The sequence below is a fragment of the Enterobacter sp. D2 genome (assembly GCF_034427575.1).
Classification (GTDB): Bacteria; Pseudomonadota; Gammaproteobacteria; order Enterobacterales; family Enterobacteriaceae; genus Enterobacter; species Enterobacter cloacae_M.
The window spans coordinates 510,873-567,267 of the sequence record NZ_JAXQPP010000002.1 but is presented as its reverse complement, the minus strand read 5'-3'; the positions used below and the strand labels follow the sequence as shown (position 1 = coordinate 567,267).

The following is a 56,395-nucleotide window of genomic DNA, read 5'->3' as shown; positions in this document are numbered from 1 at the left end:
CAGGTTATCGTGCAGAAAGTGCGCGAAGCCGAGCGCGCGCTGGTTGTCGATCAGTTCCGCGATCAGGAAGGCGAGATCATCACCGGTGTGGTGAAGAAAGTGAACCGCGACAACATCTCCCTCGAGATCAAATCCGAAGGGTTGCCGGGTAACGCTGAAGCCGTGATCCTGCGTGAAGATATGCTGCCGCGTGAAAACTTCCGTCCAGGCGACCGTATTCGCGGTGTTCTGTACGCCGTTCGCCCTGAAGCGCGTGGTGCACAGCTGTTCGTGACCCGTTCTAAACCAGAAATGCTGGTAGAACTGTTCCGTATCGAAGTGCCGGAAATCGGTGAAGAAGTTATCGAAATTAAAGCGGCGGCTCGCGATCCGGGCTCCCGTGCGAAAATTGCGGTGAAAACCAACGACAAGCGTATCGACCCGGTCGGTGCTTGCGTCGGTATGCGCGGTGCGCGCGTTCAGGCAGTTTCTACTGAGCTGGGCGGCGAACGTATTGATATCGTTCTGTGGGATGACAACCCGGCGCAGTTCGTGATCAACGCAATGGCTCCAGCTGATGTGGCGTCTATCGTTGTTGACGAAGACAAACACACCATGGATATCGCTGTTGAAGCGGGCAACCTGGCGCAGGCAATCGGCCGTAACGGTCAGAACGTACGCCTGGCGTCACAGCTGAGCGGCTGGGAACTCAACGTAATGACCGTTGATGACCTGCAGGCTAAGCATCAGGCTGAAGCCCATGCGGCGATCGATACCTTCACTAAATACCTGGATATTGACGAAGACTTCGCCACTGTTCTGGTTGAAGAAGGATTCTCTACGCTGGAAGAACTGGCCTATGTGCCAATGAAAGAGCTGCTGGAAATTGACGGTCTGGATGAACCAACCGTTGAAGCCCTGCGTGAACGCGCTAAAAACGCACTGACCACCCTGGCGCTGGCTCAGGAAGAAAGCCTTGGCGATAAGAAGCCGGCTGATGACCTGCTGAATCTGGAAGGTCTTGATCGTGCGATTGCGTTCAAGCTGGCTGCCCGTGGTGTTTGTACGCTGGAAGATCTCGCTGAGCAAGGCGTTGATGACCTGGCTGATATCGAAGGTTTAACCGACGAGAAAGCCGGCGAGCTCATCATGGCCGCACGTAATATTTGCTGGTTTGGCGACGAAGCGTAATAAACTGTAGCAGGAAGGAACAGCATGACTGATGTAACTGTAAAATCGCTGGCTGCTGAGATTCAGACCTCCGTGGACCGCCTGGTACAGCAATTTGCTGATGCAGGGATCCCGAAGTCCGCTGATGACTCGGTGACCGCGCAAGAAAAACAAACCTTGTTAACGCACCTGAACCGTGAACACGGTTCTACGCCTGACAAGTTAACGCTGCAGCGCAAAACGCGCAGCACGTTAAACATCCCTGGTACCGGTGGCAAAAGCAAATCGGTACAAATTGAAGTCCGCAAGACGCGCACCTTTGTAAAACGTGATCCGCAAGAGGCAGAACGCCTTGCCGCGGAAGAGCAGGCACAGCGTGAAGCGGAAGAACAAGCTCAGCGTGAGGCGGAAGCAGCCGCCAAACGTGAAGCAGAATTAAAAGCTGAACGTGAGGCCGCAGAAAAAGCGAAACGCGACGCAAGTGATAAAGTGAAGCGTGACGCTGCGGAAAAAGACAAAGTGAGCAATCAACAGACAGACGAAATGACCAAAACCGCCCAGGCTGAAAAAGCCCGCCGTGAAAATGAAGCTGCCGAGCTGAAGCGTAAAGCGGAAGAAGAAGCCCGCCGTAAGCTGGAAGAAGAAGCTCGCCGCGTCGCCGAAGAAGCGCGCCGCATGGCAGAAGAAAACGAGAAGAATGGTGTGAATACCGTTGAGCCGACTGAAGACACCAGCGACTATCACGTGACCACTTCTCAGCATGCGCGTCAGGCTGAAGATGATAACGACCGTGAAGTAGAAGGCGGCCGTGGCCGTGGTCGTAATGCAAAAGCAGCGCGTCCGGCGAAAAAAGGCAACAAGCACGCTGAATCCAAAGCTGACCGTGAAGAAGCACGCGCTGCTGTTCGCGGCGGTAAAGGCGGCAAGCGTAAAGGTTCCGCGCTGCAGCAGGGCTTCCAGAAGCCGGCTCAGGCAGTTAACCGTGACGTCGTGATTGGCGAAACCATTACCGTTGGCGAACTGGCGAACAAGATGGCGGTTAAAGGCTCTCAGGTCATCAAAGCAATGATGAAGCTGGGTGCCATGGCGACCATCAACCAGGTCATCGATCAGGAAACCGCACAACTGGTTGCTGAAGAGATGGGCCACAAAGTTATCCTGCGTCGTGAAAACGAGCTGGAAGAAGCAGTAATGAGCGACCGTGACACAGGTGCTGCGGCTGAACCGCGTGCACCGGTTGTGACCATCATGGGTCACGTTGACCACGGTAAAACCTCTCTGCTTGACTACATTCGTTCTACTAAGGTTGCCTCTGGTGAAGCGGGTGGTATTACCCAGCACATCGGTGCTTACCACGTAGAAACTGACAACGGTATGATCACCTTCCTGGATACTCCGGGCCACGCCGCGTTTACCTCAATGCGTGCTCGTGGTGCTCAGGCGACGGATATCGTTGTTCTGGTTGTTGCTGCAGACGACGGCGTCATGCCGCAGACCATCGAAGCTATCCAGCACGCGAAAGCAGCAGGTGTGCCGGTTGTGGTTGCAGTGAACAAGATCGATAAGCCAGAAGCGGATCCCGATCGTGTTAAAAACGAACTTTCCCAGTACGGTATTCTGCCGGAAGAGTGGGGCGGCGAAAGCCAGTTCGTACACGTGTCTGCGAAAGCGGGTACCGGTATCGACGAACTGCTGGACGCGATCCTGCTGCAGGCCGAAGTTCTGGAGCTGAAAGCCATCCGTAACGGTATGGCGAGCGGTGCGGTTATCGAATCCTTCCTGGATAAAGGACGTGGCCCGGTTGCTACCGTTCTGGTTCGCGAAGGTACGCTGCATAAAGGCGATATCGTTCTGTGCGGTTTCGAATACGGTCGCGTTCGTGCGATGCGTAACGAACTGGGTCAGGAAGTGCTGGAAGCAGGTCCGTCCATTCCAGTGGAAATCCTGGGTCTGTCCGGTGTTCCGGCTGCCGGTGACGAAGTGACCGTGGTGCGTGACGAGAAGAAAGCGCGTGAAGTGGCACTCTATCGTCAGGGTAAATTCCGTGAAGTTAAACTGGCTCGTCAGCAGAAATCTAAACTCGAGAACATGTTTGCCAACATGACCGATGGCGAAGTTCACGAAGTGAACATCGTTCTGAAAGCCGACGTTCAGGGTTCTGTGGAAGCGATCTCCGACTCCTTGCTGAAACTGTCTACCGACGAAGTGAAAGTGAAGATCATCGGTTCTGGCGTAGGTGGTATCACCGAAACCGACGCGACCCTGGCTGCTGCCTCCAACGCTATCCTGGTTGGCTTCAACGTTCGTGCGGATGCATCCGCGCGTAAAGTGATTGAAGCTGAAAGCCTGGATCTGCGCTACTACTCCGTCATCTATAACCTGATCGACGAAGTGAAAGCAGCGATGAGCGGCATGCTGTCTCCTGAGCTGAAACAGCAGATCATCGGTCTGGCTGAAGTACGTGACGTGTTCAAATCACCGAAATTCGGTGCGATCGCGGGCTGTATGGTTACCGAAGGTAACATCAAGCGTCACAACCCAATCCGCGTACTGCGTGACAACGTGGTTATCTACGAAGGCGAGCTGGAATCCCTGCGCCGCTTCAAAGATGACGTTAACGAAGTCCGTAACGGCATGGAATGTGGTATCGGCGTGAAGAACTACAACGACGTTCGCGTTGGCGATATGATCGAAGTGTTCGAGATCATCGAAATTCAGCGTACCATCGCTTAATCTTCGTCGGCTTTTGGGCCGCCACTGCGTTGGCTGCGCTCGTTCACCCCGGTCACATAGTTATCTATGCTCCCGGGGATTCACGAGCTTGCCGCCTTGTTGCAACCCAAAATCCTTAGAAGATTAACTAGCGTAGGCCGGGTAAGCGAAGCGCCACCCGGCAATAATTTTAAAAGGGGCTTTTAGCCCCTTTTTTGTCTGGAGAATTTATTATGGCGAAAGAATTTGGTCGCCCTCAGCGCGTAGCGCAGGAAATGCAGAAAGAGATCGCACTCATTCTGCAACGTGAAATTAAAGACCCGCGCGTCGGCATGATGACCACCGTTTCCGGTGTCGAAATGTCCCGCGATTTGGCCTATGCAAAAGTGTTCGTCACCTTCCTGAACGATCAGGACGAAGCGGCAGTGAAAAACGGCATTAAAGCGTTGCAGGAAGCCTCTGGTTTCATCCGCTCCCTGCTTGGCAAAGCGATGCGCCTGCGTATCGTGCCTGAGCTGACCTTCTTCTACGACAACTCGCTGGTCGAAGGTATGCGTATGTCCAACCTGGTGACCAGCGTGGTTAAACATGACGACGAGCGTCGTGTTAACCCGGCGGACGACAGCAAGGAGGACTAATGAGTCGTCCTCGTCGTCGCGGTCGCGACGTGCATGGTGTGCTGCTGCTGGATAAACCCCAGGGCGCTTCCAGCAACGACGTGCTGCAGAAAGTTAAGCGTATTTATAACGCCAACCGTGCGGGCCACACCGGCGCGCTCGATCCGCTGGCAACCGGCATGCTGCCGGTCTGCCTGGGAGAGGCGACAAAGTTTTCCCAGTACCTGCTCGACTCCGATAAGCGCTACCGCGTTATCGCTAAGCTGGGCCAGCGCACGGATACCTCCGACGCGGATGGCCAGGTGGTGGAAGAGCGTCCGGTGACGTTCAGCGCGGAACAGCTTGATGCTGCGCTGGAGAGCTTCCGTGGAGACACGATGCAGGTGCCGTCGATGTATTCGGCGCTGAAATATCAGGGCAAGAAGCTCTACGAATATGCGCGCCAGGGCATTGATGTCCCGCGTGAAGCCCGTCCGATAACCGTGTATGAGCTGCTGTTTATTCGCCACGAAGGCGATGAGCTGGAGCTGGAAGTACACTGTTCGAAAGGGACCTATATTCGCACCATCATCGACGACCTCGGTGAAAAGCTGGGCTGCGGTGCGCATGTGATTTACCTGCGCCGTCTGGCGGTAAGCAAGTACCCGGTGGAGCGGATGGTGACCCTGGAACATCTGCGCGAGCTGGTAGAACAGGCGGAAGCGCAGGGGATCGCGCCGGCAGATTTGCTGGATCCCTTGCTGATGCCGATGGACAGTCCGGCAGCGGACTTCCCGGTTGTTAATCTTCCTTTAACATCGTCCGTTTACTTTAAGAACGGCAACCCGGTTCGTACGGCGGAAGCGCCGCTGGAGGGACTGGTACGCGTGACCGAAGGTGACGAAGGGAAATTCATCGGTATGGGCGAAATGGATGGCGAAGGGCGCGTTGCGCCGCGTCGTCTGGTCGTCGAATATCCGGTCGACGCGTGACGGTGGTAACGGCTCACCTTGCGATAAGCAGGGGAGACGAGTAGAATATCGCCGCTTAACGCCTGGTAAATTGTTTAACAATCTGCGGGGCGTACATGGGATTGCTGAATTAGAGATCGGCATCCTTACATTCTTTATACTTTGGAGTTTGAAAATGTCTCTAAGCGTTGAAGCTAAAGCTAAAATCGTTTCTGAGTTTGGTCGTGGTACTAACGACAGCGGTTCTACTGAAGTTCAGGTTGCACTGCTGACTGCACAGATTAACCACCTGCAGGGTCACTTTGCAGAGCACAAAAAAGATCACCACAGCCGTCGTGGTCTGCTGCGTATGGTTTCTCAGCGTCGTAAACTGCTCGACTACCTGAAACGTAAAGATGTTGCACGCTACACCGCGCTGATCGAGCGTCTGGGTCTGCGTCGCTAATTCTTGCGAGTTTCAGAAAAGGGGGCCTGATGGCCCCTTTTTTCAACCAGACGGCAGCAATTCACTGGAAACTATTGTATTGTTGCTATAAATGATCTTCATTGCAGAGGTTCGCGCGGCTAATGAGAGGCTTCACCCATGGGGGTGTTGGTTGTCATTAGTCGCGAGGATGCGAAGAAGGTCGGGTTAAATCGACAGCACACCGGTGGTGTGCTGTCAAACATTTAAGAAAGGACAGAACTTTGCTGAATCCGATCGTTCGTAAATTCCAGTATGGTCAACATACCGTCACGCTGGAAACCGGCATGATGGCACGTCAGGCTACTGCTGCCGTTATGGTAAGCATGGATGACACTGCGGTATTCGTTACCGTTGTTGGCCAGAAAAAAGCTAAACCAGGTCAGGACTTCTTCCCGCTGACCGTTAACTACCAGGAGCGTACCTACGCTGCCGGTAAAATCCCGGGTGGTTTCTTCCGTCGTGAAGGCCGTCCAAGCGAAGGCGAAACGCTGATTGCGCGTCTGATTGACCGCCCGGTTCGTCCGCTGTTCCCGGAAGGCTTCGTTAACGAAGTACAGGTTATCGCGACCGTTGTTTCCGTTAACCCACAGGTTAACCCGGACATCGTTGCCATGATCGGCGCATCCGCTGCCCTGTCACTGTCTGGTATTCCATTCAATGGCCCAATCGGTGCCGCGCGCGTTGGCTACATCAATGACCAGTACGTGCTGAACCCAACCCAGGAAGAGCTGAAAGAAAGTAAGCTGGACCTGGTTGTTGCGGGTACTGAAGCGGCTGTACTGATGGTTGAATCCGAAGCTGAACTGCTGAGCGAAGACCAGATGCTGGGCGCTGTGGTATTTGGCCACGACCAGCAGCAGATCGTTATCCAGAACATCAACGACCTGGTGAAAGAAGCCGGTAAACCACGTTGGGACTGGCAGCCAGAAGCAGCAAACGACGCGCTGAACGCACGCGTTGCAGCCCTGGCAGAATCTCGTCTGAGCGATGCATACCGCATCACTGACAAGCAGGAGCGTTACGCTCAGGTTGACGTGATCAAGTCTGAGACTATCTCGACGCTGGTTGCTGAAGACGAAGCGCTGGATGCTAACGAACTGAGCGACATCCTGCACGCTATCGAGAAAAACGTTGTTCGTAGCCGTGTACTGGCAGGCGAGCCGCGTATCGATGGCCGCGAAAAAGACATGATCCGTGGTCTGGATGTGCGTACTGGCGTTCTGCCACGTACTCACGGTTCCGCGCTGTTCACCCGTGGCGAAACGCAGGCGCTGGTTACCGCGACCCTGGGTACTGCACGTGACGCACAGATCATCGACGAACTGATGGGCGAGCGCACTGACAGCTTCCTGTTCCACTACAACTTCCCTCCGTACTCCGTAGGCGAAACCGGTATGGTTGGCTCGCCGAAGCGTCGTGAAATTGGTCACGGTCGTCTGGCGAAGCGCGGCGTGCTGGCAGTAATGCCAGAAGCTGACAAGTTCCCGTACACCGTTCGTGTGGTTTCTGAAATCACCGAATCCAACGGTTCTTCTTCCATGGCTTCCGTGTGTGGTGCTTCTCTGGCGCTGATGGATGCAGGCGTGCCAATCAAAGCCGCCGTTGCGGGTATCGCAATGGGCCTGGTGAAAGAAGGCGACAACTTCGTTGTTCTGTCTGACATTCTGGGTGACGAAGACCACCTGGGTGATATGGACTTCAAAGTAGCGGGTTCCCGCGAAGGTATCTCTGCGCTGCAGATGGATATCAAAATTGAAGGTATCACCAAAGAGATCATGCAGGTTGCTCTGAACCAGGCTAAAGGTGCTCGTCTGCACATCCTGGGCGTGATGGAACAGGCGATTAACGCGCCGCGTGGCGACATTTCTCAGTTCGCTCCACGTATCCACACCATCAAGATCAACCCAGATAAGATCAAAGATGTTATCGGTAAGGGCGGTTCCGTAATCCGTGCGCTGACCGAAGAGACTGGCACCACGATCGAAATCGAAGATGACGGTACTGTGAAGATCGCAGCAACCGACGGCGAGAAAGCGAAATTCGCGATCCGTCGCATCGAAGAAATCACGGCAGAGATCGAAGTGGGCCGCGTCTACGCAGGTAAAGTGACCCGTATCGTTGACTTTGGCGCGTTCGTTGCCATCGGTGGCGGTAAAGAAGGTCTGGTTCACATCTCTCAGATCGCTGACAAGCGCGTTGAGAAAGTGACCGATTACCTGCAGATGGGTCAGGAAGTACCGGTGAAAGTTCTGGAAGTTGATCGCCAGGGCCGTATCCGTCTGAGCATTAAAGAAGCAACCGAGCAGTCTCAGCCAGCTGCTGCGCCAGAAGCACAGGCAGCAGAACAGCAAGGCGAGTAAGTTGCCATTTGCCCTCCGTTTTGCGGAGGGCCTATTATCAGGCAGGACGCCTTGTTAAGCCGCCGGGGGACAGGACGTTCATCCAATAGTTGTCTTCGGGAGTGGGAAATGAAGCCTTTTTTGCGCTGGTGTTTCGTTGCGACAGCTTTAACGCTGGCAGGATGCAGCAACTCTGCCTGGCGTAAGAGCGAAGTCCTCGCAGTGCCATTGCAACCGACTTTGCAGCAGGAAGTGATTCTGGCACGCATGGAACAAATACTTGCCAGTCGGGCTTTAACCGATGAAGAACGCGCACAGCTTTTATATGAGCGCGGAGTGTTGTATGATAGTCTCGGTCTGAGGGCATTGGCGCGAAATGATTTTTCACAAGCGCTGGCTATCCGACCTGATATGCCTGAAGTATTCAATTACTTAGGCATTTATTTAACGCAGGCAGGCAATTTTGATGCTGCCTATGAAGCGTTTGATTCTGTACTTGAGCTTGATCCAACTTACAACTACGCGCACTTGAATCGCGGTATCGCATTGTATTACGGCGGTCGTGATAAGTTAGCGCAAGATGATCTGCTGGCGTTTTATCAAGACGATCCTAATGATCCTTTCCGTAGCCTGTGGCTTTACATCGTTGAGCGGAAGCTCGATGAGAAGCAGGCAAAAGAGGCACTGAAACAGCGCTTCGATAAATCGGACAAGGAACAGTGGGGATGGAACATTGTCGAGTTCTACCTGGGCAACATTAGCGAAGCAACGCTGATGGAACGCCTCAAGGCGGACGCAACGGATAACACCTCGCTCGCTGAGCATCTCAGTGAAACCAACTTCTATTTAGGTAAGTACTACCTAAGTCTGGGGGATATGGACAGCGCTACGGCACTGTTCAAATTAGCGGTTGCTAACAACGTACACAACTTCGTTGAGCACCGTTATGCATTGTTGGAATTATCGCTCTTGGGCCAGGAGCATGACGACCTGGCAGAATCGGACCAGCAATAGCTGACGACATAAACATCAGCCCGTAATCTTTTGATTGCCATCACCTTAACTGGTGAGGGCGTTGTTGTTCGTCAATACACCTACTTTGAGCCGGTTCACACTTTTCAATGAAAATTGCTAATCATTTTCACGATGAGCTAAGTAGACTGGCCGCCATTAATATCGAGGCACTTGTACTACATGGCTGAATTCGAAACCACTTTTGCAGATCTGGGCCTGAAGGCTCCTATCCTTGAAGCCCTTAACGATCTGGGTTACGAAAAACCATCTCCGATCCAGGCTGAGTGTATCCCACACCTGCTTTCTGGTCGTGACGTGCTGGGCATGGCCCAGACTGGTAGCGGTAAAACTGCAGCATTCTCGCTGCCGCTGTTGAACAACATTGATCCGGACCTGCGTGCACCGCAGATCCTCGTCCTGGCTCCAACCCGTGAACTGGCTGTTCAGGTTGCAGAAGCCATGACGGAATTCTCTAAACATATGCGCGGCGTAAACGTGGTAGCCCTGTACGGCGGCCAGCGTTATGACGTGCAGTTACGCGCCCTGCGCCAGGGCCCACAGATTGTTGTCGGTACGCCGGGCCGTCTGCTGGATCACCTGAAGCGCGGTACTCTGGACCTCTCTAAACTGAGCGGCCTGGTACTGGATGAAGCAGATGAAATGCTGCGTATGGGCTTCATCGAAGACGTCGAAACCATCATGGCGCAGATCCCGGACGGTCATCAGACCGCGCTGTTCTCTGCCACCATGCCTGAAGCGATTCGTCGTATCACCAAGCGCTTCATGAAAGATCCTCAGGAAGTGCGTATTCAGTCCAGCGTAACCACTCGCCCGGACATCAGCCAGAGCTACTGGTCTGTGTACGGCATGCGCAAAAACGAAGCGCTGGTACGTTTCCTGGAAGCAGAAGATTTTGATGCGGCGATTATCTTCGTTCGTACCAAAAACGCGACCCTGGAAGTGGCTGAAGCCCTGGAGCGTAGCGGCTACAACAGCGCAGCGCTGAACGGCGACATGAACCAGGCCCTGCGTGAGCAGACTCTGGAGCGTCTGAAAGACGGTCGTCTGGATATCCTGATTGCAACCGACGTGGCAGCACGTGGTCTGGACGTTGAGCGTATCAGCCTGGTTGTAAACTACGACATCCCGATGGATTCCGAGTCTTACGTTCACCGTATCGGCCGTACCGGTCGTGCGGGTCGTGCTGGCCGCGCGCTGCTGTTCGTTGAGAACCGCGAGCGTCGTCTGCTGCGTAACATTGAACGCACCATGAAGCTGACCATTCCAGAAGCTGACCTGCCAAACGCAGAGCTGCTGGGCAAACGCCGTCTGGAAAAATTCGCCGCGAAAGTACAGCAGCAGCTGGAAAGCAGCGATCTGGATCAGTATCGCGCGCTGCTGTCGCAGATTCAGCCTGTTGCTGAAGGCGAAGAGCTGGACATGGAAACCCTGGCCGCAGCACTGCTGAAAATGGCTCAGGGTGAACGTAGCCTGATCGTGCCACCAGATGCGCCGATGCGTCCTAAGCGTGAATTCCGTGACCGTGACGATCGCTTTGAACGTCGTGGCGACCGTAATGACCGTGGCCCACGCGGTGACCGTCCAGAGCGTGGTGGTGAAGACCGTCCACGTCGTGAACGTCGTGACGCGGGTGACATGGAACTGTACCGCATTGAAGTGGGCCGTGATGATGGCGTTGAAGTTCGTCACATCGTTGGCGCGATCGCTAACGAAGGCGACATCAGCAGCCGTTACATCGGTAACATCAAGCTGTTCGCATCTCACTCCACCATCGAGCTGCCAAAAGGCATGCCGGGCGAAGTGCTGCAGCACTTTACGCGTACCCGCATCCTGAACAAGCCGATGAACATGCAGCTGATGGGTGATGCACAGCCACGCCCTGACCGCGGTGGTGAACGTCGTGGCGGTGGTCGCAGCTTCGGTGGCGAGCGTCGTGAAGGCGGCCGCAGCGAAGGTCGCGGTGGTGAAGGTCGTCGTTTCTCCGGCGAGCGTCGCGAAAACCGTGGCCCACGTCGTGAAGAAGGCACCAGCCGCCGTCGTTTCGGTGACGCGTAAGCCTTTCGCTTCTGACGTAAAGTAAAATATACAGCCCCGATATACGTTATCGGGGCTTTTTTTATTCCTTTTGTACTCTTGTACTGGTACAGTGCGTCACATTAAAATGCAGAACCGCATGATTGACTGGAGAAAAGGCTGTATGGCGACACTAACCACCACCCAAACGTCACCCTCGCTGCTTGGCGGCGTGGTGATCATCGGCGGAACCATTATAGGTGCCGGGATGTTTTCCCTGCCCGTGGTCATGTCCGGTGCGTGGTTCTTCTGGTCGCTGGCGGCGCTGGTCTTTACCTGGTTCTGCATGCTCCATTCCGGGCTGATGATCCTTGAGGCAAACCTGAACTACCGCATTGGCTCCAGCTTCGACACCATCACCAAAGATCTGCTGGGTAAAGGCTGGAACCTGGTGAACGGGCTGTCCATCGCGTTTGTGCTCTATATCCTGACCTACGCGTATATTTCGGCGAGCGGCTCGATTCTGCATCACACCTTCTCGGAGATGTCGCTGAACGTTCCGGCGCGTCTGGCTGGGTTGTGCTTTGCGCTGGCTGTGGCGTTTATCGTCTGGATGAGTACCAAAGCGGTGAGCCGCATGACGGCGATTGTATTAGGCGCTAAGGTCATCACCTTCTTCCTGACCTTCGGCAGCCTTCTGGGGCACGTGACGCCCGCCACGCTGTTTAACGTTGCCGAAGTGAACACCTCCTACACGCCGTACCTGCTGATGACGCTGCCGTTCTGTCTGGCGTCGTTCGGTTACCACGGTAACGTGCCGAGCCTGATGAAGTACTACGGCAAAGATCCCCGCACCATTGTGAAGTGTCTGGTCTACGGCACGCTGCTGGCGCTGGGTCTGTATGTTATTTGGCTGCTGGGGACGATGGGCAACATCCCGCGTCCGGAATTTATCGGCATTGCCCAGAAGGGCGGTAACATCGACGTGCTGGTGCAGGCGCTGAGCGGCGTGCTGAACAGCCGCAGCCTGGATCTGCTGCTGGTTATCTTCTCTAACTTTGCGGTGGCGAGTTCTTTCCTGGGCGTGACGCTGGGCCTGTTTGACTATCTGGCGGATCTGTTCGGCTTTGATGATTCTGCGATGGGGCGTTTAAAAACTGCGCTGCTGACCTTCCTGCCGCCGATTGTGGGCGGCCTGCTGTGGCCGAACGGCTTCCTGTACGCCATCGGTTATGCAGGGCTGGCGGCAACTATCTGGGCGGCGATTGTGCCGGCGCTGTTGGCGCGCAAATCACGTAAACGCTTCGGCAGCCCAAAATTCCGCGTCTGGGGCGGTAAGCCGATGATTGCGCTGATTCTGGTATTCGGCGTTGGTAACGCACTGGTACACGTGTTGTCGAGTTTTAACCTGTTGCCCGTTTATCAGTAAAACGAGGGGTTGACCCCCTCACCCCGGCCCTCTCCCATAGGGAGAGGGAGAAAAGCAAAAAACTACCCCACCAACTCCTCTTTCACCTGCATCGCCAGTTCAAACGAATGCAAACGCGCCTGGTGATCGAAAATCTGGCCGTTAACCATAATCTCATCCGCCTGCGTTTCGCGCAGCACCGCGTCCAGCCCGTGACGCACTTTCGCCTTATCGCCAACCAGCGACATGCTCAGGGCCTGCTGCACGCCATACTGCTCGGAGGCGGACCACAGCTGATGCATATTCTCCACCGGCGGCGGAAGCTGCCCCGTCTCACCGCGACGCAGCTTCACAAAAGCCTGCTGCATTGAGGTAAACAGGAATTCCGCGTCGCGATTGCTGTCGGCCGCAACGATGTTGATACACACCATTGCGTACGGCTTCTCAAGACGCTCGGACGGTTTGAAGTTCGTTCGGTAAAGATGCAGCGCCTGATGCAGCATATCCGGTGCAAAGTGGGAGGCAAACGCAAACGGCAGCCCAAGCTGCGCGGCGAGCTGTGCGCTGTAGAGGCTTGATCCCAACAGCCACACCGGGATCTTCTCACCGTAGCCCGGCACCGGGCGCACGTGCGGGTTCGGATCGCGCGCGTCGAACCAGTCCACCAGCTCGGCCACATCGCGCGGGAAGTTGTCGATATCGCCGCTCATATGGCGACGCAGGGCGCGCATGGTTGGCTGATCGCTGCCCGGCGCACGACCAAGACCCAAATCAATACGCCCCGGATAGAGGGTATTCAGGGTGCCAAACTGCTCGGCAATCACCAGCGGGGCGTGGTTCGGCAGCATCACGCCGCCGGAGCCCAGGTGTAGCGTGGTGGTGTTTGCCGCCAGATAGCCGATCAAAACCGAGGTGGCGGCGCTGGCTATGCCAACCATATTGTGGTGCTCGGCCAGCCAGTAGCGGTGATAGCCACGCTTTTCGGCCAGCTGAGCCAGATCCAGAGAGTGCGAAAAGGCTTCTCTTGCCGAGGAGCCCTGAGGGATCGGCGCCAGATCCAGCACCGAAAACGGAATGGTTTTGTCAGTCATAACAGCTCACTTTGTCGACGGTCAATCTTTAATACTGCATTAAAAAATGATAACCGTTGTTAACAAAGTGAGCCTTTTTTACGCCTGAAGTTCCAGCCCGGCGAGACGTCTCCAGTAGCCGTTGCAGTCGCTGTTTGCCGTCAGCGGCAGCGGAGCGGCGCCGTTTTCATTGGCGCGGAAGGCGTCCAGCATCGCGAACACGCCGGTATCCAGCGGTGACAGACGCACCATGTCCACCAGCCCGTCCATCGACGCCAGCTCGTTGCCGAGGTTATAGACATAGCCGCTCATGGTCTGAATACCGTTGAGGACAAATACCTGCTGATTCTCCTGCGACAGCATGCTGCGTCCGTTCGGGTACTTGATGCAGCAGGTTTCGCATTCGTCTTTCGGGCGGTCTTCCGAGCGCGCGGTGAAGCAGCGGGCGGAGTAGGCCAGCGGCAGATGGCCGTAGCTCAGCACTTCCACTTCAAACTGATTGCGAATGCCCAGCTCGTCGCACTGTTTAAGCAGGTTTGCCAGCCAGTCGCGGGAGAGCTCTACCGGCATGCACCAGCGCGTCATTCCCTGTTTGAGCAGCAGGCGCAGGGTTACGGCGTTGTAGCAGTTCAGGGCATGGCCCGCGACAAACGGCAGCTTGCGTTCAGCGCACATGTTCACCACGCCCAGATCGCTCGCTTCCAGCAGGAACTCGCCGTTTTCAACGTAGCGCTTCAGCTCGCCCAGTTCGGACGACGCCTGCACAAGCGCGAGCGTGGAGAGCACTACCTGCTTGCCGCTTCCGGCCAGGCCTTTCGCCATATCCAGCCAGTCGCCCACTTTTGTGGCGCGGCGCTTGCTGCACACCGCTTCGCCGAGGTAAATCACGTCGGCGCTGCTGGTCGCGGCCTGTTGGTAAAAATCTTCCAGCGTCCCTTTTGGCCAGTAGTAGAGCACCGGTCCTAATGAATATTTCATGATGATCTCACTGCCATTTACGGTGATACGCGCCAAGCGTGGTTTGTGTGCCTTCGGACATCGAACCAAGCGTTTCCATCCAGGCCTGCTGTGGAGCGTAGTTCTGCGGATCCGCCATGCAGCGGTCAATGGCCTGACGCCACACTTTCGCTACCTGGCTCACGTAGGCCGGGCTACGCTGACGTCCTTCGATTTTCACCGAGGCAATATTGGCCGCCAGCAGTTCCGGCAGTAGCTCCAGCGTGTTGAGGCTGGTCGGCTCCTCCAGCGCGTGATAGCGCTCGCCGTCGACCAGATAGCGGCCTTTACACAGGGTAGGATAACCGGCGTTTTCCCCGTCCTGGTAGCGGTCGATCAGCACCTCATTCAGGCGGGATTCCAGCCCCTGTGGGGTTTGCTGCCAGCGGACAAAGCGGGCAGGAGAGCAGGCCCCGACGGTATTCGGCGATTCACCGGTTAAATAAGAGGAAAGATAGCAACGGCCTTCAGCCATGATGCACAGGCTGCCAAAGGCAAAAACCTCCAGCGGCACTGGCGTGACGCGCGCGAGTTGCTTAACCTGATGAATAGAGAGCACACGCGGCAGCACCACGCGGGCCACGTCAAAGTGTTGATGATAAAAACGCACCGCCTCTTCGTTGGTGGCAGATGCCTGAACAGAGACGTGGCGCTCAATATGGGGATAGCGTTCTGCCGCATACTCAAGCATGGCGAGATCGGCCAGGATCAGCGCATCGGCACCCAGCTGTGCCGCCATATCCACCGCGCGCTGCCAGCGGGCGTAGCCGTCAGGATGAGCAAAGGTATTGATGGCGATATGCAGCTTGCGGCGGTGCTGGTGAACGAAGTTAACGGCTTCCTGAAGCTTTTTCTCCGTAAAGTTGAGGCCAGCAAAATGGCGGGCGTTGGTATCATCTTTCAGCCCGATATAGACCGCATCGGCCCCATTTTCGATGGCCGCCTTAAGCGCCGGAAGGTTTCCGGCAGGGCAGAGCAGCTCCATAATTTATCCTGATGTAGTCGATCGCAAAATTGTTAACGAGCTGGGATTTTAATTAACCCATACGCGACAATTTTTGATTTAAGGCAGCTAATGGCGTATTGATGACACCAATAATGAGGTACGGCTGACGACGGTTTGTTGATTTACGCCGCTATGTTGTGCTTCGGATATGGCAAAATAGCAGGACTATAGATATCAGGGAGTAAAGCTCGTGCTGGATAAACTGCGTTCACGTCTCGTACAATTTGGACCATCAATGCTGAGCGTGCCGGTCAAGCTGGCGCCGTTCGCGCTAAAACGCCAGGTGCTGGAGCAGGTCCTGAGCTGGCAGTTCCGCCAGGCGCTGCAGGACGGCGAGCTGGAATTCCTGGAAGGCCGCTGGTTAAGCATTGAGGTGCGTGACATCGGGCTGCGCTGGTTTACCTCCGTTGAGAATGACCAGCTGATCGTACGCGAATCCGCCGACGCGGACGTAAGCTTTAGCGCCAACGCCAGCGATCTGCTGATGATCGCCGCGCGCAAGCAGGATCCGGATACGCTCTTCTTCCAGCGCCGTCTGGTGATTGAAGGCGACACGGAGCTGGGCCTGTACGTGAAGAATTTAATGGATGCCATTGAGCTGGAGCAGATGCCGAAAGGGCTGCGCGTGATGTTAATGCAAATGGCAGATTTCGTTGAGGCCGGGCTGAAAACCCCGCCGGACGGTAAACACACTTCAGTAGGTGAGCCATGCTGATTCGAGTCGAAATTGGGATTGATGCGCCGGGGATCGATGCGTTGTTACGCCGTGCCTTTGCGAGCGATGCCGAAGCCCAACTGGTCCACGACCTTCGCGAAGACGGCCTGATTACGCTGGGGCTGGTTGCCACCGATGACGAAGGTCAGGTGGTGGGCTATGTTGCCTTCAGTCCGGTCATCGTTCAGGGCGAAGAGCTGCAGTGGGTCGGCATGGCGCCGCTGGCGGTAGATGAAAGCTATCGCGGGCAGGGTCTGGCGCGCCAGCTGGTCTATGAAGGGCTGGATTCGCTCAATGAGTTTGGCTATGCCGCCGTTGTCACGCTGGGCGATCCGGCGTTCTATGGCCGTTTAGGCTTTGAGCAGGCCGCGCATTACGATCTGCGCTGTCGCTGGCCGGGTACGGAATCCGCTTTCCAGGTCCACCGTCTGGCGGACGACGCGCTCAACGGCGTCAACGGCCTGGTCGAGTATCACGACCATTTCAATCGCTTTTAATCAGGCTCTCGCGTAGCGCCTCAAAGGAGCCGTCTCCGGTCACGAGGCGCTCTTTCTGGCGCTTCGTCAGCTGCTTGATGCGGTATTCCAGCCTGAGCGCCAGCGAACGGTCGCCGACGGCCGCTGAGAAGGCGAGCTGTAATTCCCCTTTCCCCCGCAGCGCTTTTGCCCCTTTTCCCGTTTGATGTTGTAAAAAACGCCGCGCCACATCGGTGGTGATCCCGGTGTAGAGTGCGTTATCAGCGGTTCGGACAAGATAGAGAAACCAGCACACGGTAAACGGATTCAGTATGTTAAGGTGAACGCACCATAGCATGAGAGAGAACGAAAATGGAAACACTGGCCGCCATTAACCGCTGGCTGGCAAAGCAGCATGTTGTCACCTGGTGCGTCTATGACGAGGGGGAGATGTGGTGCGCAAATGCATTTTACTACTACGATCCTGAGCGCGTGGCTTTTTATGTCATGAGCGAAGACAAAACGCGGCATGCGCAGATGACCGGCCAGCAGGCAAAGGTGGCGGGGACGGTAAACGGCCAGCCGAAAACGGTCGCGCTGATCCGCGGCGTGCAGTTTAAAGGGGAGATCCGTCGTCTGGATGGTGAAGAGAGCGACGCGCGCCGTAAGCTCTACACGCGACGCTTTCCCGTTGCCGCTGCGCTAAAAGCCCCGGTGTGGGAAATCCGCCTTGATGAGGTGAAATTTACCGACAACACCCTGGGCTTTGGCAAGAAACTGCACTGGTTACGCGCCGAGCAGGCGTAGCGCTTCGCGGTTAAACGCCGGGAGATCGTCCGGGGTCCGGCTGGTGATCAGCTGGTCTTTGTCGTTGACCACCTCCTGATCGTAAAACTCGGCCCCCGCATTTTTCAGATCGATAACGATCGGTTTCACGGCGGTAAGCTTACGCCCGCGGACCACGTCTGCGCTGATGAGCAGCTGCGGGCCGTGGCAGATGGCAAAGACCGGTTTGCCGGTGGAGACAAAGTCCCGGGTGAAGGTCACGAAGCGCTCGTCCCCGCGCAGGGAATCCGGGGAATGGCCGCCGGGTAACAGCAGAGCGTCGAAATCTGAGGGACTCACGTTATCGATGGTCTCATCGATGGTTACGGTCGCCTCGCCCTTATGGCCTGTCACCGTTTTACCCGCCTCTTTCTCAATGGTGATGACCTCATGTCCCGCCTTGCGGAACGCCTCTGCTGGAGAGGTGAATTCTGAATCTTCAAACTCGTCGGTAATCAAGACTGCGATTTTCTTGCCCATGCTTCCTCCGTTGTTTTGGCTTCAGACTGATTTTTCTCCGCTTGTGGTAAATACTTACCCGTAACAGACTTCTAAGTGTGGTCGACGACGCTGAGTTCGCAAACGGACAATTCTGTAAAGGGGAAAAGATGAGTCAGGTATTGATTACAGGTGCTACCGGGTTAGTGGGCGATCATCTGCTGCGGCTGCTGATTCAGGATCGCCGCGTGAACTATATCGCCGCACCGACGCGTCGACCGCTGGCGGACATATCCGGCGTCTTTAATCCGCACGATCCTCAGCTGACCGACGCGCTGGCGCAGGTGCAGGATCCCATTGATATCGCCTTTTGCTGTCTGGGCACCACGCGGCGGGAGGCGGGCAGCAAAGAGGCATTTATCCACGCCGACTATACACTGGTGGTGGATACCGCGCTCACGGCGAAAAAGCTGGGGGCCAAACATTTTCTGGTGGTCAGCGCGCTGGGCGCCAGTGCCGGATCGCCTTTCTTCTACAACAAGGTGAAGGGCAAGATGGAGGATGCGCTGATTGCGCAGAAATGGGAGCAGCTGACGATTGTGCGCCCTTCGATGCTGATCGGCCACCGGGACGAACGCCGGTTTAACGAGTCGATATTTGCCCCGCTGTTTCGCATTCTTCCCGGCAACTGGAAATCCATCGAGGCACGGGACGTCGCGCGCGCGATGTTAAAAGAGGGGCTGGCCCCGTCGAAAGCGGGCGTAAACATTATCCCTTCGGCAAAACTGCGTGAAATCGCGCAGGGCGAGGCGTAAACTCCCCCGGCTAATAACCTAATACTCTCCGGGGAATGCTATGACTGGTCAGTCTTCATCTCAGGCGGCAACACCTGTTCAGTGGTGGAAGCCCGCACTCTTCTTTCTCGTGGTCATTGTTGGCCTCTGGTACGTGAAATGGCAGCCGTACTACGGCAAAGCCTTCACCGCCGCCGAAACGCACAGCATCGGTAAATCTATTCTCGCTCAGGCTGAATCCAGCCCGCTTCAGGCGGCGTGGGACTACGCCATGGTCTACTTCCTTGCCGTCTGGAAGGCCGCCGTCTTAGGCGTGATCCTGGGGTCACTGATTCAGGTGCTTATCCCGCGCTACTGGCTGGTGAAAACCCTCGGGCAGCCGCGCTTTCAGGGCACGCTGCTGGGGACGATTTTCTCGCTGCCGGGCATGATGTGTTCCTGCTGCGCCGCGCCCGTGGCCGCAGGTATGCGCCGTCAGCGCGTGTCGATGGGCGGCGCGCTGGCGTTCTGGATGGGGAACCCGCTGCTCAACCCGGCAACGCTGGTGTTTATGGGCTTTGTGCTGGGCTGGCATTTTGCGTTCATCCGTCTGGTCGCCGGGCTACTGACCGTACTGGTGGTGGCGACGCTGGTGCAAAAATGGGTGAAGGACACCGCCGCAGAACCCGCAGCCGTTGAGCTGGACGTCAGCGAGCCGCAGGGGGAATTCTTTGTGCGCTGGGGCAGGGCGCTATGGCAGCTTTTCTGGAGCACCATCCCGGTCTATATCCTGGCGGTACTGGTTCTGGGGGCGGCGCGCGTCTGGCTCTTCCCGCATGCGGATGGCGCTATCGACAACACGCTGATGTGGGTCATTGCGATGGCCGTTGCAGGCTGTCTGTTTGTGATCCCAACGGCGGCGGAGATCCCGATTGTTCAGACCATGATGCTGGCCGGTATGGGCACCGCGCCGGCGCTGGCGCTGCTCATCACGCTGCCTGCGATCAGCCTGCCGTCGCTTATCATGCTGCGTAAGTCGTTCCCGGCGAAAGCGCTGTGGCTGACCGCAGGGCTGGTGGCGCTGAGCGGCGTGATGGTGGGCAGTATTGCGTTGATGTAAAAAAAACCCGGTGGCGCTAGCGCTTACCGGGCCTACAAAAAAATCCCCTCAAGCGAGGGGATTTTTTTATTTAATGTAAGTAAACGCGGTGGTGACGTGCTTCACGCCGCTCACCCGGCTGGCGATATCGGCCGCCGCTTTCCCTTCACGGTCGGTCACCAGACCCAGCAGGAACACTTCGCCGTTTTCAGTCGTCACTTTCACGTTGGAGGATTTCACCTGGTCCGAGCCCAGCAGCTGGGAACGCACTTTGGTGGTGATCCAGGTATCGGAAGAGGCGTCACCCAGGCCAATTGGCTTGCCCTGACGCACTTCGTTAAACACCTCTGTGGTCCCTTCGACGCCCATCGCAATCTGTTTCGCACGAGAGGCGAGCTCCAGATTCGGCGCCTGGCCTGCCAGCAGCACTTTGCCCTGATAAGCCGTCACGTTGATACGCGCTTCTTTCTTGATTTGTTCGTCTTTCGACAGCGCACTGTTGACGCGCAGCTCCAGCGTACCGTCATCCACCTGCGTCCCCACGGAGCGCGGATCGGTTGCCGCTTTGGTGCCCACTGCAGCGGTGCCCACAACGGCCGCAGCGATACATCCCTGAAGCAGTAACGCAGACATAAGGACTGCGAGGGTCGATAAAGCCTTCATAAGAACTCCTTAATCATCCTGGTGAGGGAAAAGCGTGTTATCGATCAAATCACATAAGCAGTTCACCGTGAGCATATGCATCTCCTGAATACGCGCGCTCCGGTGAGAAGGAATGCGGATTTCCACATCCTGCGGCCCAAGCAGACCCGCCAGCTCACCCCCGTCATAGCCGGTTAAGGCCACGATTGTCATGTCGCGGGTGACGGCGGCTTCAACGGCTTTGACAATATCCCGGCTATTGCCGCGCGTGGAGATGGCCAGCAGCACATCTCCGGCGTGACCCAGGGCTCGCACCTGCTTTGCGTAAATTTCGTCATGCAGACGATCGTTAGCAATCGCCGTTAAGACCACATTATCGGTATTAAGTGCAATGGCGGGTAAACTCGGGCGTTCTGTTTCAAAGCGATTGATCATGCTGGCAGCAAAATGCTGTGCGTTGGCGGCTGACGTGCCGTTGCCACAACAGAGGATTTTGTTGCCATTAAGCAGGGATTGCACCAGCGTCATTGCGGCACGCGAGATAGCATCCGGAAGGGCTTCCGCCGCGGCAATCTGAGTCTGGATGCTTTCTGTGAAGCACACTTTAATTCTTTCGAGCACGTTATCCCTTTTAAATCTTAATTATGCGTCTTCGCCAAAAGCGTTTTTAAGCCATTCGATCTCATTTCCGGTGAAGGCTATCACATCGAACCGGCAATCCACAGTATCAAAGCTCCCATTATGGCGGGCAAGCCACAAGTGGGCAGTCTGTAATAATTTATGTTGTTTGGCGAGCGTCACGCTGGCGGCAGCACCGCCAAAACGGGAGGACTGTCGAAAGCGGACTTCTACAAACACGATGACCTGACCGTCTTTCATGATCAGGTCGATTTCGCCGCCGCGCCCGCGGACGTTAGCGGCGATAAAGCGCAGTCCTTTGTCTTCAAGCCAGCGACGCGCCTTTAACTCCCACGCATCGCCGGTCTCTTTACGGCTTAACTGGCCGGGACGATTTGCCCCTGCTGGTATTTGAGCCATGATAACTTCCTGTTGATCACGCAGTCCTGAGTCGCGGTCAGATCGCCGGTGTTGCCGTTAAGCTCAAAGCCCGGCACCTGACGCATCTGGGTAAAGTGGTTCGCCAGCGCCCATGCATCGACACCCATCGCATACAGACGCGCCAGTGAATAATCGTTACGTACGGTACTCAGCGCCTGCTGCATCAGCGCCGGGTTGCTGCCTGCCAGCATCGGGATTTCGCTGTACTGCAGACCATCCATTTCCAGACGGAAATCCGGGCCTGCGGTGCCCTGCGCGCTGCGCGAGCTGGCGTAGAGCGTTGCGCCGCTCTGGCTGCCGTTACGCATCGCGATCATCGGTTTGATAAAGGCGATCTCCTGCGGCGTGGCAACGATATAGGCCGCATCTACTTTACCGCCACCGCTAATCTGCGCATCGGTAGGTGGGGCAGGGATCGTCAGGCCGCCAATCGTCACGCTCTGCTGCTGCGGCAGGCTTGCGGTGACCGGGCTACCGTTAAGCGCGATACCCGCCCCGCCGTTGACGCCCGCGCGCAGTTCAGAGACGGAACCGAATTTCTGCTGCAGCACCACGCCGCCGCCGAGCTTCTGCCACTCATCGGCAAAGGCATTGGCCACGCGATCGCCCAACGCGCTGCGTGGGATGAGCAGCAGCGGAGCCTGCTTACCCTGCTCGTGAATATGGCGCGCCGCATCGCGGGCTTCATCTTCAGGGGAAAGCGCGAAGTAGCAAATATTGGCCCGGTTCTGAACCTGCTCAGGCTGGTTGAGCGCCAGCACGTTCAGCGTGGTATTGCTCTTCATCAGCTCTTCCACGTTGTTTTTCAGCAGCGGACCGACAACGATGCTCGCCCCGTCCTGTTGAACCTGCGCCAGAACCTGATCAAGCGGCTGCGAGCTGGTGTCGTAAATTTTCAACTCAGCGCCCGGGTTGGCGCTGGTGGTTGCCACGGCCTGCGGCTGCGCAGCAGGTTGGGCCGCGGGTTGTGCAGGCTGCGGTTGAGGCTGTTCTGCCGTTGCGTCAGGCGCTGGCGCCGCTTGCGTCTCGGCCGGAACCTGGGTAGCGGGTGCTGTAGTAGCCGGGGCTGCCGCAGCCGGTGCAGCTGTAGTCGAAGGCGTCGTCGGGGCCGTCACCGGGTTTTGCATCGTACCCTGCGCCGGCGCTTGTGCCGTGGTCAGGTCGCTGGTCTCCGCTGCGGACGGGCTGACCACATCATTCACGTTAGCCGCCTGGGCCGCCTGCGCGGGAACCGCGCTGCCGGTTACCGAGGTGGTACCGTTTTTCGCGGCTTCAAAGCCCTGCTGAATGGTACGGCCAAACACCGCCGCCTGGCCGTTGAGCGGCAGAAGCAGAGCGATTTTGCTGGTGGACGCTGGCTTAAAGTTCTGCACGTTCACCAGTTGGGTTGGCAGCATTTTCGCACCCGGGTTTTGCGGGTAGCGCGTCTGCCAGTCCGTAATACCGGCTTTCAGCATCTTTGGATCGCTGCGGTTGTTAAACCACATCTGCTGCAGATCCAGCCAGCCCTGCAGGACATTTTCATCGGCGTTGATGACCAGCGCCTGCGCCTGTTCCTGGGTCATCGAGGCAAGCGCTTGCCAGGTGGCATCGATATTTTTCTGCTTATCGGTACCGCCGAGCAGCGGCTCTTGCGCGACGAGGGCGCGGAGCAGCGTCAGGGAAGGGCGCCCCTGCTCCGCGGTAATGCCCGCCTGCCAGAAGCGAGCCTGCTGATTTTTATCCAGCGCGCTCACGTCAATATCCCCGAGGATCTTCTTCGCGGCGGCGTAATCTTTCAGCGCGACCTTCAGCTCGGCAGAGAGCAGGCTCTGCTCACGACGCTGGGCGTCGTTAAGATCTTTTGGCAACTGGTTAAACAGTTCGGCTGCCTGCTGGGTTTTACCCTCTTTCAGCAGTGCACGAATGGCGAGTAATTGCCAGTTGGTCTTGGTATCATTTGAACTCTGCGACATTTGTTGCAGATAAAAGCCAGAATCAGCCTGAGCAGAACCCTGAAGATGGGCGGTGCTCTGGTCAGGTGCCTGGGTGCCACAGCCTGCAAATATCAGGGCTGCCAGCAGAAGCGGCACGCTGCGCGTGGCTTTTTTTCGAAGAAACGTTAACGGTACCATACTGTATCCAGTGATTTTTTTTACGCAATGCTCAATATTAAATCGGCAATACGGACGAAACAATGAAACAACACGAAACGGCAGATAATTCTCAAGGCCAGCTTTATATTGTACCTACTCCTATCGGGAATTTGTCTGATATTACCCAACGTGCGCTCACCGTACTGCAAGCTGTTGATTTAATTGCTGCTGAAGATACCCGCCACACCGGCCTGCTGCTGCAACATTTCGCGATTAATGCCCGTTTGTTTGCTCTGCACGATCACAATGAGCAACAAAAAGCCGAAACGCTGGTGGCGAAGCTGAAAGAGGGGCAGAACATTGCCCTGGTCTCCGATGCCGGTACGCCGCTGATCAACGATCCCGGCTATCACCTGGTGCGTACCTGTCGTGAAGCCGGTATTCGCGTTGTGCCGCTGCCGGGGCCGTGCGCTGCCATTGCTGCGCTGAGCGCCGCAGGTCTGCCGTCCGACCGTTTCTGCTATGAAGGCTTCCTGCCTGCCAAATCCAAAGGCCGCCGTGACGTGTTAAAAGATCTGGAAGCGGAACCGCGCACCCTGATTTTCTACGAATCCACGCACCGCCTGCTGGAGAGCCTGGAAGATATGGTGACCGTGTGGGGAGAAGCCCGCTACGTGGTGCTGGCGCGCGAGCTGACCAAAACCTGGGAAACCATTCACGGCGCCCCAGTGGGTGAACTGCTGGCGTGGGTGAAGGAAGACGAAAACCGCCGCAAGGGCGAAATGGTGCTGATTGTCGAAGGGCATAAGGCGCAGGAAGACGCGCTACCAGCCGACGCGCTGCGCACGCTGGCGCTGCTGCAGGCGGAACTGCCGCTGAAGAAGGCCGCAGCGCTGGCGGCGGAAATTCACGGCGTGAAGAAAAATGCGCTGTATAAGCATGCGCTGGAGCAGCAGGGGGAGTAAGCCCCTGCCGCCTGTTTTGCCGGGTGGCGGCTGCGCCTAACCCGGCCTGCAGATCGTTATGCGTGTTTTAGCTAACTGGTACCGCCTCAAACACCAGCGTTTCCAGCGGCTGCAGCGTAATCACCACCGCGTTTTTATACTCCTCCGGTACGGTTGAATTACTGCCGTACACCGCTTTCAGACGAAACTGCGCCGCGTTTCCTGTCGGGATTTCAAAATCTTTTGTTAAATCCAGGTAGTAGCTTTGCGGCTTATCCGACGGGTTACGCAAGCCGAGAATCGCTTTGTCCTTGCTCCAGGATGCCCAGCCGTAAACCTGCAGCGCGGTTGGATCGCCACCAATCCAGTGTGTATCCGCCAGCACGCCGGCGTTTTCCCGCGACCACTTCGCGGCCCGCGCCAGGGTGTCCCACTTCGCCTTATTCAGCATTGAAGGGGTGATATACAGCTCCTGCAGCTGGGTTCCGGTGGCGAAGTAGCTCCAGACCTGATCGGCAAAGTCGCTGTCCGTTTGCACCTTCTCCAGCCCGTAATAGGCGTTTTCCGCGCTAACGATCCCGTGGTACATCAGCGAGTTCAACGGGAACAGCGGCCCTTTGCGAACAATGGAGCGGTACGTTTCCGCATCGCGGTAGGTCATCCACTGCTGCACCGGCGTGCCGGGACCGTACAGGTTGATGTCATCGCCCTGGCGCCAGATGGAATCAGCGTAGAACAGCCAGGACGGGCTGGCGTTGGTACCTGTCGTCAGGTTAATAAACAGATTCGGGTTGGCGCTGCGCATGTTGTGCAGCAGAGCGATAGAGGCGTCAAAATCCGAGGCGAACGGGCTGCCCTTAATATGCGAATTGGCATTACCCATCCCGTCCAGCTTGAACGAGGTAATGTGCTCGTTTTTAATTAGCTTAACGATCTGCTCATTGAAGTTTTTAAAATAGTTTGGGCCTGACAGCGCCAGCTTCCCGTCTACCGTTTCGAAACCGTACTCTTTTGCATGCGAGACGCGAGTGTCGCGCGGTTTGTTATACCCACCCCACGGCGAGAGCCACAGTCCAACGGAGCTGTGCATGCTGTCGGCTTTTTCCCGAACTTTGCTAAAACCGTTGCTGAATGCCGGGCCAAACAGCCAGCGTCCGGTCAGGTCATCCCAGCCATCGTCAAGCAGGAACGCATCCAGCGCCACGCCGCGCCCGGTGATAAATTCCTTATTCCATTCATCCATCCGCCCCAGCACGTCCTGCTCGGAGTACGGGGTAAAGAAGCCGATATCCATCCAGCTGTTGTAGTGTAAATAAGGCTTATACGGACGCGGGCGGACGGCATCAATAAACTGGTTTACGCTGCGGCGCAGCTGGCTGATCTCCGGGAAGGTGCCGAACCAGGTGGTAAAGCTGACCGGCGACTCTGGCTGAATCGGCGTTTTCAGCTCTACGTTGAGATTGGTGGTCGCTTCATAGGCGTAAGTGTTAACGATGGGCTTGTCCGGCAGAATAAAGAACGAGTCTGCGACGATCGGCGAGCTGTTAATCGCCCCGTCTACGTAAGGTGCCTGAGCCTGCTTTTTGGTCGGGAAGAAGGTAATTTTTGCCACGTCTCGCGGCTGACCAACGGCGGCAACGGTGTAGTCGATGCTGGCGTATTTCCCCTTCACCAGGTTCAGCTTCACCGTTACGTTAAAGTCCGGATGGGTGAAATCGATGACCAAGCCGCTGTCCTGCTTTTCGACATGCTTGATTTTAAAATCAGCGGTGTGGATTTTCGTCTCGTCCGGCAGCGTCAGAAAGAACAGCTCCTGCGGCGTGAGCGGATGGTTAGCCCTGGTGTCCTTAACCACTACCGTTGAGTTTGCATCATCAAATGACAGAGCAATATTGTCGTTACCGAGCGCGTAGTTCGCGGCCACCGCGCTATGGGAAACGCACATGGCCAGCACTGAGAGTGCGAGGATTTTTTTCATCAGCGTAAGCTCCTTTTTAATCAGGCTTCTGCCGGAAGCAGCAATCGGTTTGCCGAGCCGCAAACGGCGATCTTGCTTCTGACCACCTCTTTCATGGCGTCCATGCCGACCCGCATATAGAAGCGCGGATCGTTGCCCTGCGGGTTTTCGGCAAACCAGGCTTTAACCGCGTCAGAGAAAGCAATTTTCAGCTCGGTCGCCACGTTGACTTTGCACACGCCCAGCTCGATGGTGCGGCGAACAAACTCATCCGGCACATCGCTCGCGCCGTGCAGCACCAGCGGCACGGTGACCACTTCGCGAATTTCCGCCAGCCGCTGGAAGTCGATTTTCGGGCGTTTGGTATACAGGCCGTGGGCGGTGCCGATGGCGACGGCGAGGCTGTCAACGCCGGTCAGTTCGACGAAGCGTTTCGCCTCCTGCGGATCGGTGAGGAATGCGCTTTCCGCGTCCACGCTCATGTCATCTTCCATGCCGCCCAGACGGCCCAGCTCGGCCTCGACGCTGCAGTCGTTGAGGTGGCAGAAATCGACCACCGACTTCACCAGCTTCACGTTTTGTTCAAACGGGTAGTGGCTGCCGTCGATCATCGCGCTGCGCACGCCCGCGTTGACCTTGCGGCGAATATCGTCCAGCGATTCGTGGTGATCGAGGTGCAGCGCCAGCGGCATGTCGTAGGTGTGGGAGTAGGCGCTGCACAGGGCGTAGATCTCTTCCAGCGCAATATGCTTAAAGGTGCCCGGCGTGCCCGCGAGGATCACCGGCGATCGCATTTCGCTGCACGCTTCGAGGATCGCCTGGATCGTCTCCGCGTTGTGGATGTTGAACGCCGGAACGGCGTAGCCTTTTGCCTGCGCGTCCTGCAGAAGATATTTCGTCGAGATAATACTCATAATCAGATCCTCTTAAGCCTGCCACGGATGAATAACGACGCCCTGCACCACGCGGTTGACCGTCCCGCTGGCCGATGGCGTATCGGGCGTAATGCCTGTGCTAAGCGACTGGGTGAGCGCAAAGACCTGGGCATACATCAGGAAGCAGAACGCCTGTTCCATATCGATAAACGGACGTGAAGGCGGCAGCAGAATGTGCGGACCCGCTTCAATGACCGGATCGTTTTCAGCGGCGATGGCGACGACGCGCAGGGCCTGGCGATCGCGGCGCAGTTCGGCCAGCAGATCCAGATCGTACTGACGCGTATATGGATGGCTGGAGATGAACACCACCACCAGCGTTTCATTGTCGACCAGCGACTTCGGCCCGTGACGGAAGCCCGTAGGAGAGTCGTAAAATGCAGCCAGCTTGCCCGCCGTCAGCTCCAGCACCTTCAGCGCCGATTCGCGCGCCGCGCCCTGCAGGCCGCCGCTTCCCAGATACACGATCCGTTTCCACGGTTCGCTGCCAAAGACGCCGTGGCTGAAATCCCCGAGCGAGGCGAGGATCGCCTGACAGCGATCGGCGACGTCGCGGAAGGTGTGGCTATTGATCGTTTCCGGGGCGAACACGGCCAGACAGCTCGCCATCATGGTTGTGATGCTGCTGGTCATCGCGAACCCGCGATCGTGCGTTTCGGCAGGCATCAGCAGGGCAAAGGCGTTATCGCTGTCGACGGCGTTCTGGTACAGGCTCCCCGCCTCGTTGCAGGTAATGGACAGGTGGTAGCACTCCGGCACGAACTGGTTTGCCAGCTCAACGGCCGCGACGCTTTCCGGACTGTTGCCGGAGCGGGCAAACGAAACCAGCAGCAGCGGGTGCCCAGGGCTGAAGTAGTCCATCGGGTTCGTGACCAGATCGGTTGTCGGGACGGCGGTGAAGTTTTTCCCGGTGTGGCTTGAAAGCCATGGCGCAATGATATCGCCGATAAAGGCGGACGTACCCGCGCCGGTCAGGACGATCCGCAGATCGCGCTTGCGCAGCGGCGGCGTCAGGAAACTGTCGATCGAAGCACGCAGGTTATCGATGTTGTTGAGCGAGCGGATCCAGCTGGCAGGCTGCTGGCGGATCTCTTCCTCGGTCCAGGTGCCGGTTGCGGTGGCGGTAGTGGTTTGTTGCATAACTCAGTCCTTAGTCGTGTGAATTCCACATCAGACGCTGGCAATCGTGTCGCTATCTTTCGTTTCGTTTCACTTGTTCACTTAAGCAGTTAAATAAAATCTATAGAAAAGAAATCGAAACTTCAATGAAAGAAAAGAAATAAAACGAAAAGTGTGATCGTGAAAGGAAAGGGAAAATTTAAGGAAAGGAAAAGAAAGGCCTTACGGTTTCAGGCCGTAAAGCCAAAAGGAGACACAATGAAAGGGCTAAAGGGGGAGAGCCTGGCCCTGAATCCAGATCCGCTGGAGGTGTAAACCCCCGTCCAGCGCAATAATATTGGCGCGTTTGCCCGGGGCTAAGGATCCAAGCTGATCGTCAACGCCCAGCAGCCGGGCAGGGTGCAGCGAGGCCATATGGATCGCCTCTTCGGCTGTTACGCCCGCATACACCACCATATTCCTGACCGCGGCATCCAGCGACAGCGTACTGCCCGCCAGCCCGCCGGAGCCGGTTCGAACCACGCCGTTTTGCATCGTGACCTCTTCACCGCACAGGGTATACCGACCGTCCGGCATACCTGCCGCCTGCATGGCATCGGTAATCAGCACCACGCGATCCTGAGCGCAGCAGCAGCATAAACGCATCGCTCCCGGATGGACGTGGTGGCCGTCGGCAATCAGCTCCAGCCACGCCCGTTTGTCCGTCAGCCCTGCGCCGACCATGCCGGGCTCTCTGTGGTGCAAACCCGTCATACCGTTGTAGCAGTGCACCAGCCCGTCGGCACCCGCATCAAACGCGGCGAGAGTTTGCCGGTACGTAGCAGCGCTGTGGCCCAGCATGACGCGGATACCGCGCTGTTTAAGATGATGAATCGCCTGCAGCGCGCCGGGTTTTTCCGGCGCGAGCGCCACCACCCGTAGCGTGCCCTGTGAAACGTCAATCAGCCTGTCCAGCTCGGCGATATCCAGCTCCCGGAACAGCTCGGGCGGATGCGCCCCTTTGTTCTGGGGCGTAAAGTACGGTCCTTCCAGATAACTGCCCAGGATCTGCGCGCCGGGGCCGCCGAACTGACTGCGCCGGGCGATACGCATCAGTGCGCTGTGGATGGCTTCCATCGGCGCGGTCACGGTGGTGGGCAGAAATGCGCCCACGCCTTCACGCGCTTTATGCATCGCCAGAGTGTCCAGCACGTCAGGCGCATCATCCATGACGTCCACGCCCGCGCCGCCGTGGACGTGCGTATCGATATACGCCGGGCAAAGCAGCTCCGCATCGCGCGCCGTAACGCCCGCCGGGATGGGTTCAATCGCCGCAACCGCGCCGCTTTCAATGCGTAGCTGGTGGTCGTCCAGCCAGCCCTGTTCGGTAAGGATCCGTCGCGCGCGCAGCAGCTGGCTCATATCCCTTCCTCAGCCGGAGCTTCCTCGCGACAGCGCCCCAGCTCGTCGACCAGGCTCGTCAGGCCGCGGTGCCCGCACTCCAGCGCCTGCAGACGAAACGCCTCGCTGCTTAATCCGTCGCGCTCCAGCACCATCTCCAGCAGCAGCTGCAGGTTGGTGCCGGTGATGACTTCACTGCCCGGCCGTTGCATGGCGAGCGTCGATGCCACGCGAAACGGCGTGCCGCCGAGCAGGTCGGTGAGAAACACAATATCGTGCTCTGCATCGAGTTCACTCACTGCCTGCTCAAGCTGAGCGGTCAGCCGCGCGGTGGTGGAGGTTTCCGGAAAATCGATGGCAATAAACTGCGGCTGTTCGCCCAGGATCTGCTTCATCGCCTGCTCAAGTCCGCTGGCAAAACCGCCGTGACCCGTCAAAATAATGCCTAACATCGCGACCTCTTTGCTTTTACAGGAAGTGACAGAATTTACCGACAACGCCCAGCAGCACGGTGATACCGATCAGCCGCAGCGGGCTCCAGCCGCGGCGTACCAGCCAGAACATGGTCAGGGTGTAGACCAGCGGCAGGAACGCGGGCATCAGCTTGTCGATGACGTCGGCCTGCAGTTTGACGACCGCATCACCCGCCTTGATTTCGAGCGTGGTATTGAGGCGGACGTAGGTTGCCACCAGCGCGCCAATCACCGTCATCCCGACGATAGACGCCGCGTGGCCGACCTTTTTGGTGTTGGCTTTAATCAGCGGAATGGCCGCGACGCCCATCCGGTAAGCGTAGTGCGCCAGGCCAAAGCGCAGGCTGAGGTGTACCACGTTAAACAGCACGATAAAGACCACCGCGCCCAGAATCGAACCCTGCAGCGCCAGGCTGGCACCAATACCGCCGCAGATGGGCAGCAGGGTCAGCCAGAACATGGCGTCGCCAATACCGCCAAGCGGCGCGCCGACGGCAATTTTGGTGCTCTGGATGCTGTTCACATCCTGCTTGGATCGCTCCATCGCCAGAATGATGCCGATAACAAAGGTCACCAGGAACGGGTGGGTGTTAAAGAAGCCCATATGCCCTTTCATCGCCCGCGCCAGGTCCCGCTTGTTGGTGTGGATCTTTTTCAACGCGGGCAGCAGCCCGTACAGCCAGCCGGAGGCCTGCATACGTTCGTAGTTAAACGAGGCCTGCAGCAGCATGGAACGCCAGGCCACGCGGTTGATATCCTTTTTCGTCAGCTCGGCACCGATGTTCTGGTCTTCGTAGACGTTTTCATTCACGCCGGTCAGCAGCGTCTCTTCGCTTTCAGTCACGCCCGGCAGGGTGGTGTGGTTAGATGCCATCTTCGAATTCCTCTTTCTGAGCGGCGGGAACCGTCGGTTCAGGTGATTTACGCATCAGGTCGATCAGCGCCATGGCCAGCGCGGCCGCCGCAATCGCCAGCACCGGAAGCTTGAGCCAGGCGGCGGCGACAAAACCAATAATGAAGTAAGGGATGTAGACGTTTTTCATCATGATTTTCAGCAGCACGGCGAAGCCGATGGCTGGCATGATGCCGCCCGCGACGCCGAGGCCGTCAATCAGACGCGCTGGCAGAACGTCAATGGCGGTTTTCGCATGTTCCGCACCGAAGTAGATTGGCAGGAACGCGCACAGAAAATAGAAGATGCCGAGCGCCAGCAGCGCAAGATAGTTAACCCGTTCAATTCCGTTGGTGTCTGCATTGGCCGCTATGCGATCGCAGCGCGACATGACGCCGGACATCACCGAGAAGAGGAACGTAATCCCCATCTGTACCGCAACGGCAAACGGCACGGCGACACCAACCGCGACTTCTGGCTTCACGCCGGTGCTGATGGCAAACGCGGTCCCCACGATGGTGCCGATAATGACGTTAGGCGGCTGGGCACCGGCGAGCGGGGCCAGCCCCATCCAGACCAGCTCTAACGTACCGCCGGTCAAGATGCCGGTGTGCAGATCGCCCAGAATCAGGCCGACCAGCGGCCCGAGCACCACCGGGCGGTGCATGTGCGTTAACCCGTTAAACATATCCAGACCGGCGATAAAGGCGAGTATGCCCAACCCCAGCGCCTGCAACAGACTGATTTCCATTGTGAATCCCTCAGAGCAGTTTAAAGAGATCCAAAGCAGTTTCTGTTGGAACGCCCTGAACGAAGCATTCCACACCGGCCGCTTTCAGGCCGTTGAACGCGTCAATATCGTTCGCGTCGACAGAGACCGTTTTGGCAATTTGTTGTTTGCCACTGGCGTAGTGCATATTTCCGACGTTAATACGGGTGATGGGTACGCCACCCTCGACCAGCTTCAGAAAATCGGCAGGTGATTTGCAGACCAGCAGGATTTTCTGGCGGTCAGCGGCGCGGTGAATGTTGTCGATGACCTTTTGCAGCGACCAGAAGCGCACGGCGATCCCTTCCGCGAGCACCATTTCCATCAGGTTCTGTTGAACCGGATCCTCAGCGACCTCGTCATTAGCGACCAGCACCAGGTTTGCCCCCGCAAACCCAACCCACTGCACGCCCACCTGACCGTGGATCAGGCGTTCGTCGATGCGGCATAAGACAATTTTTGGCATAGCGTTTTCCTCTTTTTTAATTATGCGTCTTGAGTCGTTACGCCTTCGCAGGCGGCGTGATACTGCTGGAGTATGTCCTGAATGTGGTCGATGATGAGTTCCCGTGGCGTTGACTTGAGAGCGCCCTCGCGAACTTTGCTGTACTGCAGCGGCAGGTACTGGCTGATCAGCGGCAGGGGAACAGGCTCGTCTGCCAGGTTACGCACCAGCCGTGCAAAGGCGTCGTCGATCTGGCTGTCCGGCCAGTAGTAGCGCACGCGGTCAGAGTAGCTGTAGCCGCGCGCCAGGCGACGCGCGTTGCCGTCACCGTGGTAATGGCTTTGCCAGTATTCCGGGCGGTCGAGCATGACGTTTTCCAGCACGTGACGCAGGCCGGAGCTGGCTTTTGCCGGCAGCAGCTCCTCTTCAATGGCGGCCAGCGAGAACAGCGCCTCGCGCAGGGCGAAGGTCAGGGAGGGGCCAACTTTCAGAATGGCAAAGTGATCGTTAACCAGCTGGCGCAGCGCCTGCGGCGTCTGGTAGTCGGTGGAGTGCGCTTCAAACACCAGCGTATCGTAGGCTTCAACCATTTTGCTCAGGGCCACGGCTTTCTGCGGCTGATAGTCGCAGACGTGCGCGTGGTCGAACTCCACGCCAGGCTGGACCACCAGGCCAATAATGCGTGGCCAGATGTCGCTTAAGCCTTCCTTTTCGAACGCGTGGCGGTGCGCTTCAAGCGTGGCGCGGGCCGCGTCCGGCGTGGTGACGGCAAGTTCGGTGAGCGTCTCGTGCGCGCCGCCGGGAACCGGCACTTCCGTGCCGATAACGTAGACCAGATCGGATTCACCAAACTGCTCGCGACAGGTCGCTTCGGCAATTTTCGCCAGGCGTGCGGCGCGTCCGGCGACGAGCTCGTCGGTCAGGGGAACCGGGTCGTCCTCGCAGGACATGCTGCAGTCCAGGTGGATCTTTTTGAATCCGGCGGAAACATAGCTTTTGATCAGATCGTCAGCATTTGCCATCGCCTGTTCCGCAGGGAGATTTTGCCAGCGGTTAGGGCCCAGATGATCGCCGCCGAGGATCAGCTGTGACGTCGGAAAACCGAGCGACTCGGCCAGCCGGCAGACAAACGCGTGAAAATCCGCAGGCGTCATGCCGGTATAGCCGCCAAATTGATCCACCTGGTTGGAGGTCGCCTCGATCAGCAGCGGCGTCTGATGCGAATGCGCGTAACGAATGGCAGCTTCAAGTACCAGCGGATGTGCGGAGCAGACGGCATAGATCCCGTTCGAATTCCCTCGTTTATGTTGTTCCACCATTTCTGTCAGATGTTTCACTTTCCTCTCCATTTCGGATGGTAATGACACTTGTCTTTCGTTTTGTTTCATTTAATCCTGCATCATGGTGATATAAAAATAAAACGAAAGATAATGGTTTTCCGATCTGTTTCACAAAAGAAACATAATGAAAGGTTTCAGCGCAGTGTTGGCTTGCGTCTGTACGTAAGGCGGGACTTGCATTCCCGAAAAAGAAAGGCCTTAATAGGCAAAACGAAATGAAACGAAAGACTATTTATTAAGGAGCTCGTATGAGCAGCACCGATTCATCCGCGGAAAAGCGCATCACCGGCACCAGTGAAAGGCGAGAGCAGATCATTCAGCGGTTGCGGGCGCAGGGAAGCGTGCAGGTTAACGATCTGTCTCATCTGTACGGCGTATCGACGGTGACGATCCGCAACGATCTGGCGTTCCTGGAGAAGCAGGGCATCGCCGTTCGCGCCTACGGCGGGGCATTGATTTGCGAAGGCAACATGCCGGGCGCTGAGCCTTCCGTGGAGGATAAAAGCTCGCTGAATACGGCGGTGAAGCGCAGTATCGCGCAGGCCGCTGCCGCGCTGGTTAAACCCGGGCACCGTATTATTCTGGACTCCGGCACCACGACGTATGAAATCGCCCGCATGCTGCGCCAGCACACGGACGTGATTGCGATGACCAACGGGATGAACGTGGCGAATGCGTTGCTGGAAGCGGAAGGGGTGGAATTGCTGATGACCGGCGGGCACCTGCGCCGTCAGTCGCAATCCTTCTACGGTGACCAGGCAGAACAGTCGCTACAGAATTACCATTTTGACCTGCTGTTCCTCGGCGTTGACGCCATCGATCTCGACCGCGGCGTAAGTACGCATAACGAAGACGAAGCCCGCCTTAACCGCAAAATGTGCGAGGTGGCGGAGCGTATTATCGTTGTCACGGACTCCAGCAAATTTAACCGCTCAAGCCTGCATAAAATCATTGATACGCAAAGGATTGATATGATTATTGTCGATGAANTCACGGACTCCAGCAAATTTAACCGCTCAAGCCTGCATAAAATCATTGATACGCAAAGGATTGATATGATTATTGTCGATGAAGGCATTCCGGCGGAGAGCCTGGACGGGCTGCGGAAAAGCGGGATTGAGGTGGTGCTGGTTTAAGGGGGCTTTCCCCTCACCCTAACCCTCTCCCCATAGGGGAGAGGGGACCGTTCGGTGCGGTTGGGAATATGAATCACGTCACCGGTGCCGGGTTGAACACCGCCAGCTGATTATGTAATCCCCATTGATCCGAGAAGGTTTTCTTCCGCCCGCTGGCGACATCCAGAATGAAGTGGAACAGTTTCCAGCCCACGTCCTCAATGCTCTCTTCCCCGGTGGCGATAGTGCCCGCGTTGATATCCATTAAGTCATACCAGCGGTTTGCCAGCTCGGTGCGGGTCGCCATCTTGATCACCGGTACCGCCATCAGGCCGTACGGCGTGCCGCGCCCGGTGGTAAAGACCTGCACCGTAATGCCGGATGCCACTTGCTGCGTGCCGCAGACGAAATCGCTGGCCGGCGTTGCCGCGTAGATCAGGCCGCGTTTCGTCGGGCGCTGGCCCGGAGAGAGCACTTCCACAATCGCGCTCTGGCCGGATTTGGCAATCGACCCGAGGGCTTTTTCCACTACGTTGGCCAGGCCGCCTTTTTTGTTCCCCGGTGAGGGATTGGCGCTGCGGTCGGTTTTGCCCATATCGAGATAGCTATCGTACCAGGCCATTTCCTCGAGCAGGCGCTTGCCGACCTCTTCATTAACGGCGCGTGGCGTGAGCAGATGGATGGCGTCACGCACTTCGGTCACCTCGGAGAACATCACCGTGGCGCCGCAGCGAACAAGCAGATCGGATGCAAAGCCCACCGCCGGATTGGCCGTCACGCCGGAGAAGGCATCGCTGCCGCCGCACTGGGTGCCCACAACCAGCTCCGACGCCGGGCACGTTTCGCGCTGGCGGCGGTTGAGCTTGTCCAGATGGCGTTCTGCTACCTGCAAAATATCGTCGACCATTGAGCGGAAACCCACGTGGCGTTCGTCCTGCAGGCGCACGATGCTGGCCTCGTCTGCCGGGATGGCTTTGACATCCTCGGTCCCCTGCAGCAGGCGTTCTGGCTGCAATTTTTCACAGCCGAGGCCAATGACCATCACCTCGCCGCCAAAGTTGGGGTTCAGGGCGATATTGTGGATGGTACGGATAGGCACTACGGCAGCGGGGGCGTTAATCGCCACGCCGCAGCCGTAGAGGTGGTTCAGGCCAACCACGCCGTCGACGTTCGGGTATTTCGGCAGCAGATCGCGTTCGATGATTTTCACCACGTAATCCACTACGCCCGCCACGCAGTGCACGCTGGTGGTAATGCCGAGCAGATTCTTGGTGCCGACGCTGCCGTCCGCGTTGCGGTAGCCTTCGAAGGTATAGCCCTCCAGCGGAGGAAGCGGTTCCGGTACGCGGGTCGCCAGCGGAAGCGTGTTTAGCGGCGGCGCTTCCGGCAGCGCCACCAGCGACTCCTCAACCCAGCTCCCCTGTGGTATAGAGCGAACGGCATAGCCGATGACTTCACCGTAACGTACGATTTCGCTGTTAGCAGGGATATCCACCAGGGCGACTTTATGTCCCTGCGGAATATGCTCAATCAGTTCCAGCCCGTCCGGGAAGCGGGTGCCCGCTTTTAAGCCATTGTCGTTGACAATAATCGCCACATTATCGGTGTCGTGGACTTTTATATAAAACGCCGTCGGCGATGCCTGTCGAATTTCAATGTCGGCCATTGTTCAGTATTCTCCAGCAAAGTGTCTGATAATAAATTCAGCCAATTTTCAAATGGTAGAAATAAATACGCGGCTTTCAGAAATAAAGCATGTCAGCATAGGGGATATGAAAATGTGATCTCGATCGCTCCAGAACCAGTAATGCCTGATTCTGTGCATTAGCGCCCAGCGCCTTGTGCATATGCAAAAAAATTTATCGAAGTATAACGCAATAATTGAGCATTAAAACAATGTGCGGTTGTGGATTGCGTCTTATACTGAATGACGATTTTATAACGCCAAAATACGTCAGAATAATAAATATAATGCTGGTGCGGTGTCTGAATAAATAAAATGATGCTGATATAGGCTGCGAATTAAAAAGGTAAATACGATGAATAACGATATCTTCCCGAATAAATTTAAAGCGGCCCTCGCGGCACACCAGATTCAGATTGGCTGCTGGTCCGCGCTGGCAAACCCTATCAGCACCGAAGTGCTGGGCCTGGCCGGTTTTGACTGGCTGGTGCTGGACGGCGAACATGCGCCGAACGATATCAGCACCTTTATTCCACAGCTGATGGCGTTGAAAGGCAGCCCCAGCGCCCCGGTAGTGCGCGTGCCCACCAACGAGCCGGTGATTATCAAGCGCCTGCTGGATATCGGTTTCTACAACTTCCTGATCCCGTTTGTGGAGACGGAAGAACAAGCGGCCCTGGCCGTAGCCTCAACGCGCTATCCGCCAGAAGGGATCCGCGGCGTTTCCGTTTCGCATCGCGCCAATATGTTTGGCACCGTGCCGGACTATTTCGCGCAGTCTAATAGCAACATCACCATTCTGGTTCAGATCGAGAGCCAGCAGGGCGTTGATAACGTCGACGCGATTGCCGCCACAAACGGCGTGGACGGGATCTTCGTCGGTCCAAGCGATCTGGCTGCCGCCTTTGGTCATCTGGGTAACGCCGGCCACCCTGACGTGCAGCGCGCGATCCAGCACATCTTTGCCCGCGCTAAAGCTCACGGCAAACCGTGCGGCATTCTGGCGCCGGTTGAGGCTGACGCACGCCGCTATCTGGAGTGGGGAGCCACGTTTGTAGCCGTCGGCAGCGACCTCGGCGTATTCCGCTCGGCCACGCAGAAATTAGCCGACGCTTTTAAAAAATAACCATCATTGAGGAAACAGATTATGACGCTGAAAGTGGGTTTTATTGGCCTGGGCATTATGGGTAAACCAATGAGTAAGAACCTCATCAAAGCGGGTTACTCGCTGGTGGTATCCGATCACAATCCGCAGGCCGTGGCAGAGGTGATAGCGGCTGGCGCTGAAACGGCCACCACCGCGAAGGCCATTGCCGAGCAGTGCGATGTCATCATCACCATGCTGCCAAACTCACCGCATGTTAAAGAAGTTGCGCTGGGTGAGAACGGCATTATCGACGGTGCGAAGCCGGGCCTGGTGCTGATCGATATGAGCTCTATCGCACCGCTCGCGAGCCGTGAAATCAGCGAGGCGTTAAAAGCGAAGGGCGTCGATATGCTGGATGCACCGGTCAGCGGCGGTGAGCCGAAAGCGATCGACGGCACGCTGTCGGTGATGGTCGGCGGCGATAAAGCCATTTTCGATAGATACTACGACCTGATGAAAGCCATGGCGGGCTCCGTGGTGCATACCGGGGACATCGGGGCGGGTAATGTGACCAAGCTGGCAAACCAGGTGATTGTAGCGCTGAACATTGCCGCCATGTCCGAAGCGCTGACGCTGGCAACCAAAGCGGGCGTCAACCCGGATCTGGTCTATCAGGCCATTCGCGGTGGTCTGGCGGGCAGTACCGTGCTGGATGCCAAAGCGCCGATGGTCATGGATCGTAATTTCAAACCCGGTTTCCGCATCGACCTGCATATCAAAGATCTGGCGAACGCGCTGGATACGTCACACGGCGTGGGCGCACAGCTGCCGCTGACCGCGGCGGTCATGGAGATGATGCAGGCGCTGCGTGCCGATGGCCTGGGCACGGCCGATCACAGCGCGATTGCGTGCTACTACGAAAAACTGGCGAAGGTGGAAGTGGCGCGTTAATCACGCCTTGCCTACACCTTAGGGTGACAGCGGCGCGCAAACCCTCTATACTGCGCGCCGAAGCTGACCAGACAGTCGCCGCTTCGTCGTCGTCCCTTTCGGGGGAGACGGGCGGAGGGGAGGAAAGTCCGGGCTCCATAGGGCAGGGTGCCAGGTAACGCCTGGGGGGGAAACCCACGACCAGTGCAACAGAGAGCAAACCGCCGATGGCCCGTGCAAGCGGGATCAGGTAAGGGTGAAAGGGTGCGGTAAGAGCGCACCGCGCGGCTGGTAACAGTCCGTGGCACGGTAAACTCCACCCGGAGCAAGGCCAAATAGGGGTTCACATGGTACGGCCCGTACTGAACCCGGGTAGGCTGCTTGAGCCAGTGAGCGATTGCTGGCCTAGATGAATGACTGTCCACGACAGAACCCGGCTTATCGGTCAGCTTCAACTTCTTAAAAAACCCCGCTTCGGCGGGGTTTTTGCTTTCCAGGTGATGCTGGATGGGTAAGCGCAGCGCCGGACAAACGACATCAATTCTCATATTTGCGACATTAAGCACATTTCACTGCTTTTGTGCCTTTCGTATCGATACTGTACCTGTAGGCGATCGCCATCACAAAATTTCGCGCTAAAAAACACACGATTTTTAGTATTGATAATTTGTTATGTTTGTTACTTTTATGATCGCGAATCTTTTCTCGTTTGATATGCATATATTGAAATCAAATACATTTCTCCCGTGAATATGTGACGAATTCCACTCTTTTCCGCAAACCTGAAAATTTGCATCGGAAAAATTTAATAAATTGAAAGAATGTTTCAAACAAATAGCGGTTATTTATTGGTCTTTAATTGCCTGAAAGATCGTCTTTATTGATTTTTTTAACGCTGAGAAATTTATCAAGGTTATCGCCATAAAATAAATTTATTACTACTGCTTTTATTGATCGATATCAGCGTAATGGTGTGGTCGTATTTATTCATATTATTGATAATAAATGAGTTTTTTGGTTTTCGTTGATCCTGTGAAGCGTGCGGAAAAGCAAATTGTGAGTGACAGCACATACCCCCTTAAACACTATTAGGTAGAATCCGCTCCGTCATAGGGAAATAAGCGCAGAATATTATGAACACTATTATTCTACCGAAAACACAGCACCTCGTGGTATTTCAGGAAGTCATTAAGAGTGGCTCCATAGGTTCTGCAGCAAGACAGCTTGGCCTGACGCAACCCGCCGTCAGCAAAATCATCAGCGATATTGAGTCCTACTTCGGCGTGGAAGTGATGGTGCGTAAAAACACCGGCGTAAAACTCACTGCCGCGGGCCAGGTCCTGCTCTCGTACTCAGAGTCGATCACCCGCGAAATGAAAAACATGGTGAGTGAGATTAACAGCCTGAGTTTCAGCACCGTCATGGACGTCTCCTTTGGCTACCCGTCGCTGATCGGCTTTACCTTCCTGTCCGAGATGATCAAAAAATTCAAGGAAGTGTTCCCGAAAGCACGCGTCTCGATGTATGAAGCCCAGCTCTCATCTTTCCTTCCGGCCATTCGCGACGGTCGTCTGGATTTCGCTATTGGCACGCTAAGCGATGAAATGCTGCTGCAGGATCTGCACGTCGAACCGCTGTTTGAGTCCGAGTTTGTGCTGGTCGCCAGCAAAACGCGAACGTGCACCGGCCCGACGACACTGGCATCGCTCACGCACGAGCAGTGGGTGATGCCGCAAACCGATATGGGCTACTACAAAGAACTTCTGACTACTCTGCAAGACAACCACATCAGCATCGAAAACATCGTCCAGACCGATTCCGTCGTCACCATTTATAACCTCGTGCTGAATGCCGATTATCTGACGGTCATTCCCCGCGACATGATTGCCCCGTTCGGTTCCGACCAGTTTATTGTGCTGCCCGTGGAAGATGAATTACCCGTGGCGCGTTATGCCGCCGTGTGGTCAAAAAATTACAGGATTAAAAAATCGGCGTCAGTATTAGTTGAGCTGGCAAAACAGTATTCGTCGATGAATATCGAAAGACGACGATGAATAATGAGTAATCATTTTAAAAACACCCAGAGCTTATCTCTGTAACGCTCTGATACCCTGACTTTGCCTGAAAAGAATGAATTATTATAACGAGGATATTATGCATATTACCTACGATCTCCCGGTAACGATTGAAGATATTCAGGACGCCAGAAAACGACTGGCAGGAAAAATATATAAAACCGGTATGCCGCGCTCGAATTATCTTAGCGAACGCTGCAAGGGCGAAATATTCCTGAAGTTTGAGAACATGCAGCGTACCGGCTCGTTTAAGATCCGCGGCGCGTTTAACAAATTAAGCTCGCTGACCGACGCTGAAAAACGCAAAGGCGTTGTCGCCTGCTCCGCAGGGAACCACGCGCAGGGTGTGTCCCTCTCCTGCGCGATGCTCGGCATCGACGGCAAAGTGGTGATGCCGATGGGCGCGCCGAAGTCTAAAGTGGCCGCGACGCGCGACTACTCGGCGGAAGTTGTGCTGCACGGCGAGAACTTCAACGACACCATTGCCAAAGTCAGCGAAATCGTCGAGATGGAAGGGCGTATTTTTATTCCGCCATACGATGATGCCAAAGTGATCGCCGGGCAGGGCACCATCGGTCTGGAAATTCTCGAAGATTTATACGACGTGGATAACGTTATTGTGCCTATCGGCGGCGGCGGTTTAATTGCCGGGATTGCGACGGCAATTAAATCCATCAACCCCACCATTAATATCATCGGCGTGCAGTCAGAAAATGTTCACGGCATGGCGGCATCGTATCAGGCCGGAGAAATAATGAGCCATCGCGTTACCGGCACGCTGGCCGATGGCTGTGATGTTTCTCGTCCCGGTAATTTACCGTTCGAAATTGTTCGCGAGCTGGTTGATGACATTGTGCTGGTCAGCGAAGACAACATTCGCGACAGCATGATCGCGCTTATTCAGCGTAATAAAGTGGTGACGGAAGGTGCCGGCGCGCTGGCCTGTGCCGCGTTATTAAGCGGCAAGCTCGATCGCTATATTCAGGGTCGTAAAACCGTCTGCATTATTTCCGGCGGCAATATCGATCTCTCCCGTGTTTCCCAAATTACCGGCTTCGTTGACGCATAAAGGTGACCTATGAGCAACACAGAAAGCATTATCGTTGGCCAGACAAAAACGTCCTCCTGGCGTAAGTCTGATACCACCTGGACGCTTGGCCTGTTTGGTACCGCCATTGGCGCAGGCGTGCTGTTCTTCCCCATTCGCGCTGGCTTTGGTGGATTGATCCCTATCCTGCTGATGCTGGTTCTCGCGTTCCCGATTGCGTTTTACTGCCACCGCGCGCTGGCGCGTTTGTGCCTCTCCGGCAGCAACGTCTCGGGCAACATCACCGAAACGGTGGAAGAGCACTTTGGAAAAACCGGCGGGGTGGTGATCACCTTCCTCTACTTCTTCGCTATTTGCCCGCTGCTGTGGATTTACGGCGTCACCATTACCAACACCTTTATGACCTTCTGGGAAAACCAGCTCCAGCTAACTGCGCTGAACCGCGGCGTGGTGGCGCTGTTCCTGCTGCTGCTGATGGCCTTTGTTATCTGGTTTGGTAAAGACCTGATGGTGAAGGTCATGAGCTTCCTGGTGTTCCCGTTTATCGCCAGCCTGGTGCTGATTTCCCTGTCGCTGATCCCTTACTGGAACTCGGCGGTGATTGACCAGGTCAACCTGAGCGATATCGCCTTCACCGGTCATGACGGCATTCTGGTCACGGTGTGGCTGGGTATCTCCATCATGGTCTTCTCCTTCAACTTCTCGCCTATCGTCTCCTCGTTTGTGGTCTCCAAGCGCGAAGAGTACGAGCCGGAGTTCGGTAAAGAATTCACCGAGCAGAAATGTTCCAAAATCATCGGTCGCGCCAGCATGCTGATGGTCGCCGTGGTGATGTTCTTCGCCTTTAGCTGCCTGTTTACGCTCTCTCCGCAGAACATGGCGGATGCTAAGGCGCAGAACATTCCGGTGCTCTCTTACCTGGCGAACCACTTTGCGTCAATGTCAGGAACCAAATCGACGTTCGCGACGGTACTGGAATACGGTGCCTCCATCATCGCGCTGGTCGCTATCTTCAAATCCTTCTTCGGTCATTACTTGGGCACGCTGGAAGGGCTGAACGGCCTGATCCTCAAGTTCGGCTACAAGGGCGATAAGAAGAAAGTCTCCGTTGGCAAGCTGAACACCATCAGCATGGTGTTCATCATGGGCTCCACCTGGGTTGTGGTCTACGCCAACCCGAACATTCTGGACCTTATTGAAGCCATGGGCGCACCAATCATCGCCTCTCTGCTGTGCCTGCTGCCGATGTATGCCATCCGCAAAGCACCGGTGCTGGCGAAGTACAAAGGGCGTACCGAGAACATTTTCGTTACCGCGGTCGGGCTGCTGACCATTCTGAATATCGTTTACAAACTGTTCTAACCCATTGCTCAGGAAGAGCGGAGTCACATGATGATTGAGTTTCCGGTTGTACTGGTTATTAACTGCGGATCGTCCTCTGTTAAGTTTTCGGTGCTCGACGCCAGCAGCTGCGATGCCCTGATGACGGGCATTGCAGATGGGATCAACACCGAGAAGGCCTTTATTTCCGTGAACGGGGGTGAGCCAGCCAGACTGGCTCACCAGGACTACGAAGGGGCGCTGGCTGCCATCGCCCTGGAGCTGGAGAAGCGTAACCTGATGAGCAGCGTGGCCTTAATTGGCCACCGCATTGCGCACGGGGGAAATCTCTTCAGCGAGTCGACCCTGATCACGGAAGAGGCGATCGCGCAGATCCGACAGGTTTCCCCGCTGGCGCCACTGCATAACTACGCCAACCTGAGCGGCGTGGAAGCCGCAGAGCGTCTGTTCCCGGGCGTGCAGCAGGTGGCGGTATTTGATACCAGCTTCCACCAGACGCTGCCGCCGCAGGCGTATCTGTACGGATTGCCGTACCGCTATTTTGAAGAGCTGGGCGTGCGCCGCTACGGCTTCCACGGCACCTCTCACCGCTACGTAGCCGCGCAGGCGCATACGCTTCTCGGGCTGTCCCCCGATGACAGCGGCCTGGTGATTGCCCATCTCGGCAACGGAGCCTCCATCTGCGCGGTGCGCAACGGCGAAAGCGTCGACACCTCGATGGGGATGACGCCGCTGGAAGGGCTGGTAATGGGGACGCGCTGCGGCGACGTGGACTTCGGCGCGATGGCGTGGATTGCCCAGCAGACCGGCCAGTCGTTCGAGGATCTGGAGCGCGTGGTCAATAAAGAGTCCGGGCTGCTGGGGATCTCCGGCATCTCCTCCGATTTACGTACGCTGGAGAAAGCCTGGCACGAAGGCAACGAGCGGGCGCAGCTGGCTATCCATACCTTCGTGCACCGCATTGCGCGGCATATCGCCGGGCACGCGGCGTCGCTGCACCGCCTGGATGGGGTGGTCTTTACCGGCGGTATTGGCGAAAACTCGAAGCTTGTCCGCGCGCTGGTGGCGGAACATCTGAAAGTCTTCGGCATCATCCTCGACGACGACAAAAATGCCCTGCCGGGCAGCGCGGGTGAGCGCGTGATCTCCACCGAATCGTCCCGCGTGGCCTGCGCGGTTATCCCTACCAACGAAGAAAAAATGATCGCGCTGGACGCCCTCCGTCTTGGAAAGGTTACCCCGGCCGCGGCTTACGCCTGATAAAGCGAGAAACACATGAAAGTAACAATCGATACGGGCGTCGCGCCCTACAGCGACGCATGGGCCGGGTTTCGCGGTGAAGAATGGAAAAACGCCGTCAACGTCCGCGATTTTATTCAGCATAACTACACCCCTTATGAAGGCGATGAAGCTTTCCTCGCGCAGGCGACGCCAGCAACGACGGCGCTGTGGCAGAAGGTAATGGTCGGCATTCGCCAGGAGAATGCCACCCACGCCCCGGTGGATTTTGACACCAACATTGCCACCACCATTACGGCCCACGGGCCGGGCTATATCGACCAGGATCTGGAGACGATCGTCGGCCTGCAAACCGATAAGCCGCTCAAGCGCGCGCTGCATCCGTATGGCGGGATCAACATGATCCGCAGCTCGTTCGAAGCCTATGGCCGGGAGATGGATCCGCAGTTCGAATACCTGTTTACCGACCTGCGCAAAACCCACAACCAGGGCGTGTTTGACGTCTACTCCCCGGAGATGATGCGCTGCCGTAAATCCGGCGTGCTGACCGGGCTGCCGGACGGCTACGGGCGCGGACGCATCATCGGTGACTATCGCCGCGTGGCGCTGTACGGGATCGCTTATCTGGTGCGCGAGCGCGAACTTCAGTTTGCCGATCTGCAGGGCAGGCTTGAGCGCGGCGAAGATCTGGAGGCGACGATCCGCCTGCGTGAAGAGCTGGCGGAGCACAGGCGCGCGCTGCTGCAGATCCAGCAGATGGCGGCGAACTATGGCTTTGATATTTCACGTCCGGCGATGAACGCCCAGGAAGCGGTGCAGTGGGTCTATTTTGCCTACCTTGCAGCGGTGAAATCCCAGAACGGCGGGGCGATGTCGCTGGGGCGTACGGCCTCGTTCCTCGATATCTACATTGAACGCGACATGCAGGCGGGGCGCCTGAATGAAGTCCAGTCGCAGGAGCTGATCGACCACTTCATCATGAAGATCCGCATGGTGCGCTTCCTGCGCACGCCGGAGTTCGACACGCTCTTCTCCGGCGATCCGATCTGGGCGACGGAAGTGATCGGCGGCATGGGGCTGGACGGGCGCACGCTGGTGACCAAAAACAGCTTCCGCTATCTGCATACCCTGCACACCATGGGGCCTGCGCCGGAGCCGAACCTGACGATCCTCTGGTCTGAACAACTGCCGATCGCGTTCAAGAAATACGCCGCTCAGGTGTCGATCGTCACCTCTTCGCTGCAGTATGAGAACGACGATTTGATGCGTGCGGACTTCAACAGCGACGACTACGCCATTGCCTGCTGCGTCAGCCCGATGGTGATCGGCAAGCAGATGCAGTTCTTTGGCGCGCGCGCCAACCTCGCCAAAACGCTGCTGTACGCGATCAACGGCGGGGTGGACGAGAAGCTGAAGATCCAGGTCGGCCCGAAAACCGAGCCGCTGCTGGACGACGTGCTGGATTACGACACCGTGATGGCGAGCCTCGATCACTTTATGGACTGGCTGGCGGTGCAGTACATCAGCGCCCTGAACCTCATTCACTACATGCATGATAAGTACAGCTACGAAGCCTCGCTGATGGCGCTGCATGACCGCGACGTCTATCGCACCATGGCCTGCGGAATTGCCGGGCTGTCGGTGGCGGCGGATTCCCTGTCGGCCATTAAATACGCCACGGTGAAGCCGGTGCGCGACCACACCGGTCTGGCGGTCGATTTTGTGATTGAAGGGGACTATCCGCAGTACGGCAACAACGACGACCGCGTGGACAGCATCGCCTGCGACCTGGTGGAGCGCTTTATGAAGAAAATTCAGGCGTTGCCAACCTACCGCAACGCGGTGCCAACCCAGTCGATCCTGACTATCACCTCCAACGTGGTATACGGCCAGAAGACCGGGAACACGCCGGACGGACGCCGCGGCGGCACGCCGTTTGCGCCAGGCGCGAATCCGATGCACGGCCGCGACAGAAAAGGGGCGGTAGCCTCGCTAACGTCGGTGGCCAAGCTGCCGTTCACCTATGCGAAAGACGGGATCTCCTACACCTTCTCCATCGTGCCGCAGGCGCTGGGCAAGGACGAGCTGGTGCGCAAAACCAACCTGGTGGGGCTGCTGGACGGGTACTTCCATCACGAAGCGTCCATTGAGGGCGGGCAGCATCTGAACGTCAACGTCATGAACCGGGAGATGCTCCTCGATGCCATTGCGCATCCCGAGAATTACCCGAACCTGACGATCCGCGTTTCAGGCTATGCGGTGCGTTTTAATGCGCTGACGCGCGAGCAGCAGCAGGATGTGATTTCGAGGACGTTTACGCAATCAATCTGACGACATTTAGGTCTCATGCCCCCTCAACCCTGGGGGCATTTTTTTGCCCGCTAAACATACAAAATTGTTTATATAATTACTCACACATATTCATCCGCTCTTGAAAAACAATACGCCTGCTTTTCCCTATCACAGCATGTAAGGACAGTAAGATGATGAAAATGACCCGTATTGCGCTGGTCGCCGCCTCGCTGGCAGTGTGCAGTTTTACGGTACAGGCCGCGAACGTTGAGGCTGCCCCGTCTCCCTCGCAGGATCCGCTGGTACAGCACCTGAAGCTCAGCAATGAGCAGGTTAAGAAGATTGAAGATCTGCATAAGCAGCTGGAACAAAATGTCAGCAAGATCCCGATGACGGGAGTGAAGGACGGCGCGCTGATCGACATGTTCCAGGCGGGTAAATGGGACGAAAGCACGGTGAAAAGCCAGCTTGCTGCCTTTAGCAAAATTGAAGAGCAGACCCGCTATTACCGCGTGAAATATTACTTCGACGTCAGCCAGGTGTTGACGCCGGAACAGCGTAAGCAGATTAGAACCGATATGGCTAACGCGCTGGCAGAGTGATTTCGTACGTTGCATACGGCGCCGGATGATTCTGCCGTGGCTCGATCGGTTCCCTCTCCCATTGGGAGAGGGTTAGGGTGGGGGCATTCTTTAAACCGGCAAATCAATCAGCAGCGCGCGAAGCGGCGTATCCGCCACCAGGGTGATATTCGCTTCATCACGAATAAACGCCCCGTCGCCGCAGGTGAGCGCTTCTTTCTCTTCCGTGTGCGTCACCGCATGTACCGTACCGTGAATAGACTGTAAATAGGCGCGCGGACCATGAAGCTGGAAGCTCGCCTGTTCACCTTTCTTCATTTCGATATGGTGCAGCCACACCTGCTGGCGCAGCTGCAGGCTACCTTTACTGCCGTCCGGCGATGCAATCAGCTGCTGCTTATCGCCCGTTAAATCTAACTTCTGTACCAGCGGATTTTCCCGCTCGGGGCAGGCGTCCAGCCACAGCTGCATACGGGTCAGCGTTTTATCTTTGCTGAGGTTATGCTCGCTGTAGCTGATGCCCGGCTGCGTGGAAATTAACAACGCTTCGCCAGCCTTTGCCTGGACATGATTGCCCTCGCTATCGCGGTATTCTGCCTCGCCTTCCAGGATCAGGTTCAGGATATCGACTTTCGGGTACGTACGCGGCTGGAAGGAGGCGCCAGGGGCGAGCACTTCCTGATTCAACACGCGCAGTGAAGCGTAACCGAGGAGTTTAGGGTCAAAGTAGTGTCCAAAGGAAAAGGTGTAGCGGGCCTGCAGCCAACCGAAATCGGCTTGTCCGCACTGTTTAGCTGTTCTTGTCGTAATCATAAACTTGACCTCTCTTTACACTAAAACAATGGTAAAGGTATGGACGCTGCATTGTTAGCCAGATATTCTGCCCGGTATGTTCAAATTTCCTGAATGAGAACGAGATGGCTAAAGAGAGAGCATTGACGCTTGAGGCGCTTCGCGTCATGGACGCGATTGACCGGCGCGGCAGTTTTGCGGCGGCGGCAGATGAGCTGGGGCGCGTTCCGTCTGCGCTAAGCTACACCATGCAGAAGCTGGAGGAAGAGCTGGACGTGGTGCTGTTTGACCGCTCCGGTCATCGAACAAAATTCACCAACGTGGGGCGAATGCTGCTGGAGCGCGGCCGCGTGCTGCTGGAAGCGGCGGACAAGCTCACGACGGACGCCGAAGCGCTGGCGCGCGGCTGGGAAACCCATCTGACGTTAGTTACCGAAGCGCTGGTGCCGACTGAAGCGCTGTTCCCGCTGGTGGACCGCCTGGCGGCGAAGGCCAATACGCAGCTGTCAATCATCACCGAGGTGCTGGCAGGCGCGTGGGAACGTCTGGAGACGGGCAGGGCGGATATTGTGATTGCGCCTGACATGCACTTCCGTTCCTCATCGGAAATCAACTCGCGCAAGCTCTACAGCGTGATGAACGTCTATGTTGCCGCACCCAATCACCCGATTCACCAGGAGCCGGAGCCGCTCTCTGAAGTGACGCGCGTGAAGTATCGCGGCGTGGCGGTAGCGGATACCGCGCGCGAGCGTCCGGTGCTGACGGTGCAGCTGCTGGATAAGCAGCCACGCCTGACGGTGACCTCGCTGGAAGACAAACGGCAGGCGCTGCTGGCCGGTCTGGGCGTGGCGACGATGCCGTACCCGTTTGTGGAGAAAGATATTGCGGAAGGGCGACTGCGCGTTGTCAGCCCGGAATACACCAGCGAAGTGGATATCATTATGGCGTGGCGCCGCGACAGCATGGGCGAAGCCAAATCCTGGTGTCTACGCGAAATTCCGAAGCTTTTTGCCCACCACAATAAATAAGGATATAGGCCCGGATCGCTGTGCGCCACCGGGCCATTATTTATGCGTCGAGCTTCGGATCCGGACCAAAGCGGTTCTCGCCCGGCGTGCCGCTCTGGCAGTTGAAAATCAAAATCACGATCCAGCCAACAAGCGGGATCAGCAGCAGCAGTAACCACCACGCTGAACGATCGGTGTCGTGCAGCCGACGGAACAGTACCGCCCACGATGGTAGCAGGACTAACAGGCCATAAATGGTGGTCAGTACGCCTTCACCGCCAGCCCGCTCCCAGCCAAGAATTTTATCCACGATGCCCAGCACCATAATCAGGACGAAGTTCACCAGAACGAACATCCAGTACTCTTTGCGGCGGGCACGGCCACCAAATCCAATGTAGTTGCGCAGTACTTTTAAATACCAGTCCATTTTTCCTTGCCTCATTAGTCAGTCAATCACTTGTTTTCTAAGCGATCGAGGTAAGGATAGATGGAGATTGTGAATTAAAAAAGGGCATCCATCGATGCCCTTAATATTTATCCAAAACGCACGTCGCGCCCGTGCGGTTCTTCCAGGTTCTGCCACGGGCCGATGGAGATAATACCCGTCGGGTTGATGGTCTTGTGGCTGCGGAAATAGTGGGTGCGAATATGGTCGAAGTCGACCGTGTCGGCAATACCCGGCATCTGGTAGATGTCGCGCAGAAAACCATGCAGGTTCAGGTAGTCGCTGATGCGGTGCTTGTCGCACTTAAAGTGGGTGACATAGACCGGATCGAAGCGAACCAGCGTGGTCCACAGGCGAATGTCCGCTTCCGTCAGGCGATCGCCCGTCAGGTAGCGATGCTGGCCCAGGATCTGCTCGAGACGCTCAAGCGATTCAAACACCTTTCCGACCGCTTCGTCATACGCTTCCTGGCTGGTGGCGAAACCGGCCTTGTAGACACCGTTGTTGACGTTGTCGTAAATCCAGCTGTTCAGCTCGTCAATTTTCTCACGCAGCTCAGCCGGATAGTAATCTCCGGCGCGGGCACCGTGCGCGTCAAAGGCGGTATTGAACATGCGGATGATTTCCGCAGACTCATTGCTGACAATCGTCTGGTTTTTCTTGTCCCACAGCACCGGCACGGTAACGCGCCCGGTGTAGTGAGGATCGGCGCGCAGATAGAGCTGGTAAAGGAAATCGTGGTGGTAAAGATCGTCGCCGGTCGCCGCGGGGAAATCACTGTCAAACGTCCAGCCGTTTTCCAGCATCAGCGGGTTCACGACCGAAACCGGAATTAAGGATTCGAGACCCTTAAGCTTGCGCACAATCAGCGTGCGGTGTGCCCACGGGCAGGCAAGGGAAACATAAAGATGATAACGGTCTTTCTCAGCCGCGAAGCCGCCTTCGCCGCTCGGGCCTGGCGCGCCGTCGGCGGTCAGCCAGTTACGGAAGGCCGAAACTGAGCGCTTGAAGCGACCTCCGGTGGATTTGGTGTCATACCAGACATCCTGCCATACGCCGTCTACGAGTTGTCCCATTTTTTCTCCTCCGTCAGATAGCAAAAGCGAGGAGATGTCTCCTCGCTTTGTGTTTATTCAGTATAGCGTGCTTACCACTTCTTATTCAGAACGCGGTCGATGCTGTATGCACCCGGGCCGGTGACGGCCAGCAGCAGGAAGCCACCCGCGATGGTCAGGTTTTTCATGAACATCAGAGAGTTCACGCCTTCCGCAAAGTTGCTGTGGAAGATGAACGCTGTCAGCACGGTGAAGCCTGCGGTAAACAGCGCGGTGGTACGGGTCAGGAAGCCGAACAGTACCGCCAGGCCGCCGCCGAACTCAAGAAGAATGGTCAGCGGCAACAGGAACCCCGGAACGCCCATGGCTTCCATATACTGCTGGGTACCCGCATAACCGGTGATTTTTCCCCAACCTGCCACGATGAACAGAATTGGCATCAGAATACGCGCTACCAGTACACCAACATCTTCTAATTTTTTCATTTTACTCTCCAGGAAACCACATGAGCGGCTGAACATTATTTGTCTGCAATTCCGGGTAGATACCGCGGCGTTGCTGTCGATGGAGAGGATAATAAACGGGGCGGGTGGTAATTGTTAGCAAGGAAAACTGTCAATCTTCTTCAAAGATATTGAGTAAGGGGACGTGCGCGCTGGTGTCTCACCCCAACCCTCTCCCACGGGGAGAAGGCGCAAAAACAAAAAACGGTAACCTGAGTTACCGTTTTGTATCACCGCAGCTGCTGCTGCCGCAAAGTGGCTTTCACCAGACGCCAGGCGCTCCAGGCGCCGAATCCACGACGTGCCCAGCGGATGAGCATATTTGGATGACGAACCGTCCAGATAGCCATCACGCTGCTGCCGACCAGCGCCCATGAGCGCAGGCTCAGGAAGGTGTTCCAGCCGCGGTCAAACCGTCGCGTCGCGTCAATCCAGTCGCGGCGGCTGGCAGACAGATCCAGCCGTTGCTGCTGGATCTGACTTAACAGGTACGCTTTTCGCTTCTGACGTTCCGCTTTATCGCTCACGGCTTGTCATCCTCCAGCAGAGCGCGATCGTTCGCCAGCTCCTGACGCGTATGGCGCAGGAAAGTGGACTTGCGCGCTTTACGCAGCGTCCAGATACCGCCTATCAAAGCGGCGACCAGCAGAACGACGGTGGTGGCAATCATCGCGTTAAGACGATACTGCGGATCGATGGCCCAGATGATTAACACCATCAGGCTCATCAGACCAAACGCGGCGAAGAGCATGGTCAGCCCGAGCATCAGCAGCATCTGGAAGAGGTTCGCTTTCTCCTCTTCCAGCTCGACCACTGCCAGCCGGACGCGCGTTTCGGCAATCCCGACCAGCGTCGTTAAAATACGCTGGCCGATGCCGAGGACGTTGTTAGCAGGCCCTTGTGCGTGACGAGGATCTTCCATATCAGCGACGCGTCAGAAGGACACCCAGTACCACACCCACTGCGGCACCAATCCCTACACCCGTCCATGGATTATCACGCACATATTCGTCCGCGCGGGCAGCCGCTTCGCGGGTCTGTTTCGCCAGCGCATCACCGGTTTCACCCAGGCGATAGCGGCTCTCTTTCAGCGCCTGCTCCGCCTTGCTGCGCAGCTTGCTGACCTCTTCTTTTGACTTGTCAGCAGAGGAGTTCAGCACCTCTTCAAGGGTATCGGCCAGGGATTTCAGTTCAGCGCGCAGATGTTCAGACGTCGTATCTTTTGACATGATTCTCTCTCCTGTTGAGATTTCCGTTAACTCAATAATCGCGAGCTTCCAGCGCTTTCAGGTCATCCTGCGCTTCTTTCAACTTCTTCTCGCGCTTGGCAATTTTTTCCGCATCTCCTTTCTCTTTCGCTTCCTGCAGGTCGCGACGGCGCTCGGCTATCTCGTCCTTCTGTTCAGCGATTTTCTTCTTGTGGTCGGCACGAAGCTTGCTGTCTGAACAGTTCGCTTTCACTTCGCTCAGCGCTTTTTTAAGACCATCAACACGGTGCTGATTGTTATGCTTTTCGGCATAACCGATCTCACGCTGAATATCCTGTTCTTTCTCCTGACAGAGAGAGTTTGCGAAGGATGCTGTGCTTAAAGAAAAAAGGGCCAGAGCCAGAGTCATGCGGAATTTCATTATCGAAACCTTCCATTGTGTTGCGGCGTTTGCCGCTATCCAAAGTTATGCGGAGTACATTGAGGGGTGCTCCGCGTACTTAAGCATAGTAAGTAAACGGGGGATTCACCAAAGTGAGTGAAAAGATTCGGAATCCTGGAAGTTATCCAAACCGATGCGACGTATCACGAATCAATGACAGCCAGGCTGCAGGCTGGCTGTCATCTTCCTGCTGGGCAATGATATACCCGTGCGGCAGCGTACGGTCGAGAACCACTTTCGCGGCGGCACTTTGCGCACGGGAATCAAACTTGATCAGTAAAACGTCGTCCTGCGGGGTAATGCTCTTAAAGCGGATCCCGTTCGCGTCCAGATGATGCCAGACAGAAAAACCGTCAGGCACGCTGGCGCCCTGGTTTACCGGGCGGATGGCCAGCGTCGATTCCTGATGCGAAAGCGCGCTCCATGCCAGCAGCATGGCGCTGAGGACGATCAGCGTAATCACGGCAACGGCAAAACGGCGCAGGGCGAGCGGTGAGATAACCATCGTTAGCCTCTGGCTCCGTATTTCTTCTTCCACAGGACAACCAGTGAGCCAATCAGGCCGAAGACCAGCAGAACCACAGGAAGCAGCATCAGGCAGGACATCAGCTGGTCTTCATATTTCATAAAGACCGGCGTTTTACCCAGTGCATAGCCCAGCGTCGTCAGAATAAGCACCCATAGCAGGCCGCTCATCCAGTTAAAGAACTGGAAGCGCGCGCTGCTCAACCCCGACAGACCGGCAATGGTCGGCAGCAGGGTGCGAACAAAGGCGATAAAGCGGCCAATCAGCAGCGCGGAAAGCCCGTGCTTGTGGAAAAGGTGGTGCGCCCGCTGGTGATAATGCGCGGGAAGATGAGAGAGCCAGTTCTGGACGATCCGGGTATTGCCCAGCCATCTTCCCTGGATATAGCTCACCCAGCAGCCGAGGCTGGCCGCCACGGTCAGTAATAAAATGGTGTGTGGAAACGCCATCGCCCCTTTGGCACACAGCACGCCGACAAGCACCAGCAAACTGTCACCGGGCAGGAAGGCAGCAGGCAGCAAACCGTTCTCAAGGAACAGGATCATAAACAAGACGAAATAGAGCATGCCAATCATGGAAGGGTTGGCCAGCGTTTCAAAATCCTGCGCCCAGAGGGCATGCAGCAGTTGGGTCAAAAGTTCCATTCAGTGTTCCTGGAAATCGGTTAACGTCACGCCTGTTATCCGGGACAAACAGCACGGCGACGTTGTTGTGATTTCATTATGGTCGCTCGCGGACACATTGCGGTGTGGCCAACACTGTTCCCTGTTAATTGGCTGGTTAGCAAGCACTAACTTACAAAATAAGGAATTGAATCCAATTGTAACAAAGCCCAACGTTCTGCGTCACAGAATTTGCAGGGGTGAGTTGATTTTGGCGTAAGCCCAGGAAGTGAGCGAGGGGATTTACAAAGGCTGACACTATATATGTTTTGCTTACTCCTGTAAGCCGGAAGGCGCAACGTAGCGCCTGCCAGCAGAAAGGTCATCTATTTTGCGGCACTGGAAGCCGTATCGAGATGAACAACCGGATTATCGGCAAAAAGATAGCGGTCAGCGTTAAATTCGAAGTCATCGCTGGTTTCGTTGAACAGCATCTGCTTGGTGTTTTCCAGGTGCTGCCACATCGCCAGCTTAGCGGCATGCGGATCTTTACGAATCAGCGCCTTAAGGATTTGGTCGTGATCGTCGCACCAGTTGTCAACGGTACGGGAATCGATATGGTCGTGCAGTTTTTTCCAGTACGGGTTGTGAACGCGCTGAGTCCACATTTTTTCTACGATAGCTGCCAGCGCCGTATTTTGGGTTGCCAGGGCGACCTGAACGTGGAACTGCAGATCCCACTCTGAATCGCGGAAACATTTTTCCTTACGGGCATTCTCCTGGATCTCCATCAGCTTCATGATGTCCTGCTTGGTCACCTGCGTCGCCGCAAACTCAGCAATATTGCTTTCGATCAGCTGGCGAGCCTGGAGCAGCTCGAAGGGGCCATAGCTGGCGAATTCCAGACTTTCGTCCGCGATGGGAGAGTGTTTCGGCAGATTAGAAATCACGTGAATGCCGGAGCCTTTACGTACCTCAACGTAGCCTTCCACTTCCAGCATGATAATCGCTTCACGCACCACGGTGCGGCTGACGCTTTTTTCATCCGCGATAAAGCGCTCGGCGGGAAGTTTATCACCGACAAGATAGACCCCTTGCTCGATGCGATCTTTCAGCTCCGCAGCAAGTTGTTGATATAAACGACGTGGTTCGGTGATTTCCATATGCGCTCCAGGCAGGGTACGGCAGATGATTTGTTATACCACTTTTGCGTGCCACTCTCCAGATTTTGCCATTAAAAAAGCCGCCCGGAGGCGGCTTAGTTGAAACGTATTTTCGCTAACTCTGCGTAGCCGGTTTGCCAATGGACTCTTTCGCCAGCTCCTCTGCCGATTTGCTTTTCAGCACCGTCCAGATAACCACTGCACCCATCAGGTCAAAGATCGCCAGCACCGCGAACAGCGGGCTGAAGCCGATGGTATCCGCCAGCGCGCCGACCACCAGTGCAAACATGGTGCTCGCGGTCCAGGCGGCCATCCCGGTCAGGCCGTTGGCGGTTGCCACTTCGTTACGACCAAAGACGTCAGACGAGAGCGTAATCAGCGCGCCGGACAGGGACTGGTGAGCAAAGCCACCGATGCACAGCAGGGCAATGGCGACGTACGGGCTGGTGAACAGGCCGATCATACCCGGGCCAATCATCAGCAGCGCGCCCATGGTCACCACCATCTTACGGGAAACGATCAGGTTCACGCCAAACCAGCGCTGGAACAGCGGTGGCAGGTAGCCGCCCACGATACAGCCCAGGTCAGCGAACAGCATTGGCATCCAGGCGAACATCGCGATCTCTTTCAGGTTAAAGCCGTAGACTTTAAACATGAACAGGGGGATCCACGCGTTAAAGGTACCCCAGGCCGGTTCAGCCAGGAAGCGCGGCAGGGCGATACCCCAGAACTGACGGGTGCCCAGGATCTGCCAGACGGTCATTTTTTTACCGTTGTTGGTCTGATGCTGCGCTTCCTGACCGCCAATGATGTATTCACGTTCTTCTTCAGACAGTTTTTTCTGATCGCGCGGGTGTTTATAGAAAACCAACCACGCCATCGCCCAGGCAAAGCTCAGCACGCCAGAGATAATGAACGCCATCTGCCAGCTGTGCATCACGATCGCCCACACCACCAGCGGCGGCGCTATCATCGCCCCGATGGACGAGCCCACGTTGAAGTAGCCGACGGCAATGGAACGCTCTTTCGCCGGGAACCACTCGGAGCTGGCCTTCAGACCCGCCGGGATCATCGCGGCTTCAGCCGCACCGACCGCACCGCGCGCCAGCGCCAGTCCACCCCAGCTGCCTGCCAGCGCGGTTGCGCCGCAGAACACCGCCCAGG

General features: G+C 56.4%; 57 protein-coding genes and 1 other RNA gene (2 of these 58 only partly in view). 27 read left to right on the top strand and 31 right to left on the bottom strand.

The window, feature by feature from the left end; translation table 11 throughout:
- The 10 genes from nusA to mtr form a co-directional block, all read left to right on the top strand.
- Nucleotides 1–1,170 carry the 3' portion of a transcription termination factor NusA gene (gene nusA, locus SPG90_RS14955; protein WP_003861798.1) on the top strand. 333 nt of this gene lie to the left of the window's left edge, so the window shows 1,170 of its 1,503 coding nt (coding positions 334–1,503); the start codon falls outside the window, past its left edge; the stop codon is at nt 1,168–1,170.
- A gap of 24 nt (nt 1,171–1,194) precedes the next feature.
- On the top strand, nt 1,195–3,882 hold the full coding sequence (infB, locus tag SPG90_RS14950) for a translation initiation factor IF-2 (protein ID WP_023309335.1): 2,688 nt from the start codon (nt 1,195–1,197) through the stop codon (nt 3,880–3,882).
- 212 nt (nt 3,883–4,094) lie between these two features.
- Nucleotides 4,095–4,499: a 30S ribosome-binding factor RbfA gene (gene rbfA, locus SPG90_RS14945; protein WP_003024988.1), complete on the top strand. Its 405-nt coding sequence runs from the start codon at nt 4,095–4,097 to the stop codon at nt 4,497–4,499.
- The gene (truB, locus tag SPG90_RS14940) at nt 4,499–5,449 is read left to right on the top strand and encodes a tRNA pseudouridine(55) synthase TruB (protein WP_045355410.1); all 951 of its coding nucleotides are present in this window, start codon (nt 4,499–4,501) and stop codon (nt 5,447–5,449) included. The genes rbfA and truB overlap by 1 nt, the downstream gene beginning before the upstream one ends.
- Before the next feature lie 154 nt (nt 5,450–5,603).
- Nucleotides 5,604–5,873, top strand: a complete 270-nt coding sequence (gene rpsO, locus SPG90_RS14935; RefSeq protein ID WP_003861789.1) for a 30S ribosomal protein S15 — start codon at nt 5,604–5,606, stop codon at nt 5,871–5,873.
- A 242-nt stretch (nt 5,874–6,115) separates the two neighbouring features.
- A complete protein-coding gene (pnp, locus tag SPG90_RS14930; protein ID WP_126303133.1) occupies nt 6,116–8,254 on the top strand; it encodes a polyribonucleotide nucleotidyltransferase in 2,139 nt (712 codons plus the stop codon).
- A gap of 108 nt (nt 8,255–8,362) precedes the next feature.
- Nucleotides 8,363–9,247, top strand: coding sequence for a lipoprotein NlpI (gene nlpI / locus SPG90_RS14925; RefSeq protein ID WP_023309331.1), 885 nt, complete (start codon nt 8,363–8,365; stop codon nt 9,245–9,247).
- 107 nt (nt 9,248–9,354) lie between these two features.
- The gene (gene yrbN, locus SPG90_RS14920; RefSeq protein WP_097397692.1) at nt 9,355–9,435 is read left to right on the top strand and encodes a protein YrbN; all 81 of its coding nucleotides are present in this window, start codon (nt 9,355–9,357) and stop codon (nt 9,433–9,435) included.
- A complete protein-coding gene (locus SPG90_RS14915; protein WP_023309330.1) occupies nt 9,428–11,323 on the top strand; it encodes a DEAD/DEAH family ATP-dependent RNA helicase in 1,896 nt (631 codons plus the stop codon). Before yrbN ends, SPG90_RS14915 begins: the two co-directional genes overlap by 8 nt.
- Nucleotides 11,324–11,465: 142 nt before the next feature.
- A complete protein-coding gene (gene mtr / locus SPG90_RS14910) occupies nt 11,466–12,710 on the top strand; it encodes a tryptophan permease (RefSeq protein WP_045355428.1) in 1,245 nt (414 codons plus the stop codon).
- Between the two features lie 62 nt (nt 12,711–12,772).
- On the opposite strand, the gene SPG90_RS14905 is transcribed toward mtr, so the two are convergent.
- The 3 genes from SPG90_RS14905 to ubiU form a co-directional block, all read right to left on the bottom strand.
- Complete coding sequence (locus SPG90_RS14905) at nt 12,773–13,780, bottom strand: luciferase-like monooxygenase (protein ID WP_045355411.1); 1,008 nt, start codon at nt 13,778–13,780, stop codon at nt 12,773–12,775.
- A 78-nt stretch (nt 13,781–13,858) separates the two neighbouring features.
- Nucleotides 13,859–14,737 (bottom strand): U32 family peptidase, encoded by an 879-nt coding sequence (locus tag SPG90_RS14900; protein WP_045403510.1) that lies wholly within the window; start codon nt 14,735–14,737, stop codon nt 13,859–13,861.
- Nucleotides 14,738–14,744: 7 nt separating this feature from the next.
- Entirely contained in the window at nt 14,745–15,740 is a 996-nt protein-coding gene (gene ubiU, locus SPG90_RS14895) for a ubiquinone anaerobic biosynthesis protein UbiU (protein ID WP_023309326.1), read from the bottom strand.
- A 211-nt stretch (nt 15,741–15,951) separates the two neighbouring features.
- Between ubiU and ubiT the strand changes: the two genes are divergently transcribed.
- Entirely contained in the window at nt 15,952–16,476 is a 525-nt protein-coding gene (ubiT, locus tag SPG90_RS14890) for a ubiquinone anaerobic biosynthesis accessory factor UbiT (protein WP_126303132.1), read from the top strand.
- Nucleotides 16,470–16,973 (top strand): GNAT family N-acetyltransferase, encoded by a 504-nt coding sequence (locus SPG90_RS14885; RefSeq protein WP_023309324.1) that lies wholly within the window; start codon nt 16,470–16,472, stop codon nt 16,971–16,973. Before ubiT ends, SPG90_RS14885 begins: the two co-directional genes overlap by 7 nt.
- Here SPG90_RS14885 and SPG90_RS14880 read toward each other — a convergent pair.
- Nucleotides 16,960–17,289, bottom strand: coding sequence for a GIY-YIG nuclease family protein (locus tag SPG90_RS14880; RefSeq protein ID WP_023309323.1), 330 nt, complete (start codon nt 17,287–17,289; stop codon nt 16,960–16,962). The genes SPG90_RS14885 and SPG90_RS14880 overlap by 14 nt on opposite strands.
- A 14-nt stretch (nt 17,290–17,303) precedes the next feature.
- On the opposite strand from SPG90_RS14880, the gene SPG90_RS14875 reads away from it, so the two are divergent.
- A complete protein-coding gene (locus SPG90_RS14875; RefSeq protein ID WP_126303131.1) occupies nt 17,304–17,738 on the top strand; it encodes a YhbP family protein in 435 nt (144 codons plus the stop codon).
- On the opposite strand, the gene SPG90_RS14870 is transcribed toward SPG90_RS14875, so the two are convergent.
- Nucleotides 17,718–18,236, bottom strand: coding sequence for a type 1 glutamine amidotransferase domain-containing protein (locus SPG90_RS14870; protein WP_023309321.1), 519 nt, complete (start codon nt 18,234–18,236; stop codon nt 17,718–17,720). The two genes, SPG90_RS14875 and SPG90_RS14870, sit on opposite strands and share 21 nt — an antisense overlap.
- 128 nt (nt 18,237–18,364) lie before the next feature.
- Between SPG90_RS14870 and SPG90_RS14865 the strand changes: the two genes are divergently transcribed.
- Together SPG90_RS14865 and SPG90_RS14860 are read left to right on the top strand one after the other, a co-directional pair.
- Nucleotides 18,365–19,009 carry an NAD(P)H-binding protein gene (locus tag SPG90_RS14865; protein ID WP_023309320.1) on the top strand — a complete coding sequence of 215 codons (645 nt, stop codon included), beginning with the start codon at nt 18,365–18,367 and terminating at the stop codon, nt 19,007–19,009.
- Between the two features lie 40 nt (nt 19,010–19,049).
- Nucleotides 19,050–20,087: a permease gene (locus SPG90_RS14860; RefSeq protein ID WP_248162915.1), complete on the top strand. Its 1,038-nt coding sequence runs from the start codon at nt 19,050–19,052 to the stop codon at nt 20,085–20,087.
- 66 nt (nt 20,088–20,153) lie between these two features.
- Here the strand turns inward: SPG90_RS14860 and dolP are convergent, their stop codons facing one another.
- The 4 genes from dolP to SPG90_RS14840 are packed head-to-tail and all read right to left on the bottom strand — an operon-like array spanning nt 20,154 to nt 23,881.
- Nucleotides 20,154–20,729: a division/outer membrane stress-associated lipid-binding lipoprotein gene (gene dolP, locus SPG90_RS14855; protein WP_023309318.1), complete on the bottom strand. Its 576-nt coding sequence runs from the start codon at nt 20,727–20,729 to the stop codon at nt 20,154–20,156.
- Between the two features lie 9 nt (nt 20,730–20,738).
- Complete coding sequence (gene diaA, locus SPG90_RS14850) at nt 20,739–21,329, bottom strand: DnaA initiator-associating protein DiaA (protein WP_003861754.1); 591 nt, start codon at nt 21,327–21,329, stop codon at nt 20,739–20,741.
- A 21-nt stretch (nt 21,330–21,350) separates the two neighbouring features.
- Entirely contained in the window at nt 21,351–21,746 is a 396-nt protein-coding gene (locus tag SPG90_RS14845; protein WP_248162914.1) for a YraN family protein, read from the bottom strand.
- A complete protein-coding gene (locus SPG90_RS14840; RefSeq protein ID WP_322408216.1) occupies nt 21,704–23,881 on the bottom strand; it encodes a penicillin-binding protein activator in 2,178 nt (725 codons plus the stop codon). Before SPG90_RS14840 ends, SPG90_RS14845 begins: the two co-directional genes overlap by 43 nt.
- Nucleotides 23,882–23,943: 62 nt before the next feature.
- Here SPG90_RS14840 and rsmI point away from each other — a divergent pair, with 62 nt between their 5' ends.
- Nucleotides 23,944–24,807 carry a 16S rRNA (cytidine(1402)-2'-O)-methyltransferase gene (rsmI, locus tag SPG90_RS14835; protein ID WP_023309315.1) on the top strand — a complete coding sequence of 288 codons (864 nt, stop codon included), beginning with the start codon at nt 23,944–23,946 and terminating at the stop codon, nt 24,805–24,807.
- Between the two features lie 67 nt (nt 24,808–24,874).
- On the opposite strand, the gene SPG90_RS14830 is transcribed toward rsmI, so the two are convergent.
- The 9 genes from SPG90_RS14830 to kbaZ all read right to left on the bottom strand — a co-directional run bounded on the left by SPG90_RS14830 (nt 24,875) and on the right by kbaZ (nt 34,093).
- Complete coding sequence (locus SPG90_RS14830; protein ID WP_045403495.1) at nt 24,875–26,764, bottom strand: enterotoxin; 1,890 nt, start codon at nt 26,762–26,764, stop codon at nt 24,875–24,877.
- 20 nt (nt 26,765–26,784) lie between these two features.
- Complete coding sequence (gene kbaY, locus SPG90_RS14825) at nt 26,785–27,657, bottom strand: tagatose-bisphosphate aldolase subunit KbaY (protein ID WP_023309313.1); 873 nt, start codon at nt 27,655–27,657, stop codon at nt 26,785–26,787.
- 12 nt (nt 27,658–27,669) lie between these two features.
- Complete coding sequence (locus SPG90_RS14820) at nt 27,670–28,818, bottom strand: SIS domain-containing protein (RefSeq protein ID WP_213751830.1); 1,149 nt, start codon at nt 28,816–28,818, stop codon at nt 27,670–27,672.
- A 246-nt stretch (nt 28,819–29,064) separates the two neighbouring features.
- On the bottom strand, nt 29,065–30,198 hold the full coding sequence (nagA, locus tag SPG90_RS14815) for an N-acetylglucosamine-6-phosphate deacetylase (RefSeq protein ID WP_047173375.1): 1,134 nt from the start codon (nt 30,196–30,198) through the stop codon (nt 29,065–29,067).
- Complete coding sequence (agaF, locus tag SPG90_RS14810) at nt 30,195–30,629, bottom strand: PTS galactosamine/N-acetylgalactosamine transporter subunit IIA (RefSeq protein WP_045355421.1); 435 nt, start codon at nt 30,627–30,629, stop codon at nt 30,195–30,197. Before agaF ends, nagA begins: the two co-directional genes overlap by 4 nt.
- A 16-nt stretch (nt 30,630–30,645) precedes the next feature.
- A complete protein-coding gene (gene agaE, locus SPG90_RS14805) occupies nt 30,646–31,524 on the bottom strand; it encodes a PTS N-acetylgalactosamine transporter subunit IID (protein ID WP_322408215.1) in 879 nt (292 codons plus the stop codon).
- Nucleotides 31,514–32,293 carry a PTS N-acetylgalactosamine transporter subunit IIC gene (gene agaW / locus SPG90_RS14800; protein WP_322408214.1) on the bottom strand — a complete coding sequence of 260 codons (780 nt, stop codon included), beginning with the start codon at nt 32,291–32,293 and terminating at the stop codon, nt 31,514–31,516. Before agaW ends, agaE begins: the two co-directional genes overlap by 11 nt.
- 10 nt (nt 32,294–32,303) lie before the next feature.
- A complete protein-coding gene (agaV, locus tag SPG90_RS14795) occupies nt 32,304–32,777 on the bottom strand; it encodes a PTS N-acetylgalactosamine transporter subunit IIB (protein ID WP_322408213.1) in 474 nt (157 codons plus the stop codon).
- Nucleotides 32,778–32,797: 20 nt separating this feature from the next.
- Nucleotides 32,798–34,093, bottom strand: coding sequence for a tagatose-bisphosphate aldolase subunit KbaZ (kbaZ, locus tag SPG90_RS14790; RefSeq protein WP_322408212.1), 1,296 nt, complete (start codon nt 34,091–34,093; stop codon nt 32,798–32,800).
- A gap of 251 nt (nt 34,094–34,344) precedes the next feature.
- Between kbaZ and SPG90_RS14785 the strand changes: the two genes are divergently transcribed.
- Nucleotides 34,345–35,232, top strand: a complete 888-nt coding sequence (locus SPG90_RS14785; RefSeq protein ID WP_322408211.1) for a DeoR family transcriptional regulator — start codon at nt 34,345–34,347, stop codon at nt 35,230–35,232.
- Between the two features lie 73 nt (nt 35,233–35,305).
- Here the strand turns inward: SPG90_RS14785 and garD are convergent, their stop codons facing one another.
- The gene (gene garD / locus SPG90_RS14780; RefSeq protein ID WP_322408210.1) at nt 35,306–36,877 is read right to left on the bottom strand and encodes a galactarate dehydratase; all 1,572 of its coding nucleotides are present in this window, start codon (nt 36,875–36,877) and stop codon (nt 35,306–35,308) included.
- Nucleotides 36,878–37,250: 373 nt separating this feature from the next.
- Between garD and garL the strand changes: the two genes are divergently transcribed.
- From garL to SPG90_RS14735, 9 genes are all read left to right on the top strand, one after another.
- Nucleotides 37,251–38,021, top strand: a complete 771-nt coding sequence (gene garL / locus SPG90_RS14775) for a 2-dehydro-3-deoxyglucarate aldolase (RefSeq protein ID WP_023309303.1) — start codon at nt 37,251–37,253, stop codon at nt 38,019–38,021.
- 21 nt (nt 38,022–38,042) lie between these two features.
- The gene (gene garR / locus SPG90_RS14770; protein ID WP_023309302.1) at nt 38,043–38,933 is read left to right on the top strand and encodes a 2-hydroxy-3-oxopropionate reductase; all 891 of its coding nucleotides are present in this window, start codon (nt 38,043–38,045) and stop codon (nt 38,931–38,933) included.
- A gap of 59 nt (nt 38,934–38,992) precedes the next feature.
- Nucleotides 38,993–39,369, top strand: an RNA gene (gene rnpB / locus SPG90_RS14765) — RNase P RNA component class A.
- 676 nt (nt 39,370–40,045) lie between these two features.
- A complete protein-coding gene (gene tdcA / locus SPG90_RS14760; protein ID WP_008501504.1) occupies nt 40,046–40,966 on the top strand; it encodes a transcriptional regulator TdcA in 921 nt (306 codons plus the stop codon).
- A 100-nt stretch (nt 40,967–41,066) separates the two neighbouring features.
- Entirely contained in the window at nt 41,067–42,056 is a 990-nt protein-coding gene (gene tdcB, locus SPG90_RS14755; RefSeq protein WP_109845832.1) for a bifunctional threonine ammonia-lyase/L-serine ammonia-lyase TdcB, read from the top strand.
- 9 nt (nt 42,057–42,065) lie between these two features.
- Nucleotides 42,066–43,397 (top strand): threonine/serine transporter TdcC, encoded by a 1,332-nt coding sequence (gene tdcC / locus SPG90_RS14750; RefSeq protein WP_322408209.1) that lies wholly within the window; start codon nt 42,066–42,068, stop codon nt 43,395–43,397.
- Nucleotides 43,398–43,427: 30 nt separating this feature from the next.
- Nucleotides 43,428–44,636: a propionate kinase gene (gene tdcD, locus SPG90_RS14745; RefSeq protein WP_045403590.1), complete on the top strand. Its 1,209-nt coding sequence runs from the start codon at nt 43,428–43,430 to the stop codon at nt 44,634–44,636.
- 15 nt (nt 44,637–44,651) lie between these two features.
- Entirely contained in the window at nt 44,652–46,946 is a 2,295-nt protein-coding gene (gene pflB / locus SPG90_RS14740) for a formate C-acetyltransferase (RefSeq protein WP_322408208.1), read from the top strand.
- A gap of 152 nt (nt 46,947–47,098) precedes the next feature.
- Nucleotides 47,099–47,509, top strand: a complete 411-nt coding sequence (locus SPG90_RS14735; protein ID WP_023309296.1) for a Spy/CpxP family protein refolding chaperone — start codon at nt 47,099–47,101, stop codon at nt 47,507–47,509.
- A gap of 90 nt (nt 47,510–47,599) precedes the next feature.
- On the opposite strand, the gene SPG90_RS14730 is transcribed toward SPG90_RS14735, so the two are convergent.
- The gene (locus SPG90_RS14730) at nt 47,600–48,301 is read right to left on the bottom strand and encodes a pirin family protein (protein ID WP_126303123.1); all 702 of its coding nucleotides are present in this window, start codon (nt 48,299–48,301) and stop codon (nt 47,600–47,602) included.
- 104 nt (nt 48,302–48,405) lie between these two features.
- Between SPG90_RS14730 and yhaJ the strand changes: the two genes are divergently transcribed.
- A complete protein-coding gene (yhaJ, locus tag SPG90_RS14725; RefSeq protein WP_008503135.1) occupies nt 48,406–49,308 on the top strand; it encodes a DNA-binding transcriptional regulator YhaJ in 903 nt (300 codons plus the stop codon).
- Nucleotides 49,309–49,348: 40 nt separating this feature from the next.
- Here the strand turns inward: yhaJ and SPG90_RS14720 are convergent, their stop codons facing one another.
- The 11 genes from SPG90_RS14720 to SPG90_RS14670 all read right to left on the bottom strand — a co-directional run.
- On the bottom strand, nt 49,349–49,714 hold the full coding sequence (locus SPG90_RS14720) for a DUF805 domain-containing protein (RefSeq protein WP_023309294.1): 366 nt from the start codon (nt 49,712–49,714) through the stop codon (nt 49,349–49,351).
- A 107-nt stretch (nt 49,715–49,821) separates the two neighbouring features.
- Nucleotides 49,822–50,808 carry a glutathione S-transferase family protein gene (locus SPG90_RS14715; protein WP_023309293.1) on the bottom strand — a complete coding sequence of 329 codons (987 nt, stop codon included), beginning with the start codon at nt 50,806–50,808 and terminating at the stop codon, nt 49,822–49,824.
- Nucleotides 50,809–50,879: 71 nt separating this feature from the next.
- Nucleotides 50,880–51,272 (bottom strand): DoxX family protein, encoded by a 393-nt coding sequence (locus SPG90_RS14710; protein WP_023309292.1) that lies wholly within the window; start codon nt 51,270–51,272, stop codon nt 50,880–50,882.
- 248 nt (nt 51,273–51,520) lie between these two features.
- A complete protein-coding gene (locus SPG90_RS14705) occupies nt 51,521–51,817 on the bottom strand; it encodes a YqjK-like family protein (protein WP_014885330.1) in 297 nt (98 codons plus the stop codon).
- Complete coding sequence (locus SPG90_RS14700; protein ID WP_014885329.1) at nt 51,814–52,212, bottom strand: phage holin family protein; 399 nt, start codon at nt 52,210–52,212, stop codon at nt 51,814–51,816. Before SPG90_RS14700 ends, SPG90_RS14705 begins: the two co-directional genes overlap by 4 nt.
- A 1-nt stretch (nt 52,213) precedes the next feature.
- The gene (locus SPG90_RS14695) at nt 52,214–52,519 is read right to left on the bottom strand and encodes a DUF883 family protein (RefSeq protein ID WP_008503141.1); all 306 of its coding nucleotides are present in this window, start codon (nt 52,517–52,519) and stop codon (nt 52,214–52,216) included.
- A 31-nt stretch (nt 52,520–52,550) separates the two neighbouring features.
- On the bottom strand, nt 52,551–52,919 hold the full coding sequence (locus tag SPG90_RS14690; protein ID WP_023309291.1) for a DUF1090 domain-containing protein: 369 nt from the start codon (nt 52,917–52,919) through the stop codon (nt 52,551–52,553).
- A gap of 142 nt (nt 52,920–53,061) precedes the next feature.
- Entirely contained in the window at nt 53,062–53,445 is a 384-nt protein-coding gene (mzrA, locus tag SPG90_RS14685) for an EnvZ/OmpR regulon moderator MzrA (protein ID WP_023309290.1), read from the bottom strand.
- A 2-nt stretch (nt 53,446–53,447) separates the two neighbouring features.
- Nucleotides 53,448–54,110: a DedA family general envelope maintenance protein YqjA gene (gene yqjA / locus SPG90_RS14680; protein WP_023309289.1), complete on the bottom strand. Its 663-nt coding sequence runs from the start codon at nt 54,108–54,110 to the stop codon at nt 53,448–53,450.
- A gap of 344 nt (nt 54,111–54,454) precedes the next feature.
- Entirely contained in the window at nt 54,455–55,231 is a 777-nt protein-coding gene (gene exuR, locus SPG90_RS14675) for a transcriptional regulator ExuR (protein ID WP_126303122.1), read from the bottom strand.
- Between the two features lie 115 nt (nt 55,232–55,346).
- Nucleotides 55,347–56,395: the 3' portion of an MFS transporter gene (locus SPG90_RS14670; protein ID WP_029739665.1), read on the bottom strand. It continues 250 nt past the right edge of the window; only the last 1,049 of its 1,299 coding nucleotides appear in the window; the start codon falls outside the window, past its right edge; its stop codon occupies nt 55,347–55,349.

Excerpts from the sequence above, each read along its gene's own strand:
- truB (WP_045355410.1), top strand. The coding sequence starts at position 4,499 with ATGAGTCGTCCTCGTCGTCGCGGTCGCGACGTGCATGGTGTGCTGCTG.
- yrbN (WP_097397692.1), top strand. The coding sequence starts at position 9,355 with ATGAAAATTGCTAATCATTTTCACGATGAGCTAAGTAGACTGGCCGCC.
- SPG90_RS14840 (WP_322408216.1), bottom strand. The coding sequence starts at position 23,881 with ATGGTACCGTTAACGTTTCTTCGAAAAAAAGCCACGCGCAGCGTGCCG.
- SPG90_RS14865 (WP_023309320.1), top strand. The coding sequence starts at position 18,365 with ATGAGTCAGGTATTGATTACAGGTGCTACCGGGTTAGTGGGCGATCAT.
- tdcB (WP_109845832.1), top strand. The coding sequence starts at position 41,067 with ATGCATATTACCTACGATCTCCCGGTAACGATTGAAGATATTCAGGAC.
- SPG90_RS14870 (WP_023309321.1), bottom strand. The coding sequence starts at position 18,236 with ATGGGCAAGAAAATCGCAGTCTTGATTACCGACGAGTTTGAAGATTCA.
- tdcC (WP_322408209.1), top strand. The coding sequence starts at position 42,066 with ATGAGCAACACAGAAAGCATTATCGTTGGCCAGACAAAAACGTCCTCC.
- rbfA (WP_003024988.1), top strand. The coding sequence starts at position 4,095 with ATGGCGAAAGAATTTGGTCGCCCTCAGCGCGTAGCGCAGGAAATGCAG.
- pflB (WP_322408208.1), top strand. The coding sequence starts at position 44,652 with ATGAAAGTAACAATCGATACGGGCGTCGCGCCCTACAGCGACGCATGG.
- SPG90_RS14875 (WP_126303131.1), top strand. The coding sequence starts at position 17,304 with ATGGAAACACTGGCCGCCATTAACCGCTGGCTGGCAAAGCAGCATGTT.
- SPG90_RS14885 (WP_023309324.1), top strand. The coding sequence starts at position 16,470 with ATGCTGATTCGAGTCGAAATTGGGATTGATGCGCCGGGGATCGATGCG.
- SPG90_RS14845 (WP_248162914.1), bottom strand. The coding sequence starts at position 21,746 with ATGGCTCAAATACCAGCAGGGGCAAATCGTCCCGGCCAGTTAAGCCGT.
- nlpI (WP_023309331.1), top strand. The coding sequence starts at position 8,363 with ATGAAGCCTTTTTTGCGCTGGTGTTTCGTTGCGACAGCTTTAACGCTG.
- infB (WP_023309335.1), top strand. The coding sequence starts at position 1,195 with ATGACTGATGTAACTGTAAAATCGCTGGCTGCTGAGATTCAGACCTCC.
- agaE (WP_322408215.1), bottom strand. The coding sequence starts at position 31,524 with ATGGCATCTAACCACACCACCCTGCCGGGCGTGACTGAAAGCGAAGAG.
- SPG90_RS14915 (WP_023309330.1), top strand. The coding sequence starts at position 9,428 with ATGGCTGAATTCGAAACCACTTTTGCAGATCTGGGCCTGAAGGCTCCT.
- exuR (WP_126303122.1), bottom strand. The coding sequence starts at position 55,231 with ATGGAAATCACCGAACCACGTCGTTTATATCAACAACTTGCTGCGGAG.
- yqjA (WP_023309289.1), bottom strand. The coding sequence starts at position 54,110 with ATGGAACTTTTGACCCAACTGCTGCATGCCCTCTGGGCGCAGGATTTT.
- SPG90_RS14830 (WP_045403495.1), bottom strand. The coding sequence starts at position 26,764 with ATGAAAAAAATCCTCGCACTCTCAGTGCTGGCCATGTGCGTTTCCCAT.
- yhaJ (WP_008503135.1), top strand. The coding sequence starts at position 48,406 with ATGGCTAAAGAGAGAGCATTGACGCTTGAGGCGCTTCGCGTCATGGAC.
- SPG90_RS14715 (WP_023309293.1), bottom strand. The coding sequence starts at position 50,808 with ATGGGACAACTCGTAGACGGCGTATGGCAGGATGTCTGGTATGACACC.
- nagA (WP_047173375.1), bottom strand. The coding sequence starts at position 30,198 with ATGAGCCAGCTGCTGCGCGCGCGACGGATCCTTACCGAACAGGGCTGG.
- SPG90_RS14880 (WP_023309323.1), bottom strand. The coding sequence starts at position 17,289 with ATGCTATGGTGCGTTCACCTTAACATACTGAATCCGTTTACCGTGTGC.
- SPG90_RS14900 (WP_045403510.1), bottom strand. The coding sequence starts at position 14,737 with ATGAAATATTCATTAGGACCGGTGCTCTACTACTGGCCAAAAGGGACG.
- agaW (WP_322408214.1), bottom strand. The coding sequence starts at position 32,293 with ATGGAAATCAGTCTGTTGCAGGCGCTGGGGTTGGGCATACTCGCCTTT.
- tdcD (WP_045403590.1), top strand. The coding sequence starts at position 43,428 with ATGATTGAGTTTCCGGTTGTACTGGTTATTAACTGCGGATCGTCCTCT.
- mtr (WP_045355428.1), top strand. The coding sequence starts at position 11,466 with ATGGCGACACTAACCACCACCCAAACGTCACCCTCGCTGCTTGGCGGC.
- SPG90_RS14695 (WP_008503141.1), bottom strand. The coding sequence starts at position 52,519 with ATGTCAAAAGATACGACGTCTGAACATCTGCGCGCTGAACTGAAATCC.
- agaF (WP_045355421.1), bottom strand. The coding sequence starts at position 30,629 with ATGTTAGGCATTATTTTGACGGGTCACGGCGGTTTTGCCAGCGGACTT.
- SPG90_RS14720 (WP_023309294.1), bottom strand. The coding sequence starts at position 49,714 with ATGGACTGGTATTTAAAAGTACTGCGCAACTACATTGGATTTGGTGGC.
- mzrA (WP_023309290.1), bottom strand. The coding sequence starts at position 53,445 with ATGGTTATCTCACCGCTCGCCCTGCGCCGTTTTGCCGTTGCCGTGATT.
- SPG90_RS14860 (WP_248162915.1), top strand. The coding sequence starts at position 19,050 with ATGACTGGTCAGTCTTCATCTCAGGCGGCAACACCTGTTCAGTGGTGG.
- agaV (WP_322408213.1), bottom strand. The coding sequence starts at position 32,777 with ATGCCAAAAATTGTCTTATGCCGCATCGACGAACGCCTGATCCACGGT.
- SPG90_RS14905 (WP_045355411.1), bottom strand. The coding sequence starts at position 13,780 with ATGACTGACAAAACCATTCCGTTTTCGGTGCTGGATCTGGCGCCGATC.
- rsmI (WP_023309315.1), top strand. The coding sequence starts at position 23,944 with ATGAAACAACACGAAACGGCAGATAATTCTCAAGGCCAGCTTTATATT.
- SPG90_RS14820 (WP_213751830.1), bottom strand. The coding sequence starts at position 28,818 with ATGCAACAAACCACTACCGCCACCGCAACCGGCACCTGGACCGAGGAA.
- ubiU (WP_023309326.1), bottom strand. The coding sequence starts at position 15,740 with ATGGAGCTGCTCTGCCCTGCCGGAAACCTTCCGGCGCTTAAGGCGGCC.
- dolP (WP_023309318.1), bottom strand. The coding sequence starts at position 20,729 with ATGAAGGCTTTATCGACCCTCGCAGTCCTTATGTCTGCGTTACTGCTT.
- SPG90_RS14700 (WP_014885329.1), bottom strand. The coding sequence starts at position 52,212 with ATGGAAGATCCTCGTCACGCACAAGGGCCTGCTAACAACGTCCTCGGC.
- garD (WP_322408210.1), bottom strand. The coding sequence starts at position 36,877 with ATGGCCGACATTGAAATTCGACAGGCATCGCCGACGGCGTTTTATATA.
- rpsO (WP_003861789.1), top strand. The coding sequence starts at position 5,604 with ATGTCTCTAAGCGTTGAAGCTAAAGCTAAAATCGTTTCTGAGTTTGGT.
- garR (WP_023309302.1), top strand. The coding sequence starts at position 38,043 with ATGACGCTGAAAGTGGGTTTTATTGGCCTGGGCATTATGGGTAAACCA.
- SPG90_RS14730 (WP_126303123.1), bottom strand. The coding sequence starts at position 48,301 with ATGATTACGACAAGAACAGCTAAACAGTGCGGACAAGCCGATTTCGGT.
- SPG90_RS14710 (WP_023309292.1), bottom strand. The coding sequence starts at position 51,272 with ATGAAAAAATTAGAAGATGTTGGTGTACTGGTAGCGCGTATTCTGATG.
- SPG90_RS14735 (WP_023309296.1), top strand. The coding sequence starts at position 47,099 with ATGATGAAAATGACCCGTATTGCGCTGGTCGCCGCCTCGCTGGCAGTG.
- kbaY (WP_023309313.1), bottom strand. The coding sequence starts at position 27,657 with ATGAGTATTATCTCGACGAAATATCTTCTGCAGGACGCGCAGGCAAAA.
- tdcA (WP_008501504.1), top strand. The coding sequence starts at position 40,046 with ATGAACACTATTATTCTACCGAAAACACAGCACCTCGTGGTATTTCAG.
- SPG90_RS14690 (WP_023309291.1), bottom strand. The coding sequence starts at position 52,919 with ATGAAATTCCGCATGACTCTGGCTCTGGCCCTTTTTTCTTTAAGCACA.
- garL (WP_023309303.1), top strand. The coding sequence starts at position 37,251 with ATGAATAACGATATCTTCCCGAATAAATTTAAAGCGGCCCTCGCGGCA.